The sequence below is a fragment of the Paenibacillus sp. FSL R7-0163 genome (assembly GCF_037969975.1).
GTDB classification, from domain to species: Bacteria; Bacillota; Bacilli; order Paenibacillales; family Paenibacillaceae; genus Paenibacillus_AQ; species Paenibacillus_AQ odorifer.
Genome location: NZ_CP150224.1, coordinates 1,499,455 through 1,557,125 on the forward strand (window position 1 = coordinate 1,499,455; position 57,671 = coordinate 1,557,125).

Genomic DNA, 57,671 nt, shown 5'->3' on the forward strand with positions numbered 1-57,671 from the left:
TGCTTATTTATAGTATAAGAAGAAAGCATGGATTATAAGAGCCCTTTCTACTTGTGTAGCGTCCAGACGGGCGCTGCACTTTACTTTTTTTGGCGGGAGGATGCTTCGTGACTGTATTGTACAAGCTGGAGACGTTTGAAGGTCCGCTGGATCTGCTCTTGCATTTAATTGATAAGGCGGAAATCGACATCCAGGACATTCCGGTCGCCGAGATCACCGAACAGTATATGGAATACCTGCGTAGCATGCAGGAGCTTGAATTGGATATTACGAGTGAATTTCTCGTGATGGCCGCTACCCTTTTATCTATAAAGAGCAAGCTATTGCTGCCCAAACCACCGGTCATTGAGATCGATGATTTTGAATATTACGAAGAGGATGAATTTGATCCACGAGCTGAACTTGTTCAGCGACTGATTGAGTATCGTAAGTTCAAGAGTATTGCTGTACATCTAATGGATATGGAGAGCGAGCGGAGCTTGATTTTTACGAAGGAGCCTGAGGATTTGGGTCCATTCGTGCCAGAAGAGATTGATCAAACGCTAAAAGGACTACATACCTCAGACTTAATAGCCGCTTTTCGTAAAGCGCTAAGTAAGGCTGCCAGAAGGTCTTCTTACCAGCGGATCACCCGGGATGAAATATCGGTAAAAGATCGTATACGTGATGTATCAGATGCGCTGCAGCGCAGAGGAACAGGCGGTAAGCTGCATTTCTCCGCACTGCTTCACGATGAAATGGCACGGCACGAAATCGTAGTTACTTTTCTTGCGATTCTGGAACTGATGAAAATGAAGGCGATTTTTTGCTACCAAGAGAAATTGTTTGATGACATCGTAATGGAGTGGAGAGGAGGAGAACACTTCAATGGATTACAAAACGCTGAAATCGATTATTGAGGGTCTGCTGTTTCTATCAGGGGATGAAGGAATCTCTGTGCGCCAAGTGGCTGAAATTACGGAACAGCGCCCAGAGCTTGCGGCCGGAGCATTAGAGGAACTGAAAGAAGATTATGTAGCACAGGAGCGGGGCTTACAGGTAGTGCAAATTGCCGGGAACTATCGGCTGGCTACATTGCCTGATCATGCCCACTATTTTGAGCGTCTGGCCTATTCACCATCCAGATCAACCTTGTCTCAGGCTGCCTTAGAGACTCTCGCAATCGTGGCTTATCGCCAACCGATTACGCGGGTGGAGATTGAAGAGATCCGGGGTGTGAAGTCGGAACGTGCAATTCACACGCTGAATAACAAGGATTTGATTCATGAGGTTGGTCGTGCGGAAGCGGTAGGCCGGCCAATTCTGTACGGGACGACTAAATCCTTCTTGGAGAGCTTTGGTCTTGCCAGTCTAAAGGATCTGCCGGAACCAACAAACTTTGAGTCCACGGATAATTTGGAAGAAGAGACGCAGCTATTGTTCAATAAGCTGGATACTCAAATGACGTTTGAGGATGTCGAGCTGCCTTAGTTCGTACGAGAACGCTAATAATTGTATTGAAGGGACTGCCCTTAAACCATTTATGTGGTTTGGGATAGTCCCTATTTTTATTTAAGCTCATATTTTTTATGCAAACCCCGAATTTTTTCCAGCTTAAATTGCCATACTAAACCAAAGGTTCCCATTATTAAGGTTTCTTGGAGGTAAATACGTGACGTTATGGCTTGCAATTCCCCTCGTTTTGCTTGTGCTGGCACTGATCCTGGTCCTGTCTTCATCTATCGATTTCCGCATACGGTGTTATAAACATGGAAAAAATGACCTGCTCGAATTAGATATTACCTCTCTTTTTGGTCTGATAAAGCTTCACTATGAACTTCCCCAATTGGTTTTTAAGGGATTGGAGCAGGGTGTGTGGGGAAAGTTTAAAGAGACAGGGACTGCGACGACAGGTGTAGATACCGTAAAAGAAGAGATATTCGATAAAGAAAGAGTAATGCACTGGCGCGACAATGTTAACCAAGCTGTAAAATCTACACGCGGGTTGAAGGAATGGTTAAAAGAGACTGTAGCTCATGTGAAAATATCAAAGCTCGATTGGTCCACCGATTTCTCTCTTGGTGATGCAGCAGATACTGCGACCGCATCGGGAGCGGTTTGGGGCCTGAAGTGGAGTATTGTTGGTTTTATTTCGCAGTGGGTGAAATTGCAGCAGCACCCTCGAATTTTTGTTAAGCCTGTTTTTGAAGATGAGCTTTGTTTTGCAATGGAGTTTGTCTGTAAGGGGAAAATCTCAGTCGGCTATACTTTGTATGCCTTAATGCGGCTATCTCGGCGTGTCTTGCGTGAAAAAGGTGGGATCGGCCATTGGAGAAATCTGCTGAAACAGATGCGTCAGGAGCCACATGGGAAAGTTTAAAATGAAAGTTACATACAAATGGGCGGAAGTGGGGATGATATACGCTGTAGAAGAAAGAGAAATCGTACTCAATTAAAGGAGGAAACAATATGAGCGACCATCCTATTCAAGGCCTAATGCAAACAGCGATGGAAAATATCAAGGGCATGGTAGATGTGAATACCATTGTCGGAGATCCAGTACAAACTCCTGACGGCAGCATCATCCTGCCTATCAGTAAAGTTGCCTTTGGATTTGCTGCTGGTGGTAGTGATTATCGAGTAGAAGATTCTATAAGTGGTTCAAGCTCCCAAGGTGGAGTCAAAATGCTTCCATTTGGTGGAGGTAGCGGGGGAGGCGTCTCCATTCGACCGATCGCTTTTTTAGTGGTAGGTAAGGATGGAGTGAATATTGTCCCTCTGGACAATCAAACTCACCTATTCGAAAAAATCATCGACGCAACACCAGGGCTCATCGACAAAATTCAAACCATGTTCCAAACCAGCAATGCTGCAGCTCAAACGCCGCCAACACCTGCCACACCAGCAGCAGCACCTGTTAAAACCGATCCAAGTACATCTCAATCTTCAACTCATTAGGTACACATAATTCTACAAATAGCCTCGGGGATATCGCCATACATCAGGCGGTGTCCCTTTTTTGACGTATCAGAAAGTATATTTTGGTCCCCGCAAATTACCTGAAAAAATATCGAAGCAAGGCCTCACATTGTGGGGATATTTTGTGTGGAACATCCCAAGGAGTGGACATACCCTAAGGCTGGTCCGCATACACTTGTACAACATAAACACTTTTACTTAAGATCCGATAAGAAGCCGGAGGATGAACATGAAGACAATAACCCGTAAATGGCCATTCGCCTTAATATTCTGCCTTTCGCTGCTGCTTCTGGCGCCGCTATCTTCAATTCAGGCCGAGAACAGCTCTATCTCTACACATGCAAGAGCAGCGGCACTGATTGATGTGGAATCCGGGCGTATTTTGTACAGCAGCCGTGGGGATGAGCCTATGCTTATTGCCAGCTTGACCAAAATTATGACCGCCCTCGTCGCCATTGAGAATGGTGATTTAGCCTCTAAAGTCAAAGTAGGAAAAAATGCCTATGCGAAAGAAGGCTCTTCTATTTACTTGCAGCAGGGGGAAGAGATGACGCTGGAAAATATGCTGTATGGCCTGATGCTGCGCTCAGGGAATGATGCAGCAACGGCGATCGCTGAGCATATCGGTGGTTCTGAAGAAGGTTTTGTATACCTGATGAACGCTAAGGCTGAGGAGCTAGGGCTAACCCATACTCATTTTGCTAATCCCCATGGTCTTGACGCTGAAGGGCATTATTCAAGTGCCAACGACTTGGCTGTTCTGACCGCTTATGCTCTTCATAATCCTGTATTTAAAGAAATTGTGAAGACGCAGGAGAAAACTGCAGACAATCCAAATGAGAAATGGGATTACAAATGGAGAAACAAAAATAAGATGCTGTATTTATACGAGGGAGCGGACGGTGTAAAGACAGGTTATACCAAAAAAGCACTGCGCTGCCTTGTCAGCTCTGCCACCAGAAACGGCCAGCAGCTTGTTGCAGTTACTATAAATGACGGCGATGACTGGAATGATCATGCTTCCCTGCTAAACTTCGGGTTTAATCACTATCCGCTCAAAACACTGATCGAACGTGGTGATGCCGTGACGGGCTATAACTTTGTAACCTCCAAAACCTTTGCTTATCCACTTGGACAAGGTGAACAAAATAGAGTGATCACGAAACTTGTTTTGAATCAGAAGGAAACGGTCTCAGCCGAAGCTACGCGAGCAAATTTTGGATTGCAAGGGGCGCTTGTGCTGGAGCTGGGCGGAAAAGAAATAGGCCGCGTGCCGGTGTATACTCCTGAGAATCTGCCTCCTGAGCAATCTGCTTATATGAAAAAGTATAGTCCCACACTAGCCCAGTCTTATCCGGCAAACAATTGGTTCCAGGCGCTGGGCAGTGCGCTGAAAGCTCTATTTGAAATGGGAGCGAGTTCGAAATAAGAAAATGGGCTGATGAATGAAGAAGGAGGCGTATCCATGATTAACGGGATTTGGCTAGGAATGATCATCATCGGTTTTCTGTTCGCCGCCGTTAACGGCAGAATGGATGAGTTTACAGCCGCCGTATTCGACGGAGCCAAGAGTGGGGTAACGGTTAGTTTTGGCTTAATCAGTGTGCTTGTGTTCTGGCTTGGAATCATGAAGATAGCAGAAGATGCAGGTTTGCTTAAAAAGATTGCCAAGGTGCTTGGCCCTGTCGTAGCTTTTTTATTCCCTGATGTGCCGAAAGGGCATCCTGCCATTGGATATATTCTCTCCAATATGAGTGCTAATCTGCTGGGACTAGGCAATGCCGCAACGCCAATGGGCATCAAGGCGATGCAGGAGCTGCAAAAGCTTAACCCTGATAAAGAGACCGCCACACCAGCCATGTGTACTCTTCTAGCACTTAACACAGCAAGCATTACGCTTATCCCAGCCACACTGATTGCCATCCGGTTAAACTATGGTTCAGCCGATCCCGCAGGCATAGTAGGTACAACACTTGCAGCAACGGCCGTGGCGACACTTGCAGCGATTGCGGCAGACCGGTTTTTCCGAAGGCTGACTTTACTGCGCAAACCGCCGAAGCCCCCTTCAGCAAAGTCTGGGGTTCCTCCTTTGACGAAGACAACACTCCCTAATTCCTCATTGAAAGGGTGAACGTGATTTGTACCAGTTCATCAGTCTCATATCGGCATGGGCGATTCCGGTCATGATCACGTTCATCCCGCTCTATGCTTTTACGCGCAAAGTGCCAGTCTACGAATCCTTTGTTGAAGGCGCGAAAGATGGGTTTGGCACGGCCATTGCGATTATTCCCCATCTTGTGGGGATGCTGGTTGCGATCAGTGTTTTTCGCGCTTCTGGTGCGCTGGACTTTTTCATGGGTTTCATTTCCCCTGCCCTGCGTGGGCTTGGTGTTCCTGCCGAAGTATTGCCGCTTGGTCTTCTGCGGCCGCTTACGGGGACAGGGTCGCTTGCCTACACTACGGATCTGATCCGTGTGCATGGCCCGGATTCTTTAATTGGTATGATTGCTTCCACCATACAGGGGAGCACAGATACAACGCTGTATGTTTTGACCGTTTACTTTGGAGCTGTAGGCGTACGGAATGGCCGTTATGCGCTTAAGGTTGGCCTGTTCTCCGATGTTGTCGGCTTTGTCGCTGCGATCGCTGTGTGTCTGCTATTATTTGGATAGTCACCCCATTGCCCCCCTGAACATATGCTATTGCAGCAATGTGGAGGGGGGCATTCCGCAATGAACTATAAAGGTTTTATTCTGCATCATTCTAGCTGTACATCCATTAACGGTAAAGGTTTTGACTTCTGGGTAGGAGTGGATGGCGCAATTTATGCAGCACCGCTACTGACAGATCCAGAGTATATTCATATTTGTTTGGAAGGTGATTTTGGAAAGGAAGTGGGCGATCCTCCAATATCCGGAAGGAAGGAGCAGCTTTTTGCAACGGCTAAACTCGTTTTAGAATTAGTAGAACGCTACCAAATCTCCCCTTTAATCATCGAACCCCACAATAATTCCTGCCCAGGAGCATTTTTTCCTTGGAATGAACTTGTGATTTATCCCTCTGATGGTTATCATTGATCTGAGGTGACTAGTCGAATATGGAAAGATTACAGAAAATTTTGGCGCAGGCCGGTGTGGCGTCCAGACGTAAGTGTGAAGAAATGATTTTGGCCGGTAAAGTGGAAGTCAACGGGGAACTCGTAACTACGCTTGGCACGAAGGTGGACCCCGCAACAGATATTATTAAAGTTTCCGGTAGACTGATCCGGGGCGAGAACAAAATCTATATTATGTTCAACAAACCTAAGGGAGTTATCACAAGCGCTTCCGATCCAAAGGGTCGTAAGGTTGTAACTGACTACCTAAAAGGAATTACTGAACGGGTTTACCCTGTAGGCCGGCTCGATTACGATACGGAAGGTTTGCTGCTGCTGACAAATGATGGGGACTTTGCTAACTTGCTAACCCATCCGAAGCACCATGTACCTAAGACGTATCATGCTACGGTCAAGGGTATACCGCATGGTACTGCATTGGACAAGCTGAAAGCTGGCATTAAGCTGGAAGATGGCATGACAGCGCCTGCGGAAGTAGAGTACAAGGATATTGATGAAGCAAATAAAGAAGCGGTAATCAGCATCACGATTCACGAAGGACGTAATCGTCAGGTACGACGCATGTTTGATGCGATTTCACACCCCGTACTCCGTCTGAAACGGATTTCATTCGGGGATATTATGCTGCAAAATCTCAAACGTGGCTCATACCGTCATTTGACCAAGGATGAAATTAACCATCTGCAGCAAATTGCCAAAGCAGGATTGCTTAAAGAAAGAACTCCACGTAAAGAGTCATAAAGACACAGAATATTCACAATTAAACCCCCTAAAGCTGTGACGAAATTCGCTATAATGTTCATAGGATGTTCACACCTTACAACATAAGTATGAGTTGCGTCACAGAAGGGGGCTTTACGTGTGGGTAAAGCAAGAAAACCAATTCAAATCGTGATTCTGTTTCTAATTGTTATAGTGGGCGGTTATGCCATCGGTTCCTCTGTATTTGGGGGAAGCGGCAAACCAGAGGAAGGGAGCAAAGCACCTTCCTTTGATTTGCTTGGGCTTGACGGTCTGGCTCATACCCTAGACGAATATAAGGGCAAGACTATTGTGCTTAATTTCTGGGGCTCTTGGTGTGCACCTTGTGTCAAAGAAATGCCGGCTCTCCAAGCGCAATGGGAGAAATGGAAGGACAAGGACGTAGTGGTCTTAGGCATTAATGTGGGCGAAGACCGGATGACTGTCGAGAATTTTGTGAAGCAAGTAAACATCGATTTTCCGATTTTGATGGACACTGGACGTGATGCTGTACGAAGTTATGGTATTTCTCCGCTGCCAACTACCTTATTCATTAATTCCAAGGGTAAAATTGACAACATTCATATCGGCCAGCTTGATTTGAATTCACTTGATGATCAAATTGGGAAGCTGGTGGATTGATGAGTGAACGCGAGGCATTTATAACCAATACCAAATGTGAATGTGGTCACCAGAACCCTGTAGGCACTGTTTTATGCGAAGCATGCGGGAAGCCGTTGGGTAAAGAATCAGACTGGGGCGAGAATTTGGAAATGCGTTACGATGGCGTAGCTCGCCGTTCTCAGCGCGTTAACCCGGGGATTATTGATCGGGTGTGGAACTTTTTCTCTTCCGTCAAAATAGCGATCTATCTGATCGTGTTGACACTTATAGGCTCTATGTTAGGGACGATTTTCCCGCAGGAGAGTACTTTTCTTAATATTGATGCCTCAATTTATTACAAGCAAGAGTACGGAACAGCCGGATATATTTATCACAAACTTGGACTTTCACATACATACGAATCCTGGTGGTTTGTAACTCTACTCGTAATGATCGGCGCTTCACTTGTGATCTGTAGCTTGGACCGAGTACTTCCGCTCTATAAGGCCTTAACCAGGCAGAAGATTCGGAAACATCGTCAGTTCTTAACTCGGCAAAAAGCTGTGTTAGTAACTGAAGTACAAGAGGAACCAGAAGCTTGGGTAGCCCGGGTAATTCAGCCAATGCGTAAAAAGGGCTATCGCGTGAAGACGGATGGAGGAGCTCTGCTGGCAGAGAAACATCGCTTCAGCCGCTGGGGACCTTATGTAATACATATTGGCTTAATTATTTTTTTACTTGCTGTATTAGCAAGAGGATTGCCGGGACTGAACATGGATCAGCATCTTGCTTTCCCGCAAGGGGAGATCACACAGATTCCGGACACCACCTATTATTTGAAAAATGAGAAATTCACCGTGGAGTTTTATACGGAGGAAGAGATGCCTGAGGAATTTCGAGGCAAAAAAATACTTCCAAAGCTATTCCAGACCCAAGCTGTGCTTTATGAATGCACCGCGGATTGTGGAGACCCTTCGAAGGAACCACAGCTATCCGAGGTGACGAAACATGATATCCAAGTAAATTCACCTTTGGATTATAAAGGATTGAAAGCGTATCAGTTTGATTATGATCTGACCCCGGTGCTGCGTTCGGTACAGCCTGAGCTTAAGAATTCCACCACTGGCGAGGCGTTCGGCAAATTTAAGCTGGACATGAAGAATCCTCCGCGGGCAATTCAGGCGGGTCCTTATACTTTAACTTTGAAAGAAAAGTATATGGATTTTGGTCTAAATGAGGATGGACAGCCGATTTCCAAATCACCTTATCCGAATGCACCTGCTTTTTTGTTCCTGATACAAGGTCCGGATCTCCCGGCGGAAGGGCAGCAGTATTTCTATTTTCCTAAACAGGTGGATAAGGCGCAGTTTCAACAGGCTGCCATTAACGATAAGCTTGGCGGGAGCAATAGATTTCTTGAGCTTGAAGTGGACAACATGAGCGACGTTGATTTTTCGGAATCGACTACTTACTTGAATATACGTATTGATCGTGCAATGCCGTTTGTATGGCTAGGTGCAGCAATCGTGATGCTGGGTTTAGTGCTTGGCTTCTACTGGCAGCATAGACGTATCTGGCTTACCGTTGCTAACGGGGAGCTCATCCTCGGAGGACATACGAACAAGAACTGGTTCGGTTTCCGCCGTGAGATCGTTTCTATTTTAGAAAAAGTAGATCTGGTAGTCGATGAAAAATCATTAGATAATGGAGGAGGCCTTTCATGAGCTTGCTCGACATCAGCAGCGCTGTCTTTATTGCCGCATTTTTATTATACAGCGGTTCGTTTATGTTATTCACTATCGCCATCATGGGTCGCAAGTGGTCAGGCCGCAAGCCGGAGGAACATACCGCACGTTGGGGCAAAATTGCTTTTATTTTCTCTTCAATAGGTCTTATCTTTCATCTTATTTATTTCTTTACACGTTGGGCGGGCTCAGGGCATATTCCGGTCAGCAACATGTACGAGTTCATGACTTTTTTATCGATGATGGTCATGGTTGCCTTTACCGTGATGTACGCTATTTATCGTAAGGTAATCCTGGGTCTCTTTGCAGTTCCAATCAGTATTATTGTGATGGCTTATGCTGCAGTGTTTCCACAGGAAGTACAGCCGCTGATTCCATCTCTTCAATCAAACTACTTAAAGATACACGTAACACTGGCTGCACTAGGTGAATCCTTCTTCGCAGTAGGGTTTGCGGCGGGACTGATGTATCTGCTGCGAACAGTCAATTTTTCCAGTAAAGAGAAGGCGGATCGCAAGCAACAGAGGCTGGTCGAATTTACTCTCTTTTCAATCATTGTTATAATTGGGTTTCTGGGTTCTGTTTTTGCATTCCGCGGAGCAGGCTACGAAACTGTTTTTGTCCGTCCGAACGTTACGATTGACAGCCCCGGGCAGGAAAATAGTACAATAGAGAAAGTGAGTTATCGAATGCCGCCGATTGTGGCACCTCACAATAGCGAAATTGAGAGCTTCCAGTCGTTTCTTGGCATAAAAGAACCACTCTTTGAGGCACCATCTTGGATGAATGGTGTAAATGCTGGACGGAAGTTTAATACTGTAATTTGGTCACTCCTTTCCGGATTAATCCTCTACGGAGTTCTTCGCTTGATCGTACGTAAACCGCTGGGCACTGCTTTACACCCAGTGATGGACGGAATTGATGAGGGCGATCTAGATGAGATTACGTATAGGGCGATAGCCATTGGCTTTCCTATTTTCACATTAGGCGCTTTGATCTTTGCAATGATATGGGCGCAAATCGCTTGGGGAAGATTCTGGGGATGGGATCCTAAGGAAGTCTGGGCGCTTGTCACTTGGCTCTTCTATAGCGCTTATCTTCATTTACGTTTGGCTCGTGGATGGCAAGGAAGAAAATCTGCCTGGCTGGCTGTGCTTGGCTTCCTGGTCGTAATGTTTACTCTGGTTGGCGTTAATTTAGTCATCGCCGGACTTCATTCTTACGCGGGGACGGACTGAGCATAGTTTACCTGTTAACGTTGCACAATGGTTTAAAGATTACGTTCTACTGTATTGATGAAGGGGTTGTAGTGAAATGGCAGATCATTTAAACAGAATTCTGGTAGTGGATGATGAGGAACGTATTCGCCGCCTGCTAAAGATGTATCTTGAAAAAGAAGGTTATGAAATCGATGAAGCGGAAGACGGAGAAATCGCTCTTCGTAAAGCAACAGCAAATGACTACGGTCTAATATTGCTGGATGTTATGCTGCCTGGCATCGATGGGATGGAAGTGCTGACAAGACTCAGAGGAGTGAAGTCAACACCGGTGTTAATGCTTACAGCTAAAGGCGAAGAGATCAACCGTGTTCAGGGCTTTGAGATGGGCGCAGACGATTACGTTGTGAAGCCCTTCAGTCCACGTGAAGTCATTTACCGGGTGAAGGCTATTATGCGCCGTTCTTCGGCAACTGCTTTCTTGTCCAAGGAGAGCAATTCCAGCAATAACATTGTATTTACTCATCTTATTATTGAGCATGATGCTCACCGTGTGACTGCTGGTGGTGAAGAAGTGAGTTTGACACCTAAAGAATATGAACTTCTGCATTATTTGGCTATTTCGCCGGATAAAGTATTTTCTCGTGAAGAACTGCTTAAGGATGTCTGGAATTATGAATTTTTCGGAGATTTGCGTACTGTAGATACTCACGTAAAACGCCTTCGTGAAAAACTGAATAAAGTATCACCGGAATCCGCAGCGATGATTACGACCGTATGGGGCGTAGGCTACAAACTAGAGGTACCTAAATAAGTGAACTTCTGGAGAAGTCTTGTCGGCAAACTGTGGGTTACGATCATCTGCCTGGTCGCTGTCGTACTTATTACCTTGGGGTTATTTTTGCTTCCCTACATAGACAGTAACTTTGCCAATTCCGGAGATATCAAACGTTTATTTATGTATACTTGTATGATCGGATTTTCTTTGACTACATTTTTTGCGTTATTTTTGTTTACCAAAATCACCCAGCCGATGCAGCGTGTCATTGAAGCTGCGAATAACATTCGCCGGGGAGAATACGGAACAAGGCTTACGCTGGTCACAAGTGATGAAATTGGCCAGTTGGCGACTTCCTTTAACCATATGGCTGAGGAGCTTGAAGAGAATATTCGCAGTCTGCATCATGAGAAGGGGCATTTATCTAGCGTACTGCGCAGTATGAGCGATGCTGTGATCACCTTTGATATTGAAGGGCAGATTATTTTGACCAATCCGCACGGCCAAGCTCTGCTAGAGAGCTGGAGCGATTTGCAGTGGGAACATGCGAGTGATGCTGAGCTCCATCCCGAAACGGCTGAGAGCAGTGTTCCGCCTCCCCTGCGTCCTTTATTTTTAAGCACCCTGAAACAAGGTGGCGATGACCGCTCCAATGTACATGTGCGGCAGGGCGTCTGGTCTGTTCATATGGCACCATTATATTCTGAAGGCAGCATCCGGGGAGTAGTTGCTGTACTGCGGGATGTGACGGAAGAGGTGCGTCTGGAAAAGATGCGCAGAGACTTCGTTGCTAACGTCTCCCATGAAATACGCACTCCGTTGTCGATGATGCAAGGGTACAGTGAGGCTTTATTGGACGGGATGGCTTCATCCCCCGAAGAAAGCAGTGAGCTGATCCAGGTCATTCATGACGAATCACTGCGTATGGGGCGTCTGGTTAAGGATTTGCTTGATCTTGCCCGAATGGAAGCCGGACATACGGATATGATGAAAGCTCAGGTGGACATGAATGAACTGCTGGAACGAGTCTACCGTAAATTTTCTGTACGTGCCAAAGAGCGCGATATCCATCTTCACTTGCAGCAACAGAGCGATATTGCTGTTCTGAAGGCAGCGGATGAGGATAAACTGGAACAAGTCCTAACCAATTTACTCGATAATGCTTTCCGCCACACACAGGGTGGCAAAAAAATCACAGTTCATACAGGAACTTGTGTATTAGAAGGTCGTCGTTATCTTGAGATTAAAATTCAGGATGAAGGGGTGGGAATTCCACCAGAGGATCTGCCGTATATATTCGACCGCTTCTACAAAGCTGATAAGGCGCGTGTACGGGGAGAATCAGGTGGAACAGGACTTGGGCTTGCGATTGTTAAAAATATTGTAGAGTCGCATCACGGGACCATCTCCGCTTCAAGCAAACTAGGCGAAAGTACAACCTTTACGCTAAGACTTCCTGTCGAAAAACAGTAATTCCAAACACAATGTGTGATAGCGCCTCTGACAGCAGAGGTGCTTTTTGTTGAAACAAACACATTAATCTTGTTCATCGTGGAACATTTCTTGTAGGTTTTGCTTGGGAGGGCATAGAATGATTTTATCTTTAGACCAAGGTACTACCAGCTCACGAGCCATATTGTTCGATACGGAGGCTAAATGGGTCTCACAAGGTCAATATGATGTTAAGCAATCCTTCCCCCATCCAGGCTGGGTAGAGCATGACCCTGAGCAAATCTGGGAGTCACAGCTCGCAGCGGCAAGAGACGCGATTGCGCGGGGTGGCATAGCGGTTGAGGAGATCTCTGCCATCGGAATAACCAATCAGAGAGAAACGGCTTTAATCTGGGATAAAACAACGGGCAAACCGATATACCCTGCGATCGTGTGGCAGGACAGGCGTACTGCAGAGCAATGTGAAGAACTTAAAAGTAAAGGGCTGGAGCAAGTTATTGCGAGCAAGACGGGCCTTGTTGTAGATGCTTATTTCTCAGCTACCAAAATCTCCTGGATACTGGATCACGTGGATGGTGCCCGAGAGCGGGCGAATCGAGGGGAGCTTCTGGCAGGTACGATCGACAGCTGGCTAATTTGGAGACTTACTTGCGGAGCCGTACATGTCACTGATGTTACCAATGCCTCACGTACGATGCTGTTCAATCTTCATGAACGGTGCTGGGATGAAGAGCTAATGCAAGAGCTTCGTATTCCGCGTACCATTCTGCCAGAAGTAAGAATGTCTGGCGGCGAATTTGGAATAGCAGACAAACAGTGGTTTGGGGCGGATATTCCAATTCGCTCTGTACTTGGAGATCAACAGGCTGCATTGTTTGGACATACTTGTCTAGAACCCGGCAGTGCCAAAAACACCTATGGTACAGGCTGCTTTATACTTATGAACACAGGCACAGAAGCTGTAGCCTCCAGCCATGGCTTGTTGACCACTGTAGCTTGGGGTATGGGAGATGAACTCTATTATGCCCTCGAGGGCAGTGTGTTCGTAGCCGGAGCGGCTGTTCAGTGGCTGCAGGAGGGGCTTGGTCTTATAGAGGAGCCAGCAGGCTCAGAAGTTAAAGCAAGGGAAGTAGAGGACAGCGAAGGGGTTATCGTTGTGCCTGCGTTTACCGGACTGGGGGCACCCTATTGGGATATGTACGCCCGTGGAGCCATATTTGGCCTCACCAGGGGCACTACCTCAGGACATCTGGTACGAGCTACATTGGAGTCCTTAGCCTTTCAATCTAGAGATGTAATAGGAGCTATGGAAAAAGACGCAGGCATGCCATTGACCGGCCTTCGTGTGGATGGCGGAGCTGTGCGTAACGATTTGCTGATGCAGTTCCAGTCTGATATCCTGGGCAGTGAGGTTACTAGAACCACATATGCGGAGACAACAGCGCTAGGTGCAGCGCTTCTGGCCGGGTTAACGTCCGGAGTCTGGACACGTGCCCAGCTAGAGAGCTTCAACAAGGCTGAGAGGGTCTTCTCGCCTGAGATGGGTATTACTGAGCGGGAAGGTCGTTACAACGCCTGGAAGGACGCTGTAGCGCGTACCATGGGTTGGGAGAAGCATGAAGGATATCAGTGATAAAGGGGCTGTATATGTCTATGGTTAACGGAAACGAATCTGATCTGCCGGGCGGACTATCTAAGCCGGCGCTTCGAGCCCTGCATGGGGCTGGATATGTTCAGCTTCAACAATTCAGCAAGCTTACGGAGGCAGAGCTTCTGCAGCTACATGGATTGGGGCCAAAGGCGATCGTTCTACTGCGGAGTGCTCTCGCGGAAAAGGGGCTCACCTTTGCAAGTAAGTCCTGATGTTGCGTTCATATTTATAACAAAAAGCGGCAAGCTTAGGTGAATCCCTAGCTTGCCGCTTTTTGTTATATAGCTCCTAATATTCAATAACAAATGCTACATTTTGCCAACCGGCGCCCACTGTCCAGAACAGGACTTTATCACCACGTTCGATCTTTCCAGTAGTTACAGCTTTATGTAGAGCAATAAATGGGCTGCTGGTAGAGGTATATCCGAATTCATCCCCTATGTATACCGCTACATTGCGATCAATACCGACTTTCTCACACATCTCTAAGATATTAGGCAATGAAAACTGTGAGAAGCAGGCTGCTTTAATGGCTTCAGGCGCGATATTGTTGTTAGATAGTAGAGTACGAATAGACTCAGAAGCAGCATCTATGCAAATGGAATCATCAAAAGGAATAAACTTCACATTAAACTCTCCAGCCGCTACACCTTGTTTACCCAGTTTAGCCAGGCCTGCGCACGGGAACTTGGATTTATCGCAAACACAAGGATCCGTTTGGTAGATAGAGTCAATGAAACCGACTACATCCTCAGCTTGTTCAAGAATGACTGCCGCCGCTGCATCACCGAAGTTAGCGTAGTAGACTGGATCATTCTTATCGGCATGAGGGGTTACATAATCGGAGCCGATTATCAACGCTCGTTTAATCCTAGGATTCGCTTGCATCTGACGGCTAACCTGTTCCACTGAAGCCGTCATACCCGCACAATTAGCGTTGCTGTCAATGCAGATTGTATGGGATGCGCCTTTGATCAAACGGTGAATCATTAATGAGTTGGTAGGAAAGATATACTCAGGAGTTTGACTTGCATAGGCAATAAGGTCGATATCGGCACCTGTGAGACCACTTTTCTCCAGAACATTCCGGGCAGCCTCAAAAGCCATCGTAAGGGAATTCTCATCCGCATCCTTAATACTATACCGTGTAATACGACCTAATGCGGATAATAGACCTCGAATATCAATGCCTTTTTCGTCAAAATGCTTAATGAAAAAGTCGTTACCAACTATATTGCTGGGATGATAGATATCAATGCCTTTAATACGAATTCCGGTCATAATACGCCTCCAGGAAAGCAGTAAAATGTGGCCTACATATTAAGATTAAAAGATCTAGACTGTAACCGCAGAAATGATCTCGATGTTATCGAGTCCAGCTTTACGGCCAAGACGGGAAAGCTGCATTTTGAGGATCGGGTTATTTTCAAGCGTTAGATTTACTTTTACAAACCCATCATTCTTAAACATTACAAAGCAGCTTTCTAAAAGAGGTACCACATCTGGTGCAGTTACATTTAGCTTTCTGCAGTCGATTTTTAGTTCATAGTCAGCTGGAGTAATTGGATTGATAGTTTGTTGATAAGCTTGAATAGATTTTAGACCATCTTCTTCAGAAAATGTTCCATCTAACTCAATGTTAATAACCTTGTTTGTAGTGTCTGTCTTCAAAACGAAACTTCCCATGCCTAAATCTCTCCCATAGATTGAATTTGTCCAAAACAGTTCGACTGCAATATCCAGCCATGTATATCCATTTAGCTGTTTTATAAAAGTCAAAATTCGACACTATACAGCAAGTAATGGGATATTCCGACTCTATTATAGGCATATTTTTCAAGTGTATGCAATAATAAAGTCGAATTTTGTATATTGTTGTCGAACTGTTGGGTTATTGGATTTCTTCTATGGTTGCAAGCAGGATATTAAAAGCTGTAATGATTCTAGGTGCCCCTATAACGGGTACTAAGTGTAATAGAATACCTTTAAGCTGTTCTACGGTAACTCCAACACGAAGGGCCATGACATAATGAACGCCCAACTGTTCGAATTGACCCATTGAAATTAAAGATGAAATGACTGCGATTTCCTTCCAGTCAGGGGCTATAGTATTACGTTGAAAAATATCGCCATAGGCATTCCCCATAATAAATTCAGCCAAGTCAGGGAAGTGGTCTTTAATTGGAGCTAGTGCTTTTGCGCCATAGTCTCCTGATAGATTCGTGAAGTGGTTGAGACCACTGTTGATATTTTCCTTCATGGTTAGCCTCCTAGTTTAGGTTCAAAGTACGGTGTGCAGTCGGAGGGACTTCATCACGGTCTGTTAGTAGTTCAATAACGGCAACATGGTTTAGAGCTACCGCATCTTTAATTGCAGCTGTGAATTCATCCGCATTCTCACATTTGTAGCCTTTAGCACCTAGAGATTCAGCGAATTTTACGGCGTCCATTGGTACTTCATATAGAGTTCCATCGATACGACCTGTGGTTTTCTCCATACCCTTAAGAGCCATATCTAGTTGCTTATTATTGACCACGATAAAGATGACAGGGATATCTTTGCAGACAGCGGTGTTAATCTCAGCGCCGAGCATCATGAAACAACCATCACCTGTAATGCAGAGGATAGTTTCTTCAGGAGCAGCAACTTTTGCACCAATAGCCATGCCGATCGAATTACCCATGCAAGCAAAATACGCATCAAAAACAAAGCTGCCCGGTTTCTTAACCTTGTACCATTTTGCAGCGTGGAATCCATGACTTCCATCATCAACGAAAATTGAATTATTATAAGGGATCAAATCACTTAAAGTGCTCATTACCGAAGCAAGGGAAAGATTCTTGAGGGTTGGAAGCTCTTCTGAATAATCCGCATCGGCCAAAGCCTCACGTTTGGTGATTGTGTTTGGGTCAATATGATTTAGGCAGTGCACCAAATTATCGCGCAGGTCCCCAGTGACCGGTATCGTTTTGGACAATAGTATTTTTCCGACAAAGGTTGGATCAATATCAAATTGAATTAAAGTTGCTGGATGATTCTCCCGTTTAAGATTACAGATGGTCATATCACTTAAACGTGATCCAAGCACTATAAATAAATCGCTTTTATTCAATAAATCGTCCCCGTGGGTCGAACCGCCAACGCCAATAGGACCATGATAGAGTGGGTGATCCCAGACTATAGCCCCTTTTCCACCTGGAGATGTTACTACAGGAATATTAAAAGTTTCTGCGAGTTGAACAAGCTCTTTATGTGCTCCGGAGCGGTTAATTCCTTTACCCGCAATAATCAAAGGATTCTTAGCAGCTTGAATAGCATCGATGACTCTATCGATATTAGCTTGACTAATTAGAGATTCTCTTTCTGGGATTACTATATTGCATTCTTCCAATACTTCAGTTTGTACATCAAAAGGAATACAAAGATGAACAGGACCCCGTTTGGTCAGGGCCACAGAAATCGCATGATTAAAAATAGTACCAAAGTGATCCCCACGTTCAACCAATTTACTGAACAAGGTGGCAGGTTTGAACATATCAGCTAAATCAGCCAGAAAAGAGGTGGAGTCCTGACATTGAGGAATTCCAAGCTCTGTAATGGATTGGTGGCCGGTAATAAATAGGACAGGTAGGTTGTTAGCTTTCGCATGTGCTGCTGCTGTAAGCAGGTTAGTTCCCCCAGGACCCGAAGTACCAAATGCTACGCCTAGGTTACCCGTTTTCAGCGCATACCCTGCTGCTTCGAATCCGGAGCTTGCTTCATGTCTGCCGGGAATAAATTCAATACCGTAATCCACCATCTTTAGAACTATTGGACAAATGGATTTGCCAATGATCCCAAAAGAATGGGTGACTCCAAGGTTACGTAGTGCTTCCGCCATGTAATCTGCGACTGTCTTCAAAAGAAACACCTCACAAGTTTTTTGATATATATTAGTTATTAATCTACCGAATAGATACGATAGATCAATATACTCAAAAAGTAAAAACCTGTGCTCTATAGTAAGCACAGGTTGGTGGCATAAGGCACCGCTAAGACTGAACAATAGTTCAGCCGTCCTGGTTCCTCTGCAACCTGGCAATCATGGCCTCAAACGAAAAAATGAGGCTGTAGATCCATGGTTTTGCGTCATCCTCTTTCGAGGATTTTGCCAATATTAATTTATAGTTGATAAGAATAATTTTCCTTTACAATATATTCCTCATTAATTTTTGTCAACATAATCCGCTAAAAAAACTCGAAATTTGACGAAAGTCTTGTCCAAGAGATGAAGTTTTGCCTCGCGAAAAAAACTGCCACCTAAGACTCAGCTTAGGTGGCAGTTGATAGTTTTGAACTAGAATTTAAAGATATGAATGGTTTTTTGCAGATTAAATACGGCCTGGGTCATTTTTTCCGTTTCTTCTGCAACAGACTGCAGGGCATTAATCTGTTCATTCATAGCCGCCGATACCTCTTCCGTGCCAGCAGCAGTTTCTTCGGTGATTGCTGAGATATTCTCAATTGCACTGGAAATTTTCAAGGCACTTTCTAGCATAAGATCACTCTCCGCAGAGAATGAAGAGATTTGCTCGGTAATGTACTGCACGCTTTGTACAATTTGTGCGAAAATATGGGCAGATTGAGTGATCATTTCATTCTGAACCTGCACAACCTCTTCATTGATGGCAATATTATCGATGGCTTGTTTAATATCTGACTCAATGCTGCGGACCAAGCCGAATACTTCTTTTGTGGATGCCGTAGATTCTTCAGCAAGCTTGCGAACCTCTTGAGCTACAACGGCAAAACCCCGACCATGCTCTCCGGCACGAGCAGCTTCGATGGAGGCATTCAGTGACAGCAGGTTGGTCTGCTCAGCGATCTCTGTGATGGTCTTGGTGATCATCGTAATCCCGCGGGCATTTTGTGAGAGAGCTTCAATAGTATCAGCCACTTTTTGTGTAGCCTCTATGTTTTTGCGCATGCCTTCAGCCTGTGTATCTACGGATTGGCGCCCTTGCTCAACAAGTTCTAAGGTATGTATTGAACGTCTGTTCATTTCTTTGGTGGAGTTCGTATAATTGGATACTTTGGTCTCAATGTCTTTAATGGATTCTGTCATATCAGCGATATCCGTAGATATTTCATTTGCACCAAGAGCGAGCTCAGTAGAAGAAGAGGCTACTTGTGCCATGACAATCTTCAGGTTCTGGTTCTTATCTTCGATTCCGCGGCTTGCATCCATAACTTGACGGGTGATCTGCGATGCATCGGTCAGAATCTTCTTGAGCTTATCAATCATTGTGTTAAAGGAGCGGCTTACGTCACCCATTGAGCCATTTTCGTCCGCTCTGCTAGTGAAATCGCCCTTCGAAATACTGTGAGATACATTAGCAATATCATCAAAAGATGATGTAAGCGTTCTCTCCACGAAGCGAGCAACAGGTAAAGTCAGACCTGCAAGAACAACTACTAGTATAATTCCTACGAGAAATTGACCTAGAATCATTAACGTAACTAAGACAGGAATAGCAAACAGTGCGGCAACGAGGTAACATCCGGCAACAATTCTTTGTTTTAACGGAAGTTTGTGCATCCAGCTCATTGGTAAAATGTCCCCCTTATTAAATTTTATGTAATGGTGTTATTATAGGGGATTTATAGGTCATTGGTCTATAGAGAAGTGTCATAAATCTTCTTTAAGTAGTAGATATTTAGAATTCATGTCAAAATTCCTCATATATTGTGGAAATTGTTTTAATAGCAGACTTTACCATCCCTACTAGTTCGATAGGAGCTAAAACAATAACTGAAGGAGAGAAAGAGAGTACGATACGACAGGCAGATTCTATAGCATTAAACTCGGCCTCCACGTTCATCCACCCAGTATTAGCAGAGGGTTCTACTAAAGTTATAGTTACATATCTTTCACGTTGTAATTCTTTAAGAATAGACTCATTCACCTTTAAGTTCACTACATATTTTGGCAGTGCTGCTTTAAAAGCTAAAGTCGATTGTTCCCAGTAGCTTTTTAAATCAAAAGCCTCAGGTCTGACAAATGATTCATAAGTTGCGTCAGCTTGTATTAATCTCGACACGCGAAAAGTCCGCATTTCACCCTCGGTTCGTGCCACTACATACCAAACTCCACGTTTTGCGACTAACCCGAGAGGTTCAATGAAACGCTCCTTCATCTCGTCATTCCGTGGGTAAGTGATCTTCACTTTACGGTCTTCCCAAACAGCTTCCTGCAAGACAGATAGGAACGGGTACGTCTCGTCGGAAGGGTGCCAGCTGGCACCATCAATATGAATGCGCTGGCTCAGGTAACTGGCTGGATTATTCGGCCTGGATGGGGAAGCAGCCTCCAGCTTAAGCACGGCAGAAGAGAAGTCGTTTTGTATACCCAGATCTTTTAAGATTGAGGAGTCTGCGGACAGCAGCAGTGTAGCAATTTCTGAGGGCTTCATACCCGTTAAGGAGGTCCGGTATCCTTCTGTGAGTATCCAACCTCCTTCGCGTCCCCGTTCGGCAAGAATCGGTATTCCCGCTGTACATAAGGCTTCCATATCTCTAAACACAGTTCGTTCAGACACTTCTAAGGTCTGGGCTAGCTCACGGGACGTCATCTTTCCACGATTTTGCAGCAAAAGTAAGATGGATAACAAACGATCGGCTCTCATTAAGGGAACATTCCTCCTCCTAATAAATGTTAGTTAGTTCTTAATTAATTATTATATTATATATGTCAGTTGATGTCATATTAAAGAATTATACTTATATAAGGTAAGGATTAAATACAGAACATTTTGAGAAAAACAAGTGTAGAAAGGATTGAGGACATGACTTTAAAAGGAAAAGTAGCATTGGTTACCGGAGGCAGCAGAGGTGCTGGTAGAGGAATTGCATTGGAGCTGGCAAGGAAAGGTGCATTCGTTTATATTACGGGCAGAACGACAGAGGCTTCTGGCACAGAGCATAGCAAGCGGAGCATTGATAACGTACTTAGGGAAATAAAAGCGGAGGGAGGGTCCGGCAGCGCCATACGATGTGATCATACAAAAGATCAGGAGACAGAGGCGGTCATTCGCCAGATTGCTTCAGAGCAAGGGCGGCTTGATATTTTAGTCAACAATGTATGGGGCGGCAACGATTTACCTATTGAGCAGAAGTCTTTCTGGGAGCTTCCTACAGCGCATTGGGATAATATGTTTAATGCGGGTGTGAGGGCACAGTTGATAACAAATTATTATGCAATTCCATTAATGCGTGAGGCAAAAGCTGGCGGTCTAATCATCCACACAACCTTTTGGGATCATTACAAATATCTTGGAAACTTCTATTATGATCTTTCTAAAAACTCCCTAGTCCGCATGGCCTACGGGTTATCGAATGAGCTTAAAGAGGACAACATTGCAGTTATTCCGCTTACTCCGGGCTGGATGAGGACAGAGGCGGTGTTGGAGAGCATGAACACGGATGAGGAGCATTGGCATGAGGTTGAAGCATTGCAGATGACTGAATCCACAACCTATATCGGTAGAGCAGCCGCTGCTCTAGCAGCCGATCCTAAGGTCATGTCTATGACCGGACAACCGCAGCAGGTTGCTACGCTGGCTGAAAAGTATGGATTTACAGACATCGATGGTCGGACTGTTCCCGCATTCTTAGTCTAAACAGCAAACTTGATCTGTTTGATCCCATTTGTGCGTACGAAGCAGTGTAGGACACAGCTGATCTTAAATGCAGCATTTTCGTATATTAAGAACGCTATCGGTCCCCATAGACGCTATTGATAGGCAAAACACCTGATTTAGCTCTCTTTTTGAGGAATAGTGGCACTGGAGAAACCCTGCTTCAAAGGCGAAATTATTGCATATAGGGTCATCTGGGTCCGTAACCTCAAGGGTGTCCGTAAGCCCCCACTAGGGAACTCGATTCGATATTGTAAATGAAGCCGAAACGGGTCGACGATCAACAACAAAAGCAGCGAAACTCCTATAAGGGGAGGATCGCTGCTCTGTTGTTTGATTTCTATCGTATTGCTTACAGAAGAATGATTTCTTCGGCAGTGTTGATTTCTGGCAGGCCAGCAAGCTTCACAAGCACATGAGTAGGTACAGCTTTATCAACGGTCAGCAGCATGATTGCTTCGCCACCAACGATTTTACGTCCCACTTGCATGGAGGCGATGTTGACATCATTTTCGCCTAGCAATGTGCCCACAAGTCCGATAATCCCTGGTTTGTCGTTATGGGATACTACAATTTGATGTCCTTCAGGAGCGATATCAACTGGGAACTTGTTCACTTGAACAATTCTTTCTCCATAACCTTGCAGCAATGTTCCGGCTACGAGACGTTCTTGGTCGTGATCTGTTTTAAGGGTCACGGTAATCAGATTAGTGAAGCCTTTAGTTTTGGAAGCTTTAGTTATTACTACATTAACGTCGCGTGTTTTTGCCAAATGCATGGAGTTAACGATGTTAACATCCTCAGCGAAGTGACGGGAGAGCACGCCTTTCACAATATAGCGGGTAAGTGGTTGGGTATCGACATCTGACAGATCACCCGCATACTCAACATGGATTTCACGAATAGCACTATCTGTAATCTGGGTAACAAAGCTGCCCAGCTTCTCACCAAGTGTGAAGTAAGGCTGGAGTTTGTTCATTACGCTTGGAGCAACTGGAGGAATATTTACAGCATTGATGAACGGTTCATTACGCAGAATATGCAGTACTTGTTCCGATACATCGATCGCTACATTCTCCTGAGCTTCAATTGTAGAAGCGCCCAAGTGAGGAGTCACGATAATTTTTGGATGCGACAAGAATGGGTGATCTGCTTGTGGCGGTTCTTTTTCGAATACGTCAAATGCAGCGCCAGCAACAATACCGCTATCAATAGCTTCTACTAACGCCATTTCATCAATTACACCACCACGGGCACAGTTGATGATGCGCATTCCCTTTTTCATCACTTCAAATTGCGGGCGGGAAATCATATGGCGTGTTTCCGGAGTAAGTGGAGTGTGAACAGTAATGAAGTCTGCTCCGCGGACTACATCGTCAACGGAAGCTAATTTTACTTCCAGTTTCTCAGCACGCTCAGCAGTTAAGAAAGGATCAAAAGCAAGGATTTCCATGCCGAAAGCTTTGGCACGTTTTGCCACTTCGCTACCGATTCTGCCCATTCCCAGTACACCTAAAGTTTTGCCGCGAAGTTCTACACCCACGAAGGTTTTTCTATCCCAGGTTCCACCAATTGTTTTTGCATAAGCTTGTGGAATGTGACGGGCCAAAGCCATCATCATTGCAAAAGCATGCTCACAAGTTGTAATGGTATTTCCATCAGGAGCGTTGATAACAACAACCCCACGTTGAGTAGCAGCTTCCAGCTTGATATTATCTACACCCACACCTGCACGACCAATGACCTTTAAGTTTTTTCCAGCTTCGATAATTTTTTCAGTTACTGTAGTTTGACTGCGGACGAGTAGACCATCATATTCACCGATGATTGCAACGAGCTCATCTTCACTGAGACCTGTTTTTTTGTCTACAACTACATCTGTTGCGTCCATCAATTGCTGAATGCCCAAATCACTGATTGGATCCGATACTAATACTTTAAACATGGTTTCTTATCCCCCTTAAAGTTGAAAAGCTTTATATGTCGAGGACGCCCTGATGGGCAGTCCACAATACCAGAAGGTTCACGAACTAGTAGAGAAAAACATGTAATAATAGTAGATCAACGCGGTGTCGCACAAAAGAAACAGCGTGCAAGAGTACCGCGAAATCGGTAACTTTGGGCATAAGGTAGTATTTATGGGGGATTAGGGAATTAAAAAAACTCCCAACCCCATACTACTGCCGTAGTAAGGGACGAGAGTTATCTTCGTGGTACCACCCTAATTCACTGCAACTTGGAAGAAGCAGCCTCATTGGCCTGCATAGGCCACACTGTTAACGGAGTTGATCCGATTGTACCTACTTTAAGGTTCGATACAATATCTCAGGAGCGCTAAAGATAGCTGTTCGTCACCGGTTTGCACCAACCACCGGCTCTCTGAAGACTTCCAGGATCTTTGTTCCATCATCGGTTTTGAATGATTAATTTTTTCATAATGTAACACGGTATGCAAGTTGTGTCAATAGGCTTTGCAAGCAGCGTTTCTTGAAGTGAACTTCATTTTTCGTTATGATTCAATAACTGGTTCTATTCAAAAAAGAACGGAAGCTGTGGAAGTGTCTCCCTGTTATAATACTGTTCCCGCCATTTTACAAAATCCTGTTCCTGCACAGCACCTGTAGAAATCAACAAGGTTACTGAGGACTGGATATCCGAAAGATTTAATGAGCTCGCAGTGCCTGAGTAAATCATATCGTCTATTTTAGCAGTGATGTCCTGAGGATCATAACCTGCAAAAATTCCGCGATTCAGCATCATGTCAGCGATAGAAGCATTCTTCAAAAGCAGCGGCATTTTTTTCCACTGGATGAAAGACATCGTTTTTAGTTCGCCAGGTGCAGAAGGTATTTTCTGGTTTGTCTTAGAGCCCCATTTTAGCATAGAATCATAGAAGTTCTTTTGAGCTAACAGACCGTACTTCACGGCGCCGGTTGTAAATTCATCATTTTTCAATAACTTGGCTGTCTCTGCACCAGAGGCACTAGTAGAGACTTTGCCGGAGGCCTTAGAAAATAAAGTTAAGCTTTTGAGTACATTGACCTGTGACTGATGTAATAGAGGAGAGTTAGTGAAAATTGAATCTTGATTAACTCTTTCATATTGCTGGTCTGCTAGAATACTTAGATTCTTCATTACTGCCGCATTCATACGAGCATCTGTGCTGCGCGCTAACTTATCTACTTGAATGTTCCAATTCCGCTTGAATTCCCGATAGGGCAAAAATACGTTATGATAGAAAGTAACAAGATCCTGCTGTTGATACGAGCCCGTGAATTCTACTAATCCATTCATGCTTGATTGATTGTCATATTTGGCTTCAGTTTTGTCTGCGCCAACCTTGACGCCAGTAAAAAATGCGGCGAAGGCGCAAACTAAGAAAAACAAAAAAACTAGCGTGTATAACATTTGATTGCGGGACTTACGTTTGCTCATAATAAATGCTCCTTTTTCTGGGGGGATTATCCTATGTATTATGTATTGATAGCAACACTATGGACGGTTTCTCTCTCGGAGCGGCCCGAAAAAAATAAAGAACAGGCAGGTCACGATGAAAAAATTCAAATTTGGCGAGATTAAGGTTAAAAAGGTAGAACCAGGCCAGTTGACAGACCGTCTTCTGCTGCTCAATCTCTATATCACTCAGGGGCTCACATTAATTATCGGTTTGATATGGATATTATTTCAGAAAAGAAATCCTTTTCAGCTATTAATTATTCCAGAAAAAGTACATTTTGTGGCATGGGGCCTCGGTCTTGCTGCTGCAATGCTAATTGTTGACTATTTATTGACACATATTGTCCCTGAGGAAAGCATGGATGATGGTGGAATAAACGACCTTTTATTTCGAAATCGCCCTGTGTGGCATATTATCGTCATAGCAGCAATTGTATCGGTATGTGAGGAGCTCTTATTCCGCGGAGCCATCCAATATTCCATTGGCCCTTATTGGACGAGTATAGTATTTGCTCTTATTCATGTCCGTTATTTACGTCACTTTGTACCTACCGGCTGGGTATTCTTAAGCAGTTATGGTCTTGGATATATTTACATTCAATCGGGCAGCCTCTGGGCCCCTATACTATGTCACTTCTTCATCGACCTGATCTCAGGTCTGGTGATCCGCTATAGGAGGGAATCATGAGTGAGGAATTAAGCCGGGTAAAGTCTCGACAAAAACAACATAAAAGTGAAAGCAAACATCCTGGCAAAAGTAAAAAAGAGAAGCGGACTTCGGAGGCTGTAAAAAAGGCTACTCCTGAAAAGAAGTCTACTCCTATAAAGAAAAATGCTACCGCTCGGGTTTCTACGGCAACTTTATCAAGAAAAGCTCGCCGCCCAGCAGGTTCTGCAAAGCGCTCTTCCACAGGAAGTAAAGAGAAGGACGAAGAATCTGTTCCTTCTCGTTCAGATACTTATTCTTCAGAAAAAGTTCGTTTAAGCAAGATGTTTGTGAATTCTTTGATTTTTATCTTTGTTATTTTGCTAATCGGGCTGCTTTGGTGGGGAATTGAAGGAGCGCCTCCGCTGAGTACATTATGGTGAGCACAGGGGTATGGGGAATGGCTCTGGTCATTCTATTGATAGCTGCGGCTGTTGTCATAATCATGGTGATTAATGCTTTTAGAAACAGAATTATTACCGAGGAAATAATGCTAGATTCGTTACCTGAAGAGTTCGATGGATTTCGTATTTTGTTTATAACAGATATCCATCGCCGCCGCCTTCCTTCCGCGCTTCTGACACCATTAAAGGGTGGGGTAGATGTTGTCTTTCTGGGAGGAGATCTAACGGAAAAAGATAGCCCTTTAAATCGTCTTGTCGATAATATGACTCTAGTTACTTCTATTGCATCTACCTATGTAGTGCATGGAAATCATGATTACCGGGCTAATATTTCAAGGGTAGATGAGATTATTCAGGACAGTGGTGCAAAACTGTTAATGGATGAAAATGTGGCTTTTGAACGTGAGGGAGCTAAACTTTGGTTAACCGGAATTGATTTTCCGAAAAATGGGGGCAAAACTCCATACGGTCCTTTTCCGCCATTAACCACAAACACTTCTGCTGAAGGTACCTGTCGTATTATTCTTGTACATGATCCGCTTTGGTTATCCAAGCGCCAGAGTGTGCCAGCGGACCTGATTCTCGCAGGTCATACGCATGGGGGGCAGGTGATCCTTCCATTTGTGGGTCAAAGACATGTAGAGCATTTCTATCATAAATATGACGCTGGAAAGTTTAGTTGGCCAAGAGGGGACGGTTCCGCAAAAAATGCCCTGCTGCTGATCAGCAGAGGGTTTGGAACAGCACATCTGCCACTTCGCTGGGGCAGTCCTGCTGAAATGCATGTGCTGACACTGCGTAAATCAACCCAATAGTGCTTACTCTTTCCAGTAAGAAAAACTGGTAGCGTAAAAAGGGGGTTCCAAAGCCATGCAAATGGCTTTTGGAACCCCCTTCTATTTTTGTTTGATTCGAAAACAATTGCGCTGACGAAGCAACTATCGGACATGTAAAGATGAGAAGATCAACGCATTTTTAGCTCAATGCTGCGCGGATCAACAAAGCTGTAGCCTTTACCCTCAAGTGTAGTGAGCAAGGTATCCAGTCCCTCAACGGTCCATGGTAGCTCATGCATCAGGATATTACTGCCGGAATGCAGCTGATCGGTAACATTACTGATCAATTTTTCTGTCTTACCCGTTTCCTTTTCTTTCATTTCCCAGTCAAGTGAGCCTACAGACCAGGTCATGTATAACATTCCATTCTCAGCCGCGACCTTCTTGCCAACATCCCCGCCGGCACCATGTGGCGGACGGAAAAAGTGAGGAGCTTCTCCCAATGTTTCTTTGACAATATTTTGAACATCTTCGATTTGCTTTTTAACCTCAGTATAGGACTTGTCTTTCAATACAATATGATCCCAGCTGTGGTTGCCGATAATTCCACCGCGGTTATGTATTAACTCCAGAAGCTCAGGATGCTCCTTAACACGATAACCATTTACGAAAAAGATGGCTTTAGCTTGATGTTTGTCCAGAATATCCATCAAAGGGTTAATCATTGCAGCATCTTTAGGACCGTCGTCAAAAGTGAGCAGAACCACTTTTTTATTTGTAGCTTCCTCATTAGGGACGATGTCGTAATTTTTGTTCATATGGTACAGCAGTGGAATTTCAGCGGATGCTTCACCCTTACTGGCTGTACTATTTCCTGTAGTACCTCCATCTGCTGTTGCTTCAGGGGTAGGACTGGCTGTTGCTTCAGGTGCTGGCGCCGTAGTTTCTGCGCTTTGTGTAGCTGCCGCCGTGGGCGGATTGTTTGTGGTGTTTGTTTCCTTGGCTGTATTTCCATTTGCACCGCTGTTGCCACAGGCTGTAAGCAGCAAGGTAGCCAATAGGAGCACTGATGTCATTTTACCCACTTTTTTCAACTCGCTTTCTTGTTATTAGGTTGTATGAGCCGGAATCTTTCCGCGAACACTAAACATGATTTTACCATACAAGGAGGCTGGAAATATGAATACTTCGTCATTTTTATGCGGGGTGCTGATGGGCGCCGCAGCCAGTATGATTATGTCCAAAAAGCGGAATTCTTTAATGTCTTCGCTAGGGCAATCGGGTGGTTCCATGAGTGGGGCTGCAGATAAAGCAAAAGAAAAAATAATCGGTATGGCCACGACTGGTTTTGGTAACACTGCTGTTTCAAGCAGTAATGCTCAAAGTAACGGTTCAAGCAGCGCAACCTCTGAGCATAAGACTGAATCACCAGTGAAGTCGAAGGAATCCAATCTTAAATTGTTAAAGGAATTCATTCGCAGCAATCCTGAAGTAAAGAGCGAAGTAGAGCAGATTCTTAAAGAAACGCATACAACCATACCGGGATTGTAACCGTAAAGGACTCCATCAGAATCATTTTGGGGATGAAATATTCCGCAGAATGATTCTTTTTTATTATTCAGGGCCTTGAAAATGGTTTATTCAATAGAGAGGATTTTATATATTTATTTACGTGCATTTATCTCGGCAAAATGATAACATACTTACATAGTAACCATTTTTGGCTCATTACTCGGGACTCATCATACATTATAATAAATGAGCTTGCAAAAGGAGGATCCTGTCATGAGAATAGAGCGATTAAGTCAAGATAAGATACGGATTTTCCTCACTTTTGACGACCTGAGCGAGCGGGGCATCCAGAAGGAAGACATGTGGCAGGAAGTTCCTAAGGTTCATGACCTGTTTACGGAGATGATGGATCAAGCATATAGTGAACTAGGTTTTGATGCCACGGGTCCGCTTGCCGTAGAAGTTTTCGCATTGCCCGCGCAAGGCATGGTCGTTATAGTGACCCGAGGAAAATATGATCACCATCAGTACGGTGCGTCCGGGGAAGAAGAATTGCCAGAAGAGATTTATGAAATGGAAGTTACTCTTGAACAAAGCGACTCCATTGTATATGCATTCCGCGATTTCGAGGTTCTGGTTGAAGCGGCTCATGTGCTCATCGGTAATATTACTTCCCAGGGGAAACTGTATTCTTATAACAATAAATGGTATCTGTATTTCGATCCAAAGGAATTTGAAGAAACGGCGTTGTCAGGTCTTGTTGGCGTACTTGCTGAGTTTGGAGATTCCTCACCGGTCACAGAAGCTGTTCTCGATGAATACGGGAAAACAGTGATGCCGGAGAATGCGGTCCAGTTATTGTGCACTCATTTTAAGCGTCAGGAGTAATTAAGCAAGATCTAGGGGCTGATGACCATTGTTTAGGCCGATCAGCCCTAGTCTTGTTGTTGGTGATATGTCGGTCATTCTTGTATCAAAGTTATCATCTACCTTGCTGTGTAACGGCAGTAATAGGGTTTAGGGGTGTAGGGAGGTTATTCGGTGCTCGTGTTATCGGTCATTACGTCGGCAGTAGCGCCGGGACTTGCTCTGTTGACCTTTTTTTATCTGAAAGACAAGTATGATCAAGAACCGCTTCATGTAGTCATTAAAGTATTCTTGCTCGGCCTTCTGATTGTGTTTCCAGTAATGATCATTCAGAGAGGGCTGATGCTGGGACTAAATGGTGGTCCCTACGTGGAGTCGTTTCTCATATCCGCTGGCGTGGAAGAATGTCTAAAGTGGTTTGTGCTGTACCATATGATTTACAATCATACCGAATTTGACGAGCCATATGATGGGATACTATACGCTGTGGCGATTTCGCTCGGCTTCGCAACAATAGAAAATGTAATGTACGCTTGGTATAGCAACGCTTCAATCGGATCAATGTTTCTAAGAGCACTTCTTCCGGTTTCTGGACACGCTATGTTTGGTGTGATCATGGGCTACCATATGGGAAGGGCGAAGTTCTCAAAAGGAGTTCATACCCGCAGAATTCTGGTGTTTTCTCTCCTGTTGCCATGGATGTGGCATGGGATATATGACTTTATTTTGAGTACGACAGCCAACTATTGGATATGGTTTATTGTGCCTCTGATGGCTATCCTATGGTATGGAGGTATGGGAAAGGTTGCTAGGGCCAACAGCCGTTCTCCTTTCCGCTTTCTGAAACGTGAAGAAGAGGTTAACCTATAATCGAGATGGGCACACTTATATTCGAAGGGCAGTTCCTAGTAAGGAATTCCAGAGAGGAGAGAGGTGTCTTTTTTTGCGTATAAAAGTACGTATCGTTTGCAAACAGTGCGGTGAGACCTACATATTAAGAGGGATTAAAGAGCATGGTGTCATTCAAACCGGCTTTAAACAATGCCTTTGCAGTAATAGCAGTGGCTTTGAGATTGAAGAGAGAGCATGAACGGACGTTATAGTCACATTGTGTAGCAACTTCAGTGCATAAGACTCCTAGTTTATTGTCAAACTAACGCCAATAAGCTATCGAAAGGAGTCTTGTAGCCCTATGTACAAAAGATTAAGTGCTGTAATGTTCCCGCTGACCGCGCTGCTGCTGATTGGTGCGCTTGTGTGGGGTTATCAGGAGAATCAGGAGAAGAATTCAATACTAATTAAGGCGGAGAACCAATATCAACGCGCCTTTCATGATTTGTCCTATCATGTGGACCGTCTTCATGGTGAGCTTGGAAATACGCTTGCGGTTAACTCTGCTTCTAATGGGATGCACCGCAAAGGACTTGTGAATGTGTGGCGGATGACTAGTGAGGCCCAAAATGAGATTAACCAGCTGCCGCTGACCTTGCTGCCATTTAGCAAAACAGAGGAGTTTCTGTCCAAAATCTCCAACTTTTCTTATAAAGCCGGGATTCGTGACTTCACTAAAAAACCTCTGACAGATGGAGAGCTGAGCAATCTAAAAGCATTGTACAAGAACTCAGGAGAAATCTCTAAGGATTTGCAAGAGGTACAAAATAAAGTCATTGGCAATCGGCTGCGCTGGATGGATGTTGAAACGGCGTTGGCGACAGAAAATAAAGCGGAGGACAACACGATTATTGACGGCTTCAAAACGGTAGATAAACGTGTAGGGGCATACCCTGAGCTAGACTGGGGTCCTTCAGTAGCAAGCATCTACGATAAACGTTCCGTCAAAATGCTCGGAGGTACCCCCGTGACTGCCGAAGACATCAAACGTAAGGCGTTGAAGTTCGCGGATGCGGGTTCCAATGCTAAAGTGGATGTTAAAGAAAATGGGAAGAACACCGAATGGCCATCCTATACAGCAACTGTTAGCGCTTCGAATAAGAAGCACACCATTAGTATGGATTTCACCAAAAATGGCGGGTTGCTGATCTCTTATTATGACAACCGTGAGGTTGGCCCTGCCAAAGTTTCTATTAAAGAAGCAGTTACCAAAGCAGAGCAGTTTCTTGAGAAAAAAGGATATCCCCATATGACTGCAGTCAGCGCTGATCGTTACGATAATATCGGGAATTTGACCTTTGTAACCAAACAGAATGATGTATTGATTTATCCTGAAAAGATGACCATTCGTATGGGGCTGGATACAGGTGATACCATCGGTTTTGAGGCCAGCGAATACGTCAATGAGCACAAGGACAACCGGAAGCTTCCAAAACCAAAGCTTACCCTTGCAGAGGCGAGAAAATTTCTGAATTCTGATTTCAAGGAGCAATACAATCGCTTGTCCTGGATTAAAAATGATGATTCCGTCGAGGTCTTGACTTACGAGTTCGGTGGAGGAGTTAATGGCTCAAAGTATCGTATTTACATTAACGCCGAGGATGGCATTGAAGAGTCTGTGGAAGAAATCAGACCTTCTTCGGGGTCTGAGGCAAAATAAAGGGAGGGCGCATCCAGCAGTTGGGTGCGTCCCTTTTTTTTGCAATATCTATAAAATATATCTGACTGGCTGATATTCCCATGCTATAATCAGGGGTAGTGATAATTACTAAACTGATGTGGCGGTGACATCTTTGTATCCTAAAATTAACGAATATCTATACATACAGGTTGCTTCCAGTGACGCTGCTGAAGCAGAAGTTGAATATAGATCAAGAATTGCAGAGACGGAAGAAGACGCATTCCTGATTGAAATTCCTATGCAGGAGAGCAATGGTCGTCTAAAAAGGCTCTTTATGGGGGACGAGCTTTCGGTTTATTTTTTAACTGAGGGTGGCATCAAAAATTACTTTAATACTTATGTACTGGGCTTTAAAGAAGATGTAATTCGTATGGTCCGGATTCAAAAGCCGGAGACAGATTCGATTTTTAAGATCCAGAGAAGAAGCTTTTTCCGAGTGAATGCAGATCTAGAGCTTGCTGTGAAGGATAGCCTTGGCAAACGGTTCCTAGTTCGTACAGATGATATTGGTGGTGGAGGAATCTCCTTTTTAGTGGATAACCAGGTTAAGCTGGAGGTTGGTAATAAATTGTCCTGCTGGGTACTGGTGCCTTATCGAAACGGAAGCACGGAGCATGTCAATTTTGAAGGTGAAGTAGTGCGCATTAAAAAGCTAGAGAATGGACGGCTTTTAGCGATGTTGAAATTTGTCGCTATTTCAGATTTGGAACGCCAGAAAATTATCCGTTATTGCTTCGAACGTCAGTTTGATTTCCGCAACAGATAAGCATTTTTTACAGCTCTATTAAGCTGTCTGATTTTGCACTGAAGTATAAACTGTGGTATAATTTTATAAGTCGCAGGCAATGCCTGCTTTTTTCTTGATAATATCATCAAGCATAACAATTTATGTGTGCTCCTTGATATTGCAGGAATAGTTTTCGTAACGCTAGATGCTTTTTTTATGAAAGAGTGTTTGAGGAGGAATGCCCCGTTGGATAGGCAGGGTACACATACTTATGACAGAATAAACGTCGCCATCGACGGACCTGCCGGGGCAGGCAAGAGCACTGTAGCCCGATTGGTAGCCCAGAAGTTGTCTTATATCTATGTCGATACTGGTGCAATGTACCGGGCAATCACCTGGTATATGATCCAAGAAGGCATTGAACCGGAAGATCAGCATCGAGTGAACGAGAAGGTTCGCGACATGGTGATTGAACTTATTCCGGAACGAGACATTCAGAAGGTGCTGATTAATGGGGAAGACGTGACCCCACATATTCGGAGCCTTCAGGTTAGCGGCCTTGTGTCGCAGTATGCGAAGATCGAGGATGTAAGATCCAGACTGAGTCAATTGCAGCGTCAGATGGCGCTTCGCAAAGGCGTGGTAATGGATGGCCGCGATATCGGTACAACCGTGCTGCCGGATGCCGAGGTAAAGATTTTTATGACGGCAAGTGTGGAAGAACGAGCTCTCCGTCGTTATAAGGAACTGAGAGACGCGGAATCGGTGACGCTTCAGCAGCTTGAACACGATATTGCAAAGCGGGACCGTCTGGATGAAGGACGGGAGATTTCACCGCTGCGCCGTGCAGAGGATGCTATTCTTCTGGATACGACCTTAATGAATATCGATCAAGTTGTGGAGGCCATTGTATCCCACTGTAGATCTCATGTTGACGGGGAGAGAAATCATTTATGATTTATGCAATTTGTGTTGGATTGCTTCGCTTGATTTACGCAATCCTTTTCCCACTTAAGATTGTGGGGAAAGAAAATGTGCCAAAGGAGGGCGGGGTACTGCTCTGCGCTAACCACATTAGTCTGCTTGATCCAATGACTATTGGAATTAAGCTGGACCGTCAGGTAAAGTATATGGCTAAGGCTGAACTGTTTGAGGTTCCGGTGCTTGGCTGGCTCATTAATAAATTGGGTGCTTTTCCGGTGAAACGTGGCGGCGTAAGCAAAGAATCCATAAAAACGGCCCTTAACACACTTCGTAATGGTAATGTCATGGGTATCTTCCCGGAGGGTACGCGTAACTCTGATGCCGGAGTGGCCAAGAAGGGTGCTGCTAGCTTTGCACTTCGAAGTGGCGCAGCAGTTATTCCAGCGGCTATTATCGGCCAGTATAAACCCTTTCGACGCATGGTCGTTGTCTACGGTGCTCCTGTAGACCTTAGTCAATTTGCCGGTGCGGGGAGCGAATCTCTCGAGGCTGTTACCGATGTCATTATGGATCGCATCCGTGAGATGAAAGAGACAGGTAAACCAAGTGCTAGTTAAGGGATGAGCAGAACAACAAATTTTGCTCAATGTTTTGATTAAATAACGGCATAGCCGCTATTTTTTGGAACATACTATCATCAAGTGTAAGTGAAATATTATGCATTGCTTGTTTTGAACTCTGCTATACGCAGGTTTAAATAAATGGGGTTTTGAATCGAGGAGGCTAATCACATGTCTGAAGAAATTAAAAATCAGGAAGCTGCGGAAAAGAATGAATCCGTAGAAGCGGTGGATTCCGCTGTGACAGAAAATAACGGAGCTGTAGAAGAAGTTGCTGCCGTTAACGAAGAAGAAGTGACTAACCAAGCTGACTTGGAAATCATTTCTCTGAAAAAAGGCGATACCGTGAAAGGAACAATCGTCAAAATCGAAGATAACCAAGCTTATGTAAGCATTGGATATAAATACGACGGTGTGATTCCAATTCGCGAATTGTCCGCAGTACAACTGGACAACGCTGCTGCAGCAGTAGAAGTTGGACAGGAAGTAGAATGTAAAGTTGTCAGCATCAACGACAACAAGGAAAGCCTTGTTCTTTCCAAACGTGCTGTTGATAGTGAAAAATCATGGGAAGATCTTGAGAAATACTTCGCTTCCCAAGAAGCTTTCGAAGTTACTGTGGCTGACGTTGTTAAAGGCGGCCTCGTAGCTGATGTTGGAGCTCGCGGATTTATCCCAGCTTCCATGGTAGAGCGTCACTTCGTTGAAGATTTCAGCGATTACAAAGGCCGTACCTTGCGCGTTAAAGTGAAAGAACTTGACCGTGAGAACAGCAAAGTAATCTTGTCTGCTAAAGAAGTTCTTGAAGAAGAATTCGAAGCTAACAAGCTGAAAATTATGGCTGAACTATCTGAAGGCCAAATCATCGAAGGTACAGTACAACGTCTGACTCAATTCGGCGCATTTGTTGATGTGGGCGGAGTTGACGGTCTTGTACACGTATCTGAAATCGCTTGGAGTCACGTAGAGAAACCTTCTGATGTAGTATCTGAAGGTGATAAAGTACGTGTTAAAGTATTGAAGGTTGATCCTGAAAAAGGAAAAATCAGCCTGAGCATCAAAGCTGCTGCTCCAGGTCCTTGGGACTCTGCTGCTGGCGAAATCAACATCGGTGATGTTGTAACAGGCGTTGTAAAACGTCTTGTGAACTTCGGAGCATTCGTAGAATTGCTTCCGGGTGTGGAAGGTCTTGTGCATATCTCACAAATCTCCCACAAACACATCGCTACTCCACACGAAGTATTGAAAGAAGGACAAGAAGTTCAAGTGAAAGTTCTGGACTTCAATCCATCCGAGAAACGTGTTAGCCTGAGCATCAAAGAAACTGAAGAAGCTCCAGCTCCATCTGCTAGACCTGAACGCAGCAATAGCAGAGACAGAGCTCCTAAAGAAGTTCTGAACAACCCTAACGTTTCCCTTAGCAACGAAGGCCTTAGCTTTACGCTTGCTGAACGTTTTGGTGACAAGCTGGACAAATTTAAGGGTAATAACTAATCCCTAAACGAGCTTTTGAATATACGGGTAAAGTAATCGGCGAGCCCTCGATACGGGGGTTCGCCGATTGTCTTTTTTTCGGAACTGGTCGGATTATTGAGAGTTAACATGATTGTTAGCCAATTTAAATGTTTTTTGCTATGATGAGTAACGTAAGGATGACAGGAGGAATGAATATGGCAAGACCCGTTGTGGCAATTGTTGGGAGGCCTAACGTCGGAAAATCGACGATATTTAATCGGCTGATTGGCGATAGATTAGCCATTGTAGAAGATAAGCCGGGGATTACACGTGACCGGATTTATGGTATTTCAGATTGGAACGGTAAGTCGTTCAGTGTGATTGATACCGGAGGTATTGAAATTGATGGAGAAGATACAATTCTGAAATCAATCCGTGTTCAAGCGGAGCTGGCGATTGAAGAAGCGGATGTTATTGTATTTATGTGTGAGGCGAAGAGTGGTGTGACGAATTCAGATGAAGAGGTAGCTCAGATTCTGTTCCGTTCAGGTAAACCGGTCGTTCTTGCCATCAACAAAGTGGATAATATGAAGCGTGCGGATGATATTTATGAGTTCTATAGCCTTGGTTTTGGCGATCCAATCGGAATTTCTGGTAGTCACGGAACCGGACTCGGCGATTTGCTAGATGCTGTAGTTGAACGCCTACCTGAGAAAATAGATGATGAATACGATGAGGATGTCATTCGTGTAGCTTTGATTGGCCGTCCGAATGTAGGTAAATCCTCTCTGGTTAACGCGATTTTGGGCGAAGAACGTGTTATCGTCAGCGATATTGCAGGGACTACAAGAGATGCTATCGATACTCCTTTTGAACGTGATGGGCAACGTTATGTGCTTATCGATACGGCAGGTATGCGTAAAAAAGGCAAGGTATACGAGAACATTGAAAAATACAGTGTTATGCGAGCTATGCGTGCGATTGAACGGGCTGATGTGGTCCTCGTTGTAATTAACGGCGAAGAGGGCATCATCGATCAGGACAAGCATATTGCTGGTTATGCACATGAAGCTGGTAAAGCATCTATTTTTGTTGTCAACAAATGGGATGCCATTGTGAAAGACGATAAGACTATGCAGAACTTCGAGACTAAGATTCGTGACCATTTCTTGTTTATGAGTTACGCACCGGTTGTCTTTTTGTCGGCTTTAACCAAACAGCGTTTGCAAAAACTGCTGCCTGTTGTACAGCATGTATCTCAACAGCACGCACTGCGCATTACTACACATTTGGTGAACGACGTTGTATCTGATGCAATCGCGATTAACCCTCCACCAACTGACAAAGGCCGTCGCTTGCGTATTAACTATGTAACGCAGGTTGCGGTTAAGCCGCCTACGATTGTGGTGTTCGTGAATGATCCGTCGCTGATGCACTTCTCCTATGAACGTTATCTGGAGAATAAAATTCGCGCAGCATTTAATTTCGAAGGAACACCAATCCGTCTCTTTACACGGCGCAAATCCGAAAACGAAGGTTAGGGGAGAAGAAGTGTGGCGCTTGAACTTCTGGTTATCGTTGTAAGCTATTTGCTTGGTTCTGTCAGCTTTAGTGTACTGCTTGCAAAGTTGCTAAAGGGAATTGATATCCGTCAATACGGAAGCGGAAATGCGGGGGCTACCAATACACTGCGTGTATTGGGTAAAGGTCCTGCAATACTAGTGCTGTTGCTGGATGTGTTGAAAGGGGTGGCCGCTGTATGGTTAGGAACCTGGGTCGGCGGTTGGGGAACCTGGGTTCCGGCTCTTTGCGGAATCGCGGCCATCATCGGACATAATTGGCCGCTCTATTTTCGTTTTCGTGGGGGGAAAGGCATTGCTACTACGATCGGTGTTATGGCTACGCTTTGTTTATGGCCAGCGCTGCTCGCCGGTATCATCGCCATCCTGTCTATCTTTATCACACGTTACGTGTCCCTTGGCTCATTAATTTTTGTAGCACTGACACCAGTGGCTTTATTGTTGACAGGATTTACACAACCTGTGCTCTGGACCAGTATTATTATTGCGGTCTTCGCCTTCTGGCGGCACCGGACGAATATTGTAAAGATTGTAGAAGGCCGTGAGAACAAGATAGGCTCAAAAGTTAAAGGAGGGAATCGTGTTGTCTGATAAAGTTACCGTACTTGTAGCGGGGAGCTGGGGAACTGCGCTGGCTAGTGTGCTGGCTGCAAACCACTCGGAAGTTTATCTGTGGACACGCAACTCTGATCAAGCTGCCGAGATCAATGGCTCTCATACGAATAATAAGTATCTGCCTGGCATCGCACTGCCAGCTAACATTATTGCAACTACGGATATGGAAACGGCAGTGTCCGGTTCTAAGGCGGTTGTAATTGTAGCTCCGTCTTCAGGAATGCGGCAGGTTGCTCGCAGTCTGAAGCCATTCTGGAAGGATGACATGTTATGTGTTCATGCTACGAAGGGCTTTGAGTCGGAAAGCAATAAGCGGATGTCCATCGTAATTGCAGAGGAACTAGGCTGTGACGAAGGGCAGATCGTCGTCCTCTCCGGTCCAAGTCATGCAGAGGAAGTTGTACGCCGGTGTCCTACAACCGTTGTAGTTGCTTCACCTGATGACAAACGTAGCGCCGAAGCGCAGGAATTGTTCATCAACAACGATTTCCGTGTATATACGAATCGTGATCAGGTAGGGGTAGAGCTTGCCGGAGCTCTTAAGAATATTATTGCCCTTGGTGCAGGTCTATCCGATGGCCTTGGATATGGGGACAATGCTAAAGCAGCCCTTTTGACCCGTGGACTCGCCGAGATATCTCGGGTGGGAGTTGAGCTTGGAGCCAATCCTTTGACCTTTGCCGGCCTTGCCGGAATTGGCGACCTTGTTGTGACGGCTACTAGTCAGCACAGCCGTAACTGGCGCGCTGGGTCCATGCTTGGTCAAGGCAAGCCGCTGGCCGAGGTGCTGGAATCCATGGGGATGGTAGTCGAAGGTATTCGTACTACCGAAGCAGCTTATGCAATTTCGCTCAAGCTGGGTGTGCAGATGCCGATTACGGATCAGATTTATCATGTGCTCTTTCAAGGAAGAAGCCCACGCAGTGCGGTTGAAGCCTTGATGGGGCGTGATCGTAAGCCTGAGCTTGAGTCGATCTCCCAGGAAACTTGGGAGCAGTGGCATTCCTGATCCTGTTCACCTTTTTCCGCAAATTCTCATATGTTGTAATGGGGATTGACGGAGGAGGGATGAAAAGTGAGCAGAGATTTTTCCAAGGATGCATTGAACGCCATTAACAAAAAGGCGGGCAAGAACATTACGGAAAGTGCCGTCAAAAAGCTAGCCAGTACGGTAAAGCCAGGAACTACGCAGAATGAAGCCCAGCTCCGCCAGTTAATTAAGCAGGTGTCATCAATGGCGAAAGTGCCGGTCAGTGAAGCTACTGTGCAGGAGATTATCAATGCCGTTAAAAAAGGCGGCGCAGGTTCCAGCACAATGGAGTCTTTAATGAAAATGATGCTTAAAAAATAGCTTTATGTTGGGTGAGCAAAAGAAAACGGATCAATGAATGATTCCGTCGTCTTTTGCTTTTTTTTTTATATTCCTGATAATTTTCACGAAGCGTAATCTATTTAAAATAATACATAAAAAATGATGTTTTTTTACAGAAAAGGATAAGGTCATGATATAATAGTCCCTAATAAATTACAGGCGAATGGGGGCTTTGACCATGGATCCGATGACAAAAATGTGGTTATCCCTGATTGCGATGCTGATTATGGGATTATCAGTATTTCTTATAACTTTTGCTCGGAGCAAAACCAAGGGATTGCTTAAGGCTGTACTGTCTATACTTGCTTTTGTCATTATGTTAGTGGGCCTATTGGGCGGAGTTGTTTCAATTATGTAAGCAGTTACATAGTGTTGAGGAAGGAAGTAACATCATGAAATCACAAAAAGGAGTTACCGTTGTATTTCAACCAGAAGGTCGTAAAGCTGTTGTGAACCGTGGCATTTCGTTATTAGAGGCTGCTCGTAAAGCAGGAGTGCCAATAACAACTAGATGCGGAGGCAAAGCAGGCTGTCTGATGTGCAAGGTTACAGTCGCGAAGGAAGAGGCTGCTGCAGTAAGGCCTCCCGGTGATATTGAGCGGCGTAAGCTTGGATCGGCCTTAGAAGAAGGAACGCGTTTGGCCTGTCAGGCTGCCGTATGGAGCGACGTAACCGTTCAGGTGCCGGAAGATCCACTGAAGGCTGCGGTGCGCCGTAAGCTTGAAGCAGCGCGGCGTGGGGAAGAAGATGAGCTGTGGTAGCGTAAGAATGTCACCGTGGGAGGGACTCGGTTGGAGTTTATAGGATATAAAATGAAACTGAAGGCAGAGGCCAAGATTTTGCTAGGGATGGTATCGCTCGCGCTTACGCTTTCGGGCTGTCTATACCCAGGTGAAGAGAAGCGGGCTAGTGTTAATTATCGGGAAAGTGTTAAACGGATACAAGCAGCCGTTGATGATTATCAACAGGAGGAAGAGGTACTGCCCATTCTTAATGCGGATGAAACTACTCCAAGGTATGAGAAGTTTCGTATCGACTTGGGGAAGCTGAATAATAAGGGATATTTGGATGATATACCGGCTACCGCTTTTGAGCAGGGTGGAAGTGCTTATTTTCTTATTTTGAATGAGGAAATTGATCCTGTGGTGAAGGTGATGGACCTTGTTACGGTTCAAAAGGTGAATGACGTGCAACGACAGGTTAACCGCTATAAATCAGCTCATGGCGGCAACCTGCCTGTGCTTGATGAGCTATACCCCGGATTGTATACTATTGATCATAAGCAGGCGGGTACAAGCTCTATAACGTTAACTAGTGTCTATTCCGGTCAAGTTCTTGACTTTATCATGGATAAGGATGGAACTGTCTACGTAGATTATGTTTTTGATATCATGGCTGCCGTCGATAAGAAGGGTGGAGAGCGCGACAAGAATCAGGACTTGCGACTGGATCTGGAGGAAGCTTCATATTACGTTCCCGTAAAGTCTTTGCCGTATCTATGGATTAATAATCAGCCGATCCCACAGCCTCCAAGTTAGAGTTATAGTTTAAAAGCGTCTAAGCTTCGGTTTTATCCGGGGCATTAGGCGTTTTTTGTTTATAACCTTTTAATCTCAGCATCCACTAAAAATAGTTCTATCAAAGAATCCTAGCTCATAAGATGGATGAGTAAGCTTCCGGGCGTCAGACGCCTTGCGGCGCGCAGACTTAACTTTTTTGAAATTACATTGGGAAATGCGCGAATACGGGTCATAAATTCGTTCCGGATACATATGATGATACTAGTCCAAATGCATGTCCGAGCATTCGGAGTTTAGCGCGGGGCAAGTACGTCCCGGTCGAAAGCAGCTAGGCTTCGGGCGGGCATACGATAAGTCCGGTTGATGTCCTGCAAGGGTCAGATTACCGGCGGAACGCGAAGTCGATGCTCTTCAGGCATTTTTTCTTCGGAGTAATATGAGGAGGGGATCTCTTTTGGAAAAAGTGGATATTTTCAAGGACATTGCCGAGCGTACCGGCGGAGACATTTATCTTGGCGTCGTCGGCGCGGTTCGCACGGGGAAATCGACATTTATCAAGCGCTTCATGGAAACAATTGTCCTGCCAAACATCACGAATGAGGCTGATCGAGTAAGAGCTGTGGATGAGCTTCCGCAAAGCGCAGCAGGCAAAACGATTATGACGACAGAACCGAAGTTTGTGCCTAACAACGCAGTCCAAATCAAGGTTGCGGAAGGGCTTGAGGTTAATGTTCGTCTGGTAGACTGTGTGGGTTACGCTGTAGAAGGTGCAAAAGGCTACGAGGATGAAAATGGACCACGAATGATCTCTACACCTTGGTTTGAAGAGCCTATTCCTTTTCAGGAAGCGGCAGAAATCGGGACACGTAAGGTTATTCAGGAGCATTCAACGCTAGGTGTAGTGGTAACAACAGATGGTACGATTGCAGAAATTCCGCGGAACTCGTACGTGGACTCTGAAGAGCGCGTCATTGCAGAGCTGAAGGAAGTGGGTAAGCCATTTGTGCTTGTCATTAACTCCACCCGGCCACGCAGTGAGGAAGCGCAGCAGCTCCGTAACGAGCTAGCCATCAAATACGATATCCCAGTTATGACGCTAAGCGCCGCAAACATGAGCGAAGATGACGTAACTGGTGTGCTGCGGGAAGTGCTTTATGAATTCCCAGTGCATGAAGTAAATGTAAACCTGCCAAGCTGGGTTATGGTGCTTGGAGAAAACCACTGGCTGCGTAGTAGTTATGAGAACTCCGTTCGCGATACGGTAAAAGACATTCGCCGCTTGCGGGATGTTGACCGCCTCGTATCTCAGTTCACCGAATATGACTTTATTGATAAAGCTGGCCTAAGTGGTATGAACATGGGTCAGGGCGTAGCAGAGATCGACCTGTATGCTCCAGAAGAGCTGTACGATCAAGTTCTGATGGAAGTGGTCGGGGTTGAGATCCGCGGTAAAGATCATTTGCTCCAGCTTATGCAGGAGTTCTCGCATGCGAAACGAGAATACGACCGATTCTCAGAAGCATTGGAAATGGTCAAGACTACAGGTTATGGTATCGCGGCTCCATCCTTAGCCGAAATGGCGCTCGACGAGCCAGAACTGATACGTCAGGGCTCTCGCTTCGGGGTTCGCTTAAAGGCTACTGCACCGTCCATTCATATGATTCGGGTGGATGTGGAGTCTGAATTCTCGCCAATCATCGGAACGGAAAAGCAAAGCGAAGAGCTGGTTCGTTATCTGATGCAGGACTTTGAGAATGATCCTATTAAGATTTGGGAATCCGATATTTTTGGCCGCTCCCTGCACTCCATTGTTAGAGAAGGCATTCAAGGCAAGATAGCTATGATGCCGGATAATGCACGCTACAAGCTGCAAGAAACGCTTGGCCGCATTATTAACGAGGGTTCCGGCGGACTTATTGCAATTATTCTCTAAGCTGAATATAAATAAATTCAAAGAGTGGGAGAAATCCTGCTCTTTTTATTTGTATATATCCTAAAACTTGATTCCTAGTTCCTATAATAACGGTGAATCTGACTCAATTATTCTGATGAAATAAAGACCTAAACTGCTCCTATAGGTCTAACAAATTAGATCGAATTTAGATAAATATGCACGGATAGATGATAATTTCTGCTCCTTTTTTGAGTAACAGCTTGAATTTATGGATGGGCTGTATTACTATAAGTTTGTTGCGCTTCAAGGTCTAAGGGCGCCAAAGTTAAGTTTTAAACGGGATTATCACGTATATTTTACGTTGAAACGGAAACAGTGTATGATACCGGAGAATTTACTCAGGGAGGTGAGAAAACATGAATAAATCAGATTTGATCAATGTAGTTACAGAAGCAACTGAACTTCCCAAGAAGGATGCTACTAAAGCTGTAGATGCGGTTTTCGAAGCAATTACAGAAGCACTGCAAAGCGGTGATAAAGTACAACTGGTTGGATTCGGAAACTTTGAAGTGCGTGAGCGTTCTGCACGTAAAGGCCGTAACCCGCAAACTGGTGAAGAAATCGAAATTCCTGCAAGCAAGGTACCGGCATTCAAACCCGGTAAGGCGCTGAAAGACGGAATCAAATAAAGATTTCTACATACCTATCCCATAGTCTTTTAAGAACAACTATGCCGCCCTCCAAGGCGGCATTTGTTTTTTGAAATACTATGAACTGTATAATAGGTTTAGAGGAGGATGAGTGATGATGGATAAAAATACGGGTACTACTCCGCTTCCAACGGGCAGCGACTATATTGTGGTTAAAGCTAAAGATAATGGCGTTCAGGTCATTGGGCTAACCAGAGGTACAGATACACGTTTTCATCATACAGAGAAGCTGGATAAGGGCGAGGTATTGATTGCCCAGTTTACTGATCATACCTCAGCGATGAAGATTCGCGGTAAGGCTGAAATATGGACAAAGCACGGACAATTGGAAAGTGAAAGCTGAAAAGCAGGCATAGCCTGCTTTTTTTCAAAATATAGTAAAGATAAATGATCGTATTAGCTAAGAGTGGGAATTATGGATAAGGAGGCGTGTTCATGAACAAGGTCTGGTGGGTCGGAGCCGTATTACTCTTGACTGCAACCTCTGCTGTAATATTGCCCAAAGTGGCAGATATGGATTCTACCTTACAGCAACGCAATGGTGCAGTAGAGACTTTTACTGGCGGCCATAACACAGTGCTAGACAATGATAATCTTGTTGATGTTCTTGGCGCACTTCCATTGACCTTATCCATTGATAGCGTAGGCTGGGAGGATCACGTTCTGTCACTGGATTTAAAAGTGAGCGGAAATGATCATGAACCCCAGGAGCTTTATCGAAATATGGCGCAGGCTATTTCTTTTGCTTTTCAAGAAACCTCGAATGTGGATCAGCTTTTGCTGCGCATCGTGGTCATGGATAAATGGCTGGATAGCCGCCGGCTGCTGCTAGCAGGGGATATCAGACGCACGGAGTGGTCGGCTGAACTCCAGAATGAACTTCAGTCTGCGGGTAATCTCCCCATATCCGAGCGACTCAAGACGGGCTTCCGTATTAGTGAGACTGAGCTCTGGAAGAAGCAGTTCATTTATCCTTGAGAAGAATAAAAGAAACTCAGTCGTACCACAGTGCGTGACAAAAAAACATGTGATATAATAGACAAGATTGTGAACAAAGGAATTATTATTAATGTCAATGGCTTCGGAGGCTGAAATGAAACCGTACTGCATACCGCAACTGGCAAAACCCTACACCGACTACGACATGATTCAGAAGCATACGGATTTGCCACCGTTTTCTGATGGCCGGGGTCATTTGTTATATATTTTTCTAAACCATGGATCTTCTGTTAAAGGAAATGCTGGTGAGTTGTATACGCTCGTAACAGCACTTATTCAACTTGGACTAGATACACATGAGGTAATTGACCGCTCGAATGATAGACGCGGTGGAGATCCTATGCGTTCCCGTCAATTAAAGGTATTGGCTGGCGATTATTTCAGTAGCTGGTTTTACCATCTGCTTGCAAAGAGTGATCAAATTGAGATGGTTGGAATCTTGAGTAAGGCGATTGCTGATTTCAATGTCTTGAAAGCGAACCTCTATGTGAAGATGAGAGGAATCCGTCTTTCGGCTGAACAATACTTGCGGCACATGGTACAGCTCAATATGCGGCTGTTCCTTTCTTTTACGCCCATGATCGAGAATTCCTTAGTGGAGTTGTGGGAGAAGTTATTGACAGAATTCAGTCAGTGCGAAACTGTTGCCATAGAGCTTCAGCGTTGTGATAACCTTGAGAATGCTAGCAATGGTTATTGCTACTGGAAGATGCTGGAGTCAGCGACAGAGGAAGAACGCAAACAGCTTCAAGACCAGAACCTTGATCAGAAGGACTGGAAGATGCTGAAGATGAAATATAAATGTGATTCTCTGCTGACGGACAAGCTCCATCAGTCGATTCAGTCGATTCAGGGACTATTACAAAGCGTTAAAGACGAAAGCCTGCTTAGAGAGCTTGAGATAGCGCTGGATCGTATTCTCCTGCAGATGAAAGTCTCAGGACAAGCAGCCGTGGAGGGTTAGTGGATGACTATGGACAAAACTACAACTGCTGTGGGTGATAACAGCAAGCCGAAGGAACAGTTTGTGCACTCGGTGTTTGAGAGTATTGCAGGTAAATATGATTTGATGAATGATATCTTAAGCTTTCGCCGCCATAAGGCTTGGCGCAAGTTCACGATGAAGAAGATGGGCATGAAGCGCGGGGATTCAGCTGTAGACTTATGCTGCGGCACTTGCGATTGGAGCATTGCCTTGGCAGAAGCCACACAGACAGGGAATGTGATAGGACTTGACTTTAGTGCTGGCATGCTTGAAGTGGGGCGCCGTAAGGTGGAGGAGCGCAAGCTTCAGGACCGGATCTCTCTCGTACAGGGCAATGCTATGGAGTTGCCTTTTGAAGACAACGCATTCGATTATGCAACGATTGGTTTTGGACTCCGCAACGTACCGGATCTTGTTCAAGTGCTGAACGAGATGAAACGCGTGGTAAAACCCGGAGGAATGGTGGTCTGCCTGGAGCTTTCCAAGCCGATGAAACAACCGTTTAAAGGTATCTATTTCTTTTATTTTCAGCGTGTACTTCCATTGCTGGGCAAGTTATTCGCTAAAAGGTATGAGCAATACAAATGGCTGCCAGAATCGCTGGCGCTGTTCCCTGACCGGGAGCAATTAGCTGCTATTTTCCGTGAAACCGGACTGCAAAAAGTGGAATCCTTCCCCTTGACCGGAGGCATCGCGGCATTACATATTGGGCTCAAGGAGAACGGGAATGTTTAAGAAAATCGGTATCTTTTTACAAATGATCAAGTTTGAACATACGGTATTTGCTTTACCTTTTGCTTTTATGGGCGCTTTACTTGGTTCCGTTGTCATGTCTGGCACGCTACCTTCCTGGAGCCAGATTGGTTGGATCGTAGTGGCTATGTTTGGGGCACGGAGCGCTGCTATGGGGCTGAATCGACTGATTGACCGGATAAGTGATGCTAAGAATCCTCGCACAGCGGGAAGGGCTATTCCTGCAGGATTATTGAAGATCGGTGAAGTCGTCATTTTTATCGGCATTTCGTTTTTCTTACTCTTTTGGGCAGCCTTTAAGCTGAATCCTTTGTCGGCCAAGCTCTTGCCAATCGCAGTTTTCCTTCTTGTTATTTATTCATTTACGAAGCGCTTTACATGGGCTTGCCATCTTATCCTCGGTCTGACCATTGCGCTTGCACCTTTAGGCGGTTGGGTAGCTGTGACCGGTAGCGTGAATTGGACTTCAATGGTATTTTACTTCACTATTGTGTTTTGGACTGCAGGTTTTGATGTAATTTATTCTTGTCAGGATGTTGAGTTTGATCTAAAAGAGGGCTTGAAGTCCATTCCGGTTCGGTTCGGGGTTCAAGGTGCACTCATTATTGCCCGCGTATTTCACATTCTCACGGCGATTGGATTCGTATCGTTGCTGTTTATGACGGATTTAAGCTGGTGGTATGTAGCAGGCATGATCATCGCATATATTATTCTCTTTTATGAGCATTACATTGTATCTCCGAGTGACCTGAGCCGTCTGCAGACTGCTTTTTTCACTATGAACGGCGTATTGAGCATCGTAGTGTTCTCTTTCACTTTGATTGACTTGGTGGTGCAGTTCTACTAATGACGCTTACTAAACCGAAAAACATCGTGGTTGGAATTACAGGAGCAAGCGGTGCGATATATGGTGTTCGTCTAACTGAAACCTTGCTGTCACTAGGCTACTCCGTGCATTTGGTAGTTAGCAATGCGGGCTGGCGCGTATTTAAAGAAGAACTTGGCTATATCGCATCAGACCGGGAGGGCTTTTTGAACGAAAGGTTCAAAGGCTATCCCGGTTCTCTGCTTTATCATCCTGTTGCGGATATCGGCGCATCCATTGCAAGTGGTTCGTTTCGTGTGGAAGGGATGATTATTATGCCTTGCTCTATGGGAACATTGTCCGCGGTAGCGAATGGGACCTCTGATAATCTGATGACACGTGCTGCTGACGTTATGCTCAAGGAAGGACGCCCACTGGTGCTTGTTCCTCGTGAGACTCCACTGCATGCCATTCATCTAGAGAATATGTTGAAGCTGTCCCGTCTGGGAGTTCGGATGATTCCCGCAATGCCGGCTTTTTATTTCGGGCCGCAAAGTATGGATGATCTGATTAATTTCATGGTGGGCAAAGTGCTTGACAGCTTTAATATTGAACACAATTTATTTCGAAGATGGGGGGATTGAAAGGATGGACAATAACAGCCACACCATCATCGGCAAAATCAGCTATACCAACTCATGGCCGGTATTTCACAATTTTCATCCCTCTGCATTAAAATATCCTGCAGAGATGGTGAGTGAGGTACCTGCCATTCTTAATCAGGGGATGAGCCGTGGAACTATTCATGTAGGTGCTTTATCCTCTTTTGCTTATGCTGAGGCCAGTGACAAATTATTACTACTACCTGATTTATCGGTTAGCGCGGACGGTCCTGTGAGATCAATATTCCTTTTTTCCAGGGTGCCATTTGCTCAGATTGGTAGCGGTAAGATTGCTGTTACGAATACTTCTGCAACCTCGGTAAATTTGCTGAAAATTTTAATGGAAAAAGCTTTTGGCAATAAACCGGAATATATTAGCGCTAATCCTGATTTGGATGCCATGATGCATGAAGCGGATGCCTGCTTATTAATTGGTGATAATGCTATTAAAGCCTCATGGCAGGATCAAGGTTATATCGTTACAGATCTAGCTGAGGTTTGGAAGAAATGGACGGGCTTAGGGATGACCTTTGCGGTCTGGGCAGTGAACCGAAAGGCTGCTGAGGACAAACCGGAGGCTATTTCTGAGATTGCAGAGGCTTTTGCCGAGAGTAAAATGCGGGGATTGAGAGATTTAGATCCTATTGTACAAGCAGCTTGTTCTAACATTGGAGGAACAAAGTCTTATTGGGAAGGGTACTTCCGCAATTTATGTTATGATTTTGGAGAAAGGCAGCAGCAAGGTTTGAACCTCTATTTCCGCTATGCCTATGAGATGGGCCTGCTGCCGCAGGAAGTGAAGATGGAGATTTGGAGCCATAAACTGTTGACACGGGTGAAAGAATGAAACGACTGCAAATATTCGGATTACTGAACAGAGATATGGATCAGATTGAAAAAGAGCTGTACCGTAGTGTACAGGGGGATGACGATCTGCTTACAGAAACCTCCCTGCATTTATTAAAGGCAGGCGGCAAAAGATTACGTCCCGTATTTGTCCTGATGGGCGGGAAATTCGGTAAGTATGATCTGGAAAAGCTGAAACGGGTGGCGATACCGTTAGAGTTGATCCATAGCGCTTCACTGGTCCATGATGATGTGATCGACGATGCAGAATTGCGCCGTGGTGAACTCACCGTGAAAGCAAAATGGGGCGATAAAATTGCCATGTACACTGGTGACTACATATATGCAAAAGCGCTGGTTATGACTACGGAGCTGAAGAATCCACGAATTCATCAAATTCTGTCTAAGGCGATGATCGAAATGTCGATCGGAGAGATGGAGCAGATTCGTGACTTTTTCAACAGTGAGCAAAGTGTACGTCATTATCTACGGCGTATCCGCCGCAAAACAGCCCTGCTGATTGCAGTTAGCTGCCAACTCGGCGCACTTGCTGCTGAGGCAGATCCAGAAGTAGCTCGCCTGCTTTATAATTATGGATATAACGTGGGTATGGCGTTCCAGATTCGTGATGATTTACTGGATCTCTCAGGCACAGAGAAACAGATCGGTAAACCTCCGGGCAGTGATATGCGTCAAGGAAACATTACACTTCCAGTGATTTATAGTCTTGAGGATGAGCGGCTGCGCGAGTCATTGCTTGAGGAACTGAAGTCTATACGTGAGGGCCATAGCACGGTAGGACGTGCGATTGATCTTATACTTTCCGGAGACGGAATCGCCCGCTCTGAGGAGCTCGCTTCACGTTATATTGACAAGGCGCTGGCGGCGCTGGAACAATTGCCTAATAATAAGACTAAGCGCAATCTGCGTGATATTGCTTATTTTATAACAGGAAGAAGTTATTGATCTTCTGGTGAGATTGAAATTAAACGTTTCCAGAAAGCAATGTTTCTGTTAAGATAGCGTCAAAACAACCCTTCAAATGGGAAAATGGAGAGTGCTTCTATGGAAAAGACGTATCTGATGGTCAAGCCTGATGGAGTTCAACGTGGATTAATAGGGCGTATTGTTACCCGCTTTGAGGATAAGGGGTTTAAATTGGTCGCTGCTAAGCTGATTACAGTTAGTGAGGATCAAGCGAAAAGACATTATGCTGAGCATGCAGGCAAAGACTTTTTTTCGGAGCTGGTCTCTTTCATCACTTCAGGTCCAGTGTTTGCAATGGTATGGGAAGGCGATGATGTTGTTACGTTATCCCGGACACTCATAGGCAAGACAAAAGTTGGAGAAGCTCTGCCAGGCACGATTCGTGGCGACTTTGCCAGCCATACACCACTTAATCTAATTCATGGATCAGACTCGCCTGAAAGTGCAGAACGGGAAATTGCTAATTTCTTTGCTCCAGATGAACTGAATCAGTATAACAAAGACATCGCAGTCTGGATGTAAGGTCCAGGTGGGAGGCAGGGGATTAACATGTCTGATCGTAATGTTGCAGCATTAACAACAGATCCGGATTATAGCGGATTTATTCACAACGTTAAACAAAGCACCGGAATTGATCTGGCTCAATATAAAGAAGCGCAGATGAAGCGGCGTTTGACGACTCTTCGGATGAAGAATGGGTATCATACCTTCAGTGATTTTTTTGCAGCGATGATGAAAAATAAGGACTTATTTTATGAATTTTTAGATCGAATGACGATCAATGTCTCTGAGTTCTGGCGGAATCCGAATCGCTGGGAAGTTTTGCGGGATATTATCCTACCTGACCTCCAGCAGTCAGGCCGCAAATTAAAGCTGTGGAGCGCGGCGTGTTCCACTGGCGAAGAGCCTTACACGCTGGCTATGATTTTGTCGGACAAGAATATATTGGCGCAGACAGGCATTCTTGCCACTGACATTGATGATGGCGCTTTATCTAAAGCAAAGCAAGGTCTTTATTTGGAACGTTCTTTAAAGGATGTGCCGAAAGACGTGGCAGCACGTTACTTTACACCGGAAGGCCCTGTTTTCAAGGTCAGCGATTCACTTAAGAAAAACATAGATTTCCGCAAACAGAATCTGCTCTTGGACAAGTTCGACGAAGGTTTTGATCTTATTATTTGTCGCAATGTAATGATCTATTTTACTGAAGAGGCGAAGAACAAGCTCTATCATAAGTTTTCGGCTAGCTTACGTCCGGGTGGTTATTTGTTTGTGGGTAGCACAGAGCAAATCTTTACACCGGCTCAATACGGTTTTGAATCGACGGAAACTTTTTTCTATCGTAAAAAATAAATATTTTTTGCTCCTTCGCCATTAACTTCAAAGGTATACTTTCGCAAAAGTTCAGTGATACTGGATAGTAGAATCTGTACGCTAAGTGAAAGGAAAGTTAAACCGATGGACAAAAGCAAGGTCATTGCCGCGTACAAACGAGGCTTTATCACCGTTCGTGAGTGCGGGCAAATTCTCGGTGTGGAAGAAATGCAATTGGAGCGCCTTCTGCAGCTGGAAGAGCGTAAGTCTACATTCCCTCCACCAAGTCAGCGGCTCGGCAGCTAACAAGCTGAGGACCCAGCCGAGGAGCGCCATTCATACTCTTAAGGGTATGGATGGCGCTTTTTATTTCGATATACATAGAGTGTTTCTAGGGAGAGCCCTTTCTTGTCAAAGCGGATTCCCTATACTATAATGAGCAAAGATCATAGGATTTTAGCGGTTTACAGTTTAAAAGTATAAAAGGGGGAAGACATCATGAGTTTACGCTATTTAACAGCGGGGGAAACGCACGGCCCCCAGCTAACGGCTATTATTGAGGGATTGCCAAGTAATTTAACTTTGGATTTTGAAGAGCTTAACTTTCAATTGCATCGTCGACAAAAGGGATACGGACGTGGACGCCGCATGCAGATTGAGAAAGATACGGCACAAATAGTCGGTGGAGTACGTCACGGCTATACTACAGGTGCTCCGGTAGCCTTGGTAGTAGAGAACAAGGATTGGACTCACTGGAAGAACATAATGAATATTGAACCTATTCCAGGCAGTGATGAAGAAAAACGCCGGGTAAATCGGCCGCGTCCTGGACATGCAGATTTGAATGGTGGATTGAAGTACAATCATACGGATCTTCGCAATGTTCTGGAGCGCTCCAGTGCCCGCGAAACAGCAGCCAGAGTTGCATGTGGCGCTGTAGCCAGACAGCTGCTGGCAGCTTTTGGTGTGAAAGTAGCAGGTCAAGTCATTCGTATTGGTGAAATTGAGGCACCTGCTAATGATCTGCCTATCGATGAGCTGATTGAACGCACAGAACAGTCCTCTGTCAGAGTTGTCGACAAAGAAACGGAACAGAAAATGGAGGCTTACATAGATCAAATCAAGGAAGAGGGCGACTCCATCGGTGGAATCGTTGAATGTATCGTCGAAGGACTGCCCATCGGACTTGGCAGCTATGTACAGTCAGACCGGAAGCTGGACGGGGCGATCGCTGGGGCAGTGATGTCGATTAATGCCTTCAAAGGCGTTGAAATCGGCATTGGGTTTGAAGCAGGTAAATTGCGTGGATCGCAAGTCCATGATGAAATTATGTATGAAGCTTCTAAAGGATACTATCGCGCAAGCAATCGTTTAGGCGGTTTTGAAGGCGGGATGACGAATGGTATGCCGATAGTGGTTCGTGGTGTTATGAAGCCTATTCCTACCTTGTATAAGCCACTTCAAAGTGTAGATATCGATACGAAAGAACCTTTTACAGCTCAAGTAGAACGTTCGGATGCATGTGCAGTTCCAGCGGCATGTGTGGTTCTGGAAAGCGTAGTGGCATGGGAAGTTGCCAAAGCTTTTCTTGATAAATTCGGCGGGGATTCTCTCGAAGAAATTAAAGCGAACTATGAAAACTATCTTGCACAATTGGAGAGTTATTAATCATGCGTACGATCAATGTAGATTTAGGAGATCGTTCTTATCCAATTCACATCGGTAGTGGTCTGCTGCAGAACATTGGCCAGTACTGTGCTGAGGCTGGACTGTCCACTCGCAGCCCAATACTGGTTGTGAGTGATAGTGAAGTAGCTCCACTGTATTTACCGTCGCTTGAAGAAGCTCTACGTCAGCAAGGCTATACCGTAGTCAGCCACATTATGCCGGCAGGGGAAGCATCCAAATCATTAACCGTGTATGAAGAGGTTATGACGACCGCGATTCAAGCGGGACTGGATCGCAACTCAGCGGTGTTGGCTTTAGGTGGCGGGGTTGTTGGTGATTTAGCTGGTTTTGTAGCAGCTACCTACATGCGCGGAATAGGATTTCTACAAATTCCAACGACGATTCTAGCCCATGACAGCAGCGTAGGCGGCAAAGTGGCTGTCAATCATCCACTAGCCAAAAATATGGTTGGTGCGTTCTATCAACCTTCGCTGGTGCTTTACGATTTGGATACCCTTCGCACGCTTCCGCCACGCCAAGTCTCTTCTGGCCTGGCTGAAGTAGTGAAGCATGGTCTGATTATGGACAAAGAATTCGCATATTGGTGCCGTGAACATGCTGATGAGCTGCTTGCTCTGAATGCTGAAGCACTCGGCTATGCCCTTGAGCGCGGTTGTGCAATCAAGGCTCATGTCGTAGCGAACGATGAACGTGAGCATGGACTTCGGGCGATTCTGAATTTAGGACATACGATCGGACATGCTATTGAAGCGGTTGGCGGATATGGCGTATTTTTGCACGGTGAAGCGATTGCGATTGGTATGGCGGGTTCGGCGCTGCTGGCTGTAAAGCTTGGACATGATCGATCCATTTATGAGGATACAGTATCTATGTTATCTGCACTTTCATTGCCTATACAGCTTCCTTCTGAATATGATGAAGAGGAGCTAATGGAAGCAATGATGCATGATAAGAAATTCAAAGAAGGCAGAATGACTTTTATTGTACCTGATGCCATAGGAGCCGTAAGCATTGTAAACGATGTACAGGAATCGCTTGTGCGAGAGGTTCTCGCAGAGCTTAAAAAGGAGGGGAAACCGTGGTAAATCGAGGGATTCGCGGAGCAACTACCGTGATTAATAACGAAGAAACAGAGATTTTGCGTGAAACCGTTGTGCTGCTGCGGGAGATCGTAGAACGTAATGATGTTATAGCTGAGGATATTAGCAATGTATGGATTACGATGACCAATGATCTGGATGCTACTTTTCCGGCAAGAGCCATTCGTGAGATTGAGGGCTGGGAAATGGTGCCACTTATGTGTTCAACGGAGATCCCTGTTAAAGGCAGTCTGCCGATGTGTATCCGGTTAATGGTGCAGTTTAATACGGATAAATCACAGCGTGAGATCCGCCATGTATATCTGAATGAAGCTCAGAAGCTTCGTCCGGATTTGTCGCAGAGTAAGTCTTAAATTTGAGTTGTGGGTTGTCAATGACCCTTGTCATCATGTATAGTGTAATTAGCCGAGTATAGAAGAGTTTAGTTGAGTTGAGATGAGTATAGTTGAGCAGAGTGCAAGAAATTTTTGCGAATATAAGAAAGTATAAGCTTTGTTCTATACATTCTTATATTTCACGCATATACGCTTACCGTCCTTATAAGGACGCTGAAGACGTTTATGCCTGATTAGCAGTTTTTGTGTACGCAGAGTCTTTATTTTGATATGTACTGGAGTGTTATTTCACATCCGTGATGTATCTTATTTAGAGATAAGTCTGTAGGCACAACATAACGATGCTGATCATTGCTCAAAAACATATACTTACTTACACAAACCCTCTACTTTGGTAGAGGGTTTTTCTGTTTTTCGGAAAGATTTATATAACTAAGGGGGCATCTAAAAATGACGAATCCGAGTGTTCAAGAGGTGGTAAAGCTGTCGCAGGATTATAATCTGATTCCTGTTGTGAAGCGGCTGCTGGCTGATATGGAAACACCTATCCGGTTATTCCAACGTTTTGCTGAACGTGACCGCGCGTTCTTACTAGAAAGTGTAGAGGGCGGCAAACAATGGGCCCGGTACTCGTTCATCGGCAGCGATCCCTTTTTAATGATATCGGGAAAAAAGGGTGCAATTAACGTAGAGATCGACGGTAAGAAAAAACAGCTGCATGGAAAGCCGATTGAGGAGCTTAAAGCACTGCTTCGTTCATACCGTAGCCCTAAGCTGGATGAGATGCCGCCATTTACTGGAGGAGCTATCGGATTTTTTGGATATGATCTGCTGCAATATTATGAGAAGCTGCCTGAGCATCCAGTAGATGATCTCCAAATGGATGATATCCGGTTTATGTTCTGTGATCGCATCATTGTTTTTGATCATGTGAAACAACAAATTCTCCTAGTTGGCAACCTGCATGTTAAAGACGGTGATACGGACTCAGATATCAAATCCAATTACGAAAGCTTAAGTCGTAAGCTTGAGGATATGGCCGAAGAGCTGCAAAAGGAAGGGCCAAAGGAAAATGTGAACCGCCGCAGCATTCCGCAGGATATTGAGCTGGGTGAGATTCATTCCAACCTGACTAAAGAACAATATATCAACAACGTAGAACAAGCGAAGGAATACATTCGGGCTGGCGATGTTTTTCAAGTGGTGTTGTCGCAGCGCCTGCATATTGAAACGGAGGTTTCTCCACTGCATGTATACCGGATGCTCAGGACGCTTAACCCATCTCCATATATGTATTATTTGAAAATGGATGAAGAGATTATTGTTGGAACCTCACCGGAAGCGCTCGTAAAGGTAGATGGAAACCGTGTGGAGACACGGCCGATTGCCGGAACAAGACCAAGAGGTGAAAGTGAAGCTTCGGATCGTGCTTACGCCGCGGAGCTGCTGGAGGATGAAAAAGAACGTGCAGAGCATTTGATGCTAGTTGATCTAGGTCGTAATGATCTAGGAAGAGTGTCCAAATTCGGTTCTGTAAAATGCGATTCCTTTATGGAAATTGAAAGATACTCTCATGTCATGCATATGGTATCGAATGTGTCAGGCACGCTTAGCGAGGATAAAGATTTCTTTGATGCCTTTCTCTCCTGTCTGCCAGCCGGTACTGTCTCAGGAGCACCTAAGCTACGGGCAATGGAGATTATTGCTGAATTGGAGCGAGAAGCCCGTGGTGCTTATGCGGGGGCGATTGGATATTTGGGATTCTCGGGAAATATGGATTCTTGTATCACCATCCGTACAATTATCTTCCGTAAGGGCAGAGCATATGTGCAGGCTGGGGCGGGTATCGTTTGGGACTCGGTTCCGGAGAAAGAGTATGAAGAGACGGTGAATAAAGCGAAGGGCATGCTAAAAGCTATTCGTATGGCAGAGGCTATGTTCCCACCCGAGATAAAAGAGAAACAAGTCATCAATCAAGATTACATGTACACATATACCCCTGAACAGGTGGTTTGATTAATATAAAAGATTACATTAAGGCTGGGAGGATGAACATTATGGATGCAACAAAATTGATACAATCAGGAATCGCTGGACTAATCGAAGGCAAAAGTCTGACACGTGGAGAAGCACGGGATATAATGGGTGCAATCATGCTGGGAGAGGCTTCTCAGGCGCAAATCGGATCACTGCTGACCGCTTTACGGATTAAGGGAGAGACCGTGGAGGAAATTACGGGGTTTGCGGAAGCCATGAGAGGTTTCGGCACACCTGTCCTTACTGAAAAAGCGCGTCTGCTAGATACATGTGGTACGGGCGGTTCCGGCATCCATAAGTTTAATATTTCTACCGCCTCAGCGATTATTTCATCAGCGGCTTCTGTACGAGTTGCCAAACATGGCAACCGCTCAGCTTCCGGTAGAGCAGGAAGTGCAGATGTACTTGAAGCTTTGGGCGTCAACATTCATCTGAATGCGGATCAGGCTCGGGAATGCTTGGATCGAATCGGCATTTGTTTTTTATTCGCGCAAATCTATCATCCTTCGATGCGGCATGCGGCGGCACCGCGTAAAGAGCTTGGAGTGCGGACGATTTTTAATATGCTTGGTCCGCTTACGAATCCCGCGGGTGCTGACCGTCAGCTGCTGGGGATTTATGATCGGAATAAGACAGAGACGGTGGCTAATGTACTGAAGGAGCTGGGGTCCAAGCGTGCGATGGTTGTCAGCAGCTTGGATGGTCTGGATGAAATCAGCATCTCGGCCCCTACATTAGTGTCTGAGCTAAAAGAGGGCATCGTAACCACGTATGAGGTAACGCCAGAGGCATTAGGTCTTAACAGACATCCACTGGAAGCTGTGCTGGGTGGAGATGCAGCTGAAAATGCAGCGATTATTACCTCGGTCCTTCAAGGGCAGATTAATCCTTATCGCGATATCGTTCTTGCTAACGCCGGAGCCTGTATATATGTTGCTGGTCTGGCAGATACCATGGCCGGAGGCGTAGAGAGAGCAAAAGATGTAGTGGATTCAGGCAAGGCATTATCCAAGCTTAATCAGCTTGTAGCTATGACGGAGGAACTTAATTATGTATCTTGATAAAATTGTCGCGACTAAGATTAAAGAGGTTGAATTGCTCAGTAAAAACTTTTCGTTGGCACAAGCAGAGCGTGATATTGCGCTTCTTCCGGCAACAAGAGGCTTTCGTAAGGCTCTGACCCAAGGGAAGAACAGAGATATGGGCTTGATCGCTGAGGTGAAGAAGGCTTCTCCTTCCAAAGGGTTGATCCGTGAAGATTTTGATCCTGTTTCCATTGCAAAAGGATATGAAGCTGGAGGCGCTGATTGTTTATCTGTTCTGACGGACACAGAATATTTCCAGGGCAGCGCAGCTTATCTGCAGCAAGTGAAGGAAGCTGTAAATCTGCCGCTGCTTCGCAAAGATTTTATTATCGATGAGAAGCAAATCTACGAAGCACGTCTTCTCGGAGCGGATGCCGTGTTGTTGATCGTCGCTATTTTGACACCGGCACAACTGTCTCATTTTATA

63 protein-coding genes, 1 riboswitch and 1 other annotated feature (1 of these 65 running past the window's edge) are annotated in these 57,671 nt (G+C 45.0%); of the genes, 54 read left to right on the top strand and 9 right to left on the bottom strand.

Annotation, left to right across the window (positions count from 1 at the left end; genetic code table 11):
* Positions 1 to 107: 107 nt before the first annotated feature.
* The 16 genes from NST45_RS06525 (at position 108) to NST45_RS06600 (ending at position 14,472) form a co-directional block, all read left to right on the top strand.
* Positions 108 to 899: a segregation/condensation protein A gene (locus NST45_RS06525; protein ID WP_036676147.1), complete on the top strand. Its 792-nt coding sequence runs from the start codon at positions 108 to 110 to the stop codon at positions 897 to 899.
* Positions 868 to 1,470 (top strand): SMC-Scp complex subunit ScpB, encoded by a 603-nt coding sequence (gene scpB, locus NST45_RS06530; protein ID WP_036676149.1) that lies wholly within the window; start codon positions 868 to 870, stop codon positions 1,468 to 1,470. The genes NST45_RS06525 and scpB overlap by 32 nt, the downstream gene beginning before the upstream one ends.
* Before the next feature lie 181 nt (positions 1,471 to 1,651).
* Positions 1,652 to 2,359 carry a DUF2953 domain-containing protein gene (locus tag NST45_RS06535; RefSeq protein WP_076101497.1) on the top strand — a complete coding sequence of 236 codons (708 nt, stop codon included), beginning with the start codon at positions 1,652 to 1,654 and terminating at the stop codon, positions 2,357 to 2,359.
* A gap of 89 nt (positions 2,360 to 2,448) precedes the next feature.
* Positions 2,449 to 2,937 carry a GerW family sporulation protein gene (ytfJ, locus tag NST45_RS06540; protein WP_036676154.1) on the top strand — a complete coding sequence of 163 codons (489 nt, stop codon included), beginning with the start codon at positions 2,449 to 2,451 and terminating at the stop codon, positions 2,935 to 2,937.
* A gap of 250 nt (positions 2,938 to 3,187) precedes the next feature.
* Positions 3,188 to 4,387 (top strand): D-alanyl-D-alanine carboxypeptidase family protein, encoded by a 1,200-nt coding sequence (locus NST45_RS06545; protein ID WP_339825203.1) that lies wholly within the window; start codon positions 3,188 to 3,190, stop codon positions 4,385 to 4,387.
* A 36-nt stretch (positions 4,388 to 4,423) separates the two neighbouring features.
* A complete protein-coding gene (locus tag NST45_RS06550; RefSeq protein WP_036676157.1) occupies positions 4,424 to 5,089 on the top strand; it encodes a nucleoside recognition domain-containing protein in 666 nt (221 codons plus the stop codon).
* A 7-nt stretch (positions 5,090 to 5,096) separates the two neighbouring features.
* Positions 5,097 to 5,630, top strand: coding sequence for a spore maturation protein (locus tag NST45_RS06555; protein WP_036676158.1), 534 nt, complete (start codon positions 5,097 to 5,099; stop codon positions 5,628 to 5,630).
* A gap of 60 nt (positions 5,631 to 5,690) precedes the next feature.
* Positions 5,691 to 6,035: an N-acetylmuramoyl-L-alanine amidase gene (locus tag NST45_RS06560; protein WP_036676164.1), complete on the top strand. Its 345-nt coding sequence runs from the start codon at positions 5,691 to 5,693 to the stop codon at positions 6,033 to 6,035.
* Positions 6,036 to 6,055: 20 nt separating this feature from the next.
* The gene (locus NST45_RS06565; protein WP_036676166.1) at positions 6,056 to 6,814 is read left to right on the top strand and encodes a pseudouridine synthase; all 759 of its coding nucleotides are present in this window, start codon (positions 6,056 to 6,058) and stop codon (positions 6,812 to 6,814) included.
* Positions 6,815 to 6,934: 120 nt separating this feature from the next.
* On the top strand, positions 6,935 to 7,456 hold the full coding sequence (locus tag NST45_RS06570; protein ID WP_038572444.1) for a redoxin domain-containing protein: 522 nt from the start codon (positions 6,935 to 6,937) through the stop codon (positions 7,454 to 7,456).
* Positions 7,456 to 9,141 (top strand): cytochrome c biogenesis protein ResB, encoded by a 1,686-nt coding sequence (locus NST45_RS06575; RefSeq protein ID WP_038572442.1) that lies wholly within the window; start codon positions 7,456 to 7,458, stop codon positions 9,139 to 9,141. Before NST45_RS06570 ends, NST45_RS06575 begins: the two co-directional genes overlap by 1 nt.
* Positions 9,138 to 10,400 carry a cytochrome c biogenesis protein CcsA gene (gene ccsA / locus NST45_RS06580; protein ID WP_036676173.1) on the top strand — a complete coding sequence of 421 codons (1,263 nt, stop codon included), beginning with the start codon at positions 9,138 to 9,140 and terminating at the stop codon, positions 10,398 to 10,400. Before NST45_RS06575 ends, ccsA begins: the two co-directional genes overlap by 4 nt.
* A gap of 76 nt (positions 10,401 to 10,476) precedes the next feature.
* Positions 10,477 to 11,193, top strand: a complete 717-nt coding sequence (locus tag NST45_RS06585) for a response regulator transcription factor (RefSeq protein WP_036676174.1) — start codon at positions 10,477 to 10,479, stop codon at positions 11,191 to 11,193.
* Positions 11,194 to 12,630, top strand: coding sequence for an ATP-binding protein (locus NST45_RS06590; RefSeq protein WP_076101492.1), 1,437 nt, complete (start codon positions 11,194 to 11,196; stop codon positions 12,628 to 12,630).
* Positions 12,631 to 12,748: 118 nt separating this feature from the next.
* Positions 12,749 to 14,242: a glycerol kinase GlpK gene (gene glpK / locus NST45_RS06595; protein ID WP_076101490.1), complete on the top strand. Its 1,494-nt coding sequence runs from the start codon at positions 12,749 to 12,751 to the stop codon at positions 14,240 to 14,242.
* Between the two features lie 14 nt (positions 14,243 to 14,256).
* On the top strand, positions 14,257 to 14,472 hold the full coding sequence (locus NST45_RS06600; RefSeq protein ID WP_081384042.1) for a DNA-binding protein: 216 nt from the start codon (positions 14,257 to 14,259) through the stop codon (positions 14,470 to 14,472).
* A 76-nt stretch (positions 14,473 to 14,548) separates the two neighbouring features.
* On the opposite strand, the gene NST45_RS06605 is transcribed toward NST45_RS06600, so the two are convergent.
* The 6 genes from NST45_RS06605 to NST45_RS06630 form a co-directional block, all read right to left on the bottom strand.
* Positions 14,549 to 15,541 carry a ketoacyl-ACP synthase III gene (locus tag NST45_RS06605; protein WP_339825207.1) on the bottom strand — a complete coding sequence of 331 codons (993 nt, stop codon included), beginning with the start codon at positions 15,539 to 15,541 and terminating at the stop codon, positions 14,549 to 14,551.
* A 54-nt stretch (positions 15,542 to 15,595) separates the two neighbouring features.
* Complete coding sequence (locus NST45_RS06610) at positions 15,596 to 15,946, bottom strand: hypothetical protein (protein WP_076127478.1); 351 nt, start codon at positions 15,944 to 15,946, stop codon at positions 15,596 to 15,598.
* 205 nt (positions 15,947 to 16,151) lie between these two features.
* Positions 16,152 to 16,520, bottom strand: coding sequence for a carboxymuconolactone decarboxylase family protein (locus NST45_RS06615; RefSeq protein WP_036676184.1), 369 nt, complete (start codon positions 16,518 to 16,520; stop codon positions 16,152 to 16,154).
* A 10-nt stretch (positions 16,521 to 16,530) separates the two neighbouring features.
* Complete coding sequence (locus tag NST45_RS06620) at positions 16,531 to 18,171, bottom strand: thiamine pyrophosphate-binding protein (RefSeq protein WP_143760464.1); 1,641 nt, start codon at positions 18,169 to 18,171, stop codon at positions 16,531 to 16,533.
* 155 nt (positions 18,172 to 18,326) lie between these two features.
* A riboswitch (cyclic di-GMP riboswitch) is annotated at positions 18,327 to 18,423 on the bottom strand.
* 174 nt (positions 18,424 to 18,597) lie between these two features.
* A complete protein-coding gene (locus NST45_RS06625; protein ID WP_036676188.1) occupies positions 18,598 to 19,848 on the bottom strand; it encodes a HAMP domain-containing methyl-accepting chemotaxis protein in 1,251 nt (416 codons plus the stop codon).
* 121 nt (positions 19,849 to 19,969) lie between these two features.
* Entirely contained in the window at positions 19,970 to 20,926 is a 957-nt protein-coding gene (locus NST45_RS06630; RefSeq protein WP_076213556.1) for a YafY family protein, read from the bottom strand.
* A 159-nt stretch (positions 20,927 to 21,085) separates the two neighbouring features.
* Here NST45_RS06630 and NST45_RS06635 point away from each other — a divergent pair, with 159 nt between their 5' ends.
* Complete coding sequence (locus NST45_RS06635; RefSeq protein ID WP_076213553.1) at positions 21,086 to 21,919, top strand: SDR family NAD(P)-dependent oxidoreductase; 834 nt, start codon at positions 21,086 to 21,088, stop codon at positions 21,917 to 21,919.
* 370 nt (positions 21,920 to 22,289) lie between these two features.
* Here the strand turns inward: NST45_RS06635 and serA are convergent, their stop codons facing one another.
* Together serA and NST45_RS06645 are read right to left on the bottom strand one after the other, a co-directional pair.
* Entirely contained in the window at positions 22,290 to 23,882 is a 1,593-nt protein-coding gene (gene serA, locus NST45_RS06640; RefSeq protein WP_036676193.1) for a phosphoglycerate dehydrogenase, read from the bottom strand.
* 243 nt (positions 23,883 to 24,125) lie between these two features.
* Positions 24,126 to 24,356: a binding site (T-box leader), on the bottom strand.
* A gap of 110 nt (positions 24,357 to 24,466) precedes the next feature.
* A complete protein-coding gene (locus NST45_RS06645; protein ID WP_076127483.1) occupies positions 24,467 to 25,372 on the bottom strand; it encodes a hypothetical protein in 906 nt (301 codons plus the stop codon).
* 115 nt (positions 25,373 to 25,487) lie between these two features.
* On the opposite strand from NST45_RS06645, the gene NST45_RS06650 reads away from it, so the two are divergent.
* Genes NST45_RS06650 through NST45_RS06660 form a run of 3 tightly spaced genes read left to right on the top strand, consistent with a single transcriptional unit; the run spans position 25,488 to position 27,318 of the window.
* Positions 25,488 to 26,081, top strand: coding sequence for a CPBP family intramembrane glutamic endopeptidase (locus tag NST45_RS06650; protein WP_036676197.1), 594 nt, complete (start codon positions 25,488 to 25,490; stop codon positions 26,079 to 26,081).
* Positions 26,078 to 26,482 (top strand): hypothetical protein, encoded by a 405-nt coding sequence (locus NST45_RS06655; protein ID WP_038572439.1) that lies wholly within the window; start codon positions 26,078 to 26,080, stop codon positions 26,480 to 26,482. The genes NST45_RS06650 and NST45_RS06655 overlap by 4 nt, the downstream gene beginning before the upstream one ends.
* A 17-nt stretch (positions 26,483 to 26,499) precedes the next feature.
* The gene (locus NST45_RS06660) at positions 26,500 to 27,318 is read left to right on the top strand and encodes a metallophosphoesterase (RefSeq protein WP_076213550.1); all 819 of its coding nucleotides are present in this window, start codon (positions 26,500 to 26,502) and stop codon (positions 27,316 to 27,318) included.
* A 149-nt stretch (positions 27,319 to 27,467) separates the two neighbouring features.
* Here NST45_RS06660 and NST45_RS06665 read toward each other — a convergent pair whose 3' ends face one another.
* A complete protein-coding gene (locus NST45_RS06665) occupies positions 27,468 to 28,364 on the bottom strand; it encodes a polysaccharide deacetylase family protein (RefSeq protein ID WP_076179718.1) in 897 nt (298 codons plus the stop codon).
* 94 nt (positions 28,365 to 28,458) lie between these two features.
* Between NST45_RS06665 and NST45_RS06670 the strand changes: the two genes are divergently transcribed.
* From NST45_RS06670 to trpC, 34 genes are all read left to right on the top strand, one after another.
* A complete protein-coding gene (locus tag NST45_RS06670; protein WP_076141316.1) occupies positions 28,459 to 28,830 on the top strand; it encodes a hypothetical protein in 372 nt (123 codons plus the stop codon).
* 234 nt (positions 28,831 to 29,064) lie between these two features.
* Positions 29,065 to 29,679: a genetic competence negative regulator gene (locus tag NST45_RS06675; protein ID WP_036676203.1), complete on the top strand. Its 615-nt coding sequence runs from the start codon at positions 29,065 to 29,067 to the stop codon at positions 29,677 to 29,679.
* A 153-nt stretch (positions 29,680 to 29,832) separates the two neighbouring features.
* Positions 29,833 to 30,528 (top strand): glutamic-type intramembrane protease PrsW, encoded by a 696-nt coding sequence (gene prsW, locus NST45_RS06680; protein ID WP_076134692.1) that lies wholly within the window; start codon positions 29,833 to 29,835, stop codon positions 30,526 to 30,528.
* Between the two features lie 322 nt (positions 30,529 to 30,850).
* The gene (gene ypeB / locus NST45_RS06685) at positions 30,851 to 32,209 is read left to right on the top strand and encodes a germination protein YpeB (RefSeq protein WP_076127490.1); all 1,359 of its coding nucleotides are present in this window, start codon (positions 30,851 to 30,853) and stop codon (positions 32,207 to 32,209) included.
* Positions 32,210 to 32,342: 133 nt separating this feature from the next.
* Positions 32,343 to 32,996 (top strand): flagellar brake domain-containing protein, encoded by a 654-nt coding sequence (locus NST45_RS06690; protein ID WP_036676209.1) that lies wholly within the window; start codon positions 32,343 to 32,345, stop codon positions 32,994 to 32,996.
* Between the two features lie 177 nt (positions 32,997 to 33,173).
* Positions 33,174 to 33,914: a (d)CMP kinase gene (cmk, locus tag NST45_RS06695; protein WP_076127492.1), complete on the top strand. Its 741-nt coding sequence runs from the start codon at positions 33,174 to 33,176 to the stop codon at positions 33,912 to 33,914.
* Entirely contained in the window at positions 33,911 to 34,498 is a 588-nt protein-coding gene (locus tag NST45_RS06700; RefSeq protein ID WP_036676211.1) for a lysophospholipid acyltransferase family protein, read from the top strand. Before cmk ends, NST45_RS06700 begins: the two co-directional genes overlap by 4 nt.
* A gap of 174 nt (positions 34,499 to 34,672) precedes the next feature.
* A complete protein-coding gene (rpsA, locus tag NST45_RS06705; RefSeq protein ID WP_170914203.1) occupies positions 34,673 to 35,995 on the top strand; it encodes a 30S ribosomal protein S1 in 1,323 nt (440 codons plus the stop codon).
* Positions 35,996 to 36,171: 176 nt separating this feature from the next.
* A complete protein-coding gene (der, locus tag NST45_RS06710) occupies positions 36,172 to 37,497 on the top strand; it encodes a ribosome biogenesis GTPase Der (protein ID WP_036676212.1) in 1,326 nt (441 codons plus the stop codon).
* A gap of 12 nt (positions 37,498 to 37,509) precedes the next feature.
* Complete coding sequence (plsY, locus tag NST45_RS06715) at positions 37,510 to 38,127, top strand: glycerol-3-phosphate 1-O-acyltransferase PlsY (RefSeq protein WP_036676213.1); 618 nt, start codon at positions 37,510 to 37,512, stop codon at positions 38,125 to 38,127.
* On the top strand, positions 38,120 to 39,160 hold the full coding sequence (locus tag NST45_RS06720) for an NAD(P)H-dependent glycerol-3-phosphate dehydrogenase (protein ID WP_076127494.1): 1,041 nt from the start codon (positions 38,120 to 38,122) through the stop codon (positions 39,158 to 39,160). The genes plsY and NST45_RS06720 overlap by 8 nt, the downstream gene beginning before the upstream one ends.
* Before the next feature lie 66 nt (positions 39,161 to 39,226).
* Complete coding sequence (locus NST45_RS06725; RefSeq protein ID WP_038572437.1) at positions 39,227 to 39,502, top strand: stage VI sporulation protein F; 276 nt, start codon at positions 39,227 to 39,229, stop codon at positions 39,500 to 39,502.
* A 199-nt stretch (positions 39,503 to 39,701) separates the two neighbouring features.
* Positions 39,702 to 39,881, top strand: a complete 180-nt coding sequence (locus NST45_RS06730; RefSeq protein WP_036676218.1) for a DUF2768 family protein — start codon at positions 39,702 to 39,704, stop codon at positions 39,879 to 39,881.
* Between the two features lie 34 nt (positions 39,882 to 39,915).
* Positions 39,916 to 40,284, top strand: a complete 369-nt coding sequence (locus NST45_RS06735; RefSeq protein WP_036676220.1) for a 2Fe-2S iron-sulfur cluster-binding protein — start codon at positions 39,916 to 39,918, stop codon at positions 40,282 to 40,284.
* 30 nt (positions 40,285 to 40,314) lie between these two features.
* Positions 40,315 to 41,061: a DUF3939 domain-containing protein gene (locus tag NST45_RS06740; protein WP_249267699.1), complete on the top strand. Its 747-nt coding sequence runs from the start codon at positions 40,315 to 40,317 to the stop codon at positions 41,059 to 41,061.
* 436 nt (positions 41,062 to 41,497) lie between these two features.
* Positions 41,498 to 42,976, top strand: coding sequence for a stage IV sporulation protein A (gene spoIVA, locus NST45_RS06745; protein WP_036676222.1), 1,479 nt, complete (start codon positions 41,498 to 41,500; stop codon positions 42,974 to 42,976).
* Between the two features lie 377 nt (positions 42,977 to 43,353).
* Positions 43,354 to 43,626 carry an HU family DNA-binding protein gene (locus NST45_RS06750; protein WP_036676223.1) on the top strand — a complete coding sequence of 91 codons (273 nt, stop codon included), beginning with the start codon at positions 43,354 to 43,356 and terminating at the stop codon, positions 43,624 to 43,626.
* Positions 43,627 to 43,741: 115 nt separating this feature from the next.
* Complete coding sequence (mtrB, locus tag NST45_RS06755; protein WP_051490908.1) at positions 43,742 to 43,990, top strand: trp RNA-binding attenuation protein MtrB; 249 nt, start codon at positions 43,742 to 43,744, stop codon at positions 43,988 to 43,990.
* A 92-nt stretch (positions 43,991 to 44,082) separates the two neighbouring features.
* Positions 44,083 to 44,625: a hypothetical protein gene (locus tag NST45_RS06760; RefSeq protein ID WP_036676225.1), complete on the top strand. Its 543-nt coding sequence runs from the start codon at positions 44,083 to 44,085 to the stop codon at positions 44,623 to 44,625.
* A gap of 115 nt (positions 44,626 to 44,740) precedes the next feature.
* The gene (locus NST45_RS06765; protein WP_036676391.1) at positions 44,741 to 45,610 is read left to right on the top strand and encodes a heptaprenyl diphosphate synthase component 1; all 870 of its coding nucleotides are present in this window, start codon (positions 44,741 to 44,743) and stop codon (positions 45,608 to 45,610) included.
* Between the two features lie 3 nt (positions 45,611 to 45,613).
* On the top strand, positions 45,614 to 46,366 hold the full coding sequence (locus NST45_RS06770) for a demethylmenaquinone methyltransferase (protein ID WP_094901689.1): 753 nt from the start codon (positions 45,614 to 45,616) through the stop codon (positions 46,364 to 46,366).
* Positions 46,359 to 47,231 carry a UbiA-like polyprenyltransferase gene (locus NST45_RS06775; RefSeq protein WP_036676227.1) on the top strand — a complete coding sequence of 291 codons (873 nt, stop codon included), beginning with the start codon at positions 46,359 to 46,361 and terminating at the stop codon, positions 47,229 to 47,231. Before NST45_RS06770 ends, NST45_RS06775 begins: the two co-directional genes overlap by 8 nt.
* Positions 47,231 to 47,833: a flavin prenyltransferase UbiX gene (locus NST45_RS06780; protein WP_036676229.1), complete on the top strand. Its 603-nt coding sequence runs from the start codon at positions 47,231 to 47,233 to the stop codon at positions 47,831 to 47,833. Before NST45_RS06775 ends, NST45_RS06780 begins: the two co-directional genes overlap by 1 nt.
* 4 nt (positions 47,834 to 47,837) lie before the next feature.
* Positions 47,838 to 48,698, top strand: a complete 861-nt coding sequence (locus NST45_RS06785; RefSeq protein ID WP_036676231.1) for a menaquinone biosynthesis protein — start codon at positions 47,838 to 47,840, stop codon at positions 48,696 to 48,698.
* The gene (locus NST45_RS06790) at positions 48,695 to 49,663 is read left to right on the top strand and encodes a polyprenyl synthetase family protein (RefSeq protein ID WP_036676233.1); all 969 of its coding nucleotides are present in this window, start codon (positions 48,695 to 48,697) and stop codon (positions 49,661 to 49,663) included. Before NST45_RS06785 ends, NST45_RS06790 begins: the two co-directional genes overlap by 4 nt.
* Before the next feature lie 99 nt (positions 49,664 to 49,762).
* Positions 49,763 to 50,206, top strand: coding sequence for a nucleoside-diphosphate kinase (gene ndk, locus NST45_RS06795; protein WP_036676234.1), 444 nt, complete (start codon positions 49,763 to 49,765; stop codon positions 50,204 to 50,206).
* A 27-nt stretch (positions 50,207 to 50,233) separates the two neighbouring features.
* On the top strand, positions 50,234 to 51,037 hold the full coding sequence (locus NST45_RS06800; protein ID WP_036676236.1) for a protein-glutamate O-methyltransferase CheR: 804 nt from the start codon (positions 50,234 to 50,236) through the stop codon (positions 51,035 to 51,037).
* Positions 51,038 to 51,142: 105 nt separating this feature from the next.
* Positions 51,143 to 51,304: a hypothetical protein gene (locus tag NST45_RS06805; protein WP_169744788.1), complete on the top strand. Its 162-nt coding sequence runs from the start codon at positions 51,143 to 51,145 to the stop codon at positions 51,302 to 51,304.
* Positions 51,305 to 51,496: 192 nt separating this feature from the next.
* Positions 51,497 to 52,666: a chorismate synthase gene (gene aroC / locus NST45_RS06810; RefSeq protein ID WP_036676238.1), complete on the top strand. Its 1,170-nt coding sequence runs from the start codon at positions 51,497 to 51,499 to the stop codon at positions 52,664 to 52,666.
* Positions 52,667 to 52,668: 2 nt separating this feature from the next.
* The gene (aroB, locus tag NST45_RS06815) at positions 52,669 to 53,772 is read left to right on the top strand and encodes a 3-dehydroquinate synthase (RefSeq protein ID WP_036676240.1); all 1,104 of its coding nucleotides are present in this window, start codon (positions 52,669 to 52,671) and stop codon (positions 53,770 to 53,772) included.
* Positions 53,766 to 54,140 (top strand): chorismate mutase, encoded by a 375-nt coding sequence (gene aroH, locus NST45_RS06820; protein ID WP_036676241.1) that lies wholly within the window; start codon positions 53,766 to 53,768, stop codon positions 54,138 to 54,140. The genes aroB and aroH overlap by 7 nt, the downstream gene beginning before the upstream one ends.
* A gap of 432 nt (positions 54,141 to 54,572) precedes the next feature.
* Entirely contained in the window at positions 54,573 to 56,138 is a 1,566-nt protein-coding gene (gene trpE, locus NST45_RS06825; protein ID WP_339825218.1) for an anthranilate synthase component I, read from the top strand.
* Between the two features lie 41 nt (positions 56,139 to 56,179).
* Complete coding sequence (trpD, locus tag NST45_RS06830) at positions 56,180 to 57,220, top strand: anthranilate phosphoribosyltransferase (protein WP_339825220.1); 1,041 nt, start codon at positions 56,180 to 56,182, stop codon at positions 57,218 to 57,220.
* Positions 57,210 to 57,671, top strand: partial view of an indole-3-glycerol phosphate synthase TrpC gene (gene trpC / locus NST45_RS06835; protein WP_036676246.1) — the 5' portion only. It continues 369 nt past the right edge of the window; the window shows 462 of its 831 coding nt (coding positions 1-462); the start codon lies at positions 57,210 to 57,212; its stop codon lies beyond the right edge, outside the window. Before trpD ends, trpC begins: the two co-directional genes overlap by 11 nt.

Bases quoted from the DNA above. Each gene is read 5' to 3' on its own strand.
- scpB (WP_036676149.1), top strand. From the start codon at position 868: ATGGATTACAAAACGCTGAAATCGATTATTGAGGGTCTGCTGTTTCTA.
- ytfJ (WP_036676154.1), top strand. From the start codon at position 2,449: ATGAGCGACCATCCTATTCAAGGCCTAATGCAAACAGCGATGGAAAAT.
- NST45_RS06545 (WP_339825203.1), top strand. From the start codon at position 3,188: ATGAAGACAATAACCCGTAAATGGCCATTCGCCTTAATATTCTGCCTT.
- NST45_RS06550 (WP_036676157.1), top strand. From the start codon at position 4,424: ATGATTAACGGGATTTGGCTAGGAATGATCATCATCGGTTTTCTGTTC.
- NST45_RS06560 (WP_036676164.1), top strand. From the start codon at position 5,691: ATGAACTATAAAGGTTTTATTCTGCATCATTCTAGCTGTACATCCATT.
- NST45_RS06565 (WP_036676166.1), top strand. From the start codon at position 6,056: ATGGAAAGATTACAGAAAATTTTGGCGCAGGCCGGTGTGGCGTCCAGA.
- NST45_RS06575 (WP_038572442.1), top strand. From the start codon at position 7,456: ATGAGTGAACGCGAGGCATTTATAACCAATACCAAATGTGAATGTGGT.
- ccsA (WP_036676173.1), top strand. From the start codon at position 9,138: ATGAGCTTGCTCGACATCAGCAGCGCTGTCTTTATTGCCGCATTTTTA.
- NST45_RS06585 (WP_036676174.1), top strand. From the start codon at position 10,477: ATGGCAGATCATTTAAACAGAATTCTGGTAGTGGATGATGAGGAACGT.
- glpK (WP_076101490.1), top strand. From the start codon at position 12,749: ATGATTTTATCTTTAGACCAAGGTACTACCAGCTCACGAGCCATATTG.
- NST45_RS06600 (WP_081384042.1), top strand. From the start codon at position 14,257: ATGTCTATGGTTAACGGAAACGAATCTGATCTGCCGGGCGGACTATCT.
- NST45_RS06605 (WP_339825207.1), bottom strand. From the start codon at position 15,541: ATGACCGGAATTCGTATTAAAGGCATTGATATCTATCATCCCAGCAAT.
- NST45_RS06610 (WP_076127478.1), bottom strand. From the start codon at position 15,946: ATGGGAAGTTTCGTTTTGAAGACAGACACTACAAACAAGGTTATTAAC.
- NST45_RS06615 (WP_036676184.1), bottom strand. From the start codon at position 16,520: ATGAAGGAAAATATCAACAGTGGTCTCAACCACTTCACGAATCTATCA.
- NST45_RS06625 (WP_036676188.1), bottom strand. From the start codon at position 19,848: ATGAGCTGGATGCACAAACTTCCGTTAAAACAAAGAATTGTTGCCGGA.
- NST45_RS06630 (WP_076213556.1), bottom strand. From the start codon at position 20,926: ATGAGAGCCGATCGTTTGTTATCCATCTTACTTTTGCTGCAAAATCGT.
- NST45_RS06635 (WP_076213553.1), top strand. From the start codon at position 21,086: ATGACTTTAAAAGGAAAAGTAGCATTGGTTACCGGAGGCAGCAGAGGT.
- serA (WP_036676193.1), bottom strand. From the start codon at position 23,882: ATGTTTAAAGTATTAGTATCGGATCCAATCAGTGATTTGGGCATTCAG.
- NST45_RS06645 (WP_076127483.1), bottom strand. From the start codon at position 25,372: ATGAGCAAACGTAAGTCCCGCAATCAAATGTTATACACGCTAGTTTTT.
- NST45_RS06650 (WP_036676197.1), top strand. From the start codon at position 25,488: ATGAAAAAATTCAAATTTGGCGAGATTAAGGTTAAAAAGGTAGAACCA.
- NST45_RS06655 (WP_038572439.1), top strand. From the start codon at position 26,078: ATGAGTGAGGAATTAAGCCGGGTAAAGTCTCGACAAAAACAACATAAA.
- NST45_RS06660 (WP_076213550.1), top strand. From the start codon at position 26,500: ATGGCTCTGGTCATTCTATTGATAGCTGCGGCTGTTGTCATAATCATG.
- NST45_RS06670 (WP_076141316.1), top strand. From the start codon at position 28,459: ATGAATACTTCGTCATTTTTATGCGGGGTGCTGATGGGCGCCGCAGCC.
- NST45_RS06675 (WP_036676203.1), top strand. From the start codon at position 29,065: ATGAGAATAGAGCGATTAAGTCAAGATAAGATACGGATTTTCCTCACT.
- ypeB (WP_076127490.1), top strand. From the start codon at position 30,851: ATGTACAAAAGATTAAGTGCTGTAATGTTCCCGCTGACCGCGCTGCTG.
- cmk (WP_076127492.1), top strand. From the start codon at position 33,174: ATGAAAGAGTGTTTGAGGAGGAATGCCCCGTTGGATAGGCAGGGTACA.
- NST45_RS06700 (WP_036676211.1), top strand. From the start codon at position 33,911: ATGATTTATGCAATTTGTGTTGGATTGCTTCGCTTGATTTACGCAATC.
- rpsA (WP_170914203.1), top strand. From the start codon at position 34,673: ATGTCTGAAGAAATTAAAAATCAGGAAGCTGCGGAAAAGAATGAATCC.
- der (WP_036676212.1), top strand. From the start codon at position 36,172: ATGGCAAGACCCGTTGTGGCAATTGTTGGGAGGCCTAACGTCGGAAAA.
- NST45_RS06730 (WP_036676218.1), top strand. From the start codon at position 39,702: ATGGATCCGATGACAAAAATGTGGTTATCCCTGATTGCGATGCTGATT.
- NST45_RS06735 (WP_036676220.1), top strand. From the start codon at position 39,916: ATGAAATCACAAAAAGGAGTTACCGTTGTATTTCAACCAGAAGGTCGT.
- NST45_RS06750 (WP_036676223.1), top strand. From the start codon at position 43,354: ATGAATAAATCAGATTTGATCAATGTAGTTACAGAAGCAACTGAACTT.
- mtrB (WP_051490908.1), top strand. From the start codon at position 43,742: ATGATGGATAAAAATACGGGTACTACTCCGCTTCCAACGGGCAGCGAC.
- NST45_RS06760 (WP_036676225.1), top strand. From the start codon at position 44,083: ATGAACAAGGTCTGGTGGGTCGGAGCCGTATTACTCTTGACTGCAACC.
- NST45_RS06765 (WP_036676391.1), top strand. From the start codon at position 44,741: ATGAAACCGTACTGCATACCGCAACTGGCAAAACCCTACACCGACTAC.
- NST45_RS06770 (WP_094901689.1), top strand. From the start codon at position 45,614: ATGACTATGGACAAAACTACAACTGCTGTGGGTGATAACAGCAAGCCG.
- NST45_RS06775 (WP_036676227.1), top strand. From the start codon at position 46,359: ATGTTTAAGAAAATCGGTATCTTTTTACAAATGATCAAGTTTGAACAT.
- NST45_RS06780 (WP_036676229.1), top strand. From the start codon at position 47,231: ATGACGCTTACTAAACCGAAAAACATCGTGGTTGGAATTACAGGAGCA.
- NST45_RS06785 (WP_036676231.1), top strand. From the start codon at position 47,838: ATGGACAATAACAGCCACACCATCATCGGCAAAATCAGCTATACCAAC.
- NST45_RS06790 (WP_036676233.1), top strand. From the start codon at position 48,695: ATGAAACGACTGCAAATATTCGGATTACTGAACAGAGATATGGATCAG.
- ndk (WP_036676234.1), top strand. From the start codon at position 49,763: ATGGAAAAGACGTATCTGATGGTCAAGCCTGATGGAGTTCAACGTGGA.
- NST45_RS06800 (WP_036676236.1), top strand. From the start codon at position 50,234: ATGTCTGATCGTAATGTTGCAGCATTAACAACAGATCCGGATTATAGC.
- NST45_RS06805 (WP_169744788.1), top strand. From the start codon at position 51,143: ATGGACAAAAGCAAGGTCATTGCCGCGTACAAACGAGGCTTTATCACC.
- aroC (WP_036676238.1), top strand. From the start codon at position 51,497: ATGAGTTTACGCTATTTAACAGCGGGGGAAACGCACGGCCCCCAGCTA.
- aroB (WP_036676240.1), top strand. From the start codon at position 52,669: ATGCGTACGATCAATGTAGATTTAGGAGATCGTTCTTATCCAATTCAC.
- trpE (WP_339825218.1), top strand. From the start codon at position 54,573: ATGACGAATCCGAGTGTTCAAGAGGTGGTAAAGCTGTCGCAGGATTAT.
- trpD (WP_339825220.1), top strand. From the start codon at position 56,180: ATGGATGCAACAAAATTGATACAATCAGGAATCGCTGGACTAATCGAA.